46 protein-coding genes and 2 pseudogenes (2 of these 48 cut by a window edge) are annotated in these 57671 nt (G+C 67.2%); 30 read left to right on the forward strand and 18 right to left on the reverse strand.

The annotated features are described in order from the left end of the window. The 5 genes from AC07UK_RS30355 to AC07UK_RS30375 all read right to left on the reverse strand — a co-directional run. On the reverse strand, positions 1–22 hold the 5' end (the start) of the coding sequence (locus AC07UK_RS30355; protein WP_436221610.1) for a triphosphoribosyl-dephospho-CoA synthase. The gene continues 920 nt to the left of window position 1, outside the view; only the first 22 of its 942 coding nucleotides appear in the window; it begins with the start codon at positions 20–22; its stop codon lies off the left edge, out of view. After that, a complete protein-coding gene (gene mdcA / locus AC07UK_RS30360; RefSeq protein ID WP_494687547.1) occupies positions 22–1680 on the reverse strand; it encodes a malonate decarboxylase subunit alpha in 1659 nt (552 codons plus the stop codon). The genes AC07UK_RS30355 and mdcA overlap by 1 nt, the downstream gene beginning before the upstream one ends. 136 nt (positions 1681–1816) lie before the next feature. Then, on the reverse strand, positions 1817–2734 hold the full coding sequence (locus tag AC07UK_RS30365) for a LysR family transcriptional regulator (protein ID WP_494687548.1): 918 nt from the start codon (positions 2732–2734) through the stop codon (positions 1817–1819). Between the two features lie 87 nt (positions 2735–2821). Continuing rightward, positions 2822–4228 carry an SLC13 family permease gene (locus AC07UK_RS30370; RefSeq protein ID WP_436221607.1) on the reverse strand — a complete coding sequence of 469 codons (1407 nt, stop codon included), beginning with the start codon at positions 4226–4228 and terminating at the stop codon, positions 2822–2824. Positions 4229–4569: 341 nt separating this feature from the next. Beyond that, positions 4570–5472, reverse strand: a complete 903-nt coding sequence (locus tag AC07UK_RS30375) for a LysR family transcriptional regulator (RefSeq protein ID WP_436221606.1) — start codon at positions 5470–5472, stop codon at positions 4570–4572. Between the two features lie 114 nt (positions 5473–5586). On the opposite strand from AC07UK_RS30375, the gene AC07UK_RS30380 reads away from it, so the two are divergent. The 6 genes from AC07UK_RS30380 to AC07UK_RS30405 all read left to right on the forward strand — a co-directional run bounded on the left by AC07UK_RS30380 (position 5587) and on the right by AC07UK_RS30405 (position 10742). Further along, positions 5587–6840, forward strand: a complete 1254-nt coding sequence (locus AC07UK_RS30380; RefSeq protein ID WP_494687549.1) for an aromatic ring-hydroxylating dioxygenase subunit alpha — start codon at positions 5587–5589, stop codon at positions 6838–6840. 4 nt (positions 6841–6844) lie between these two features. After that, a complete protein-coding gene (locus AC07UK_RS30385) occupies positions 6845–7315 on the forward strand; it encodes an aromatic-ring-hydroxylating dioxygenase subunit beta (RefSeq protein ID WP_494687550.1) in 471 nt (156 codons plus the stop codon). Between the two features lie 19 nt (positions 7316–7334). Beyond that, positions 7335–7649 carry a non-heme iron oxygenase ferredoxin subunit gene (locus tag AC07UK_RS30390; protein ID WP_494687551.1) on the forward strand — a complete coding sequence of 105 codons (315 nt, stop codon included), beginning with the start codon at positions 7335–7337 and terminating at the stop codon, positions 7647–7649. A gap of 31 nt (positions 7650–7680) precedes the next feature. Then, entirely contained in the window at positions 7681–8934 is a 1254-nt protein-coding gene (locus AC07UK_RS30395; protein ID WP_494687552.1) for an NAD(P)/FAD-dependent oxidoreductase, read from the forward strand. 39 nt (positions 8935–8973) lie between these two features. After that, positions 8974–10350 carry an MFS transporter gene (locus AC07UK_RS30400; RefSeq protein WP_494687553.1) on the forward strand — a complete coding sequence of 459 codons (1377 nt, stop codon included), beginning with the start codon at positions 8974–8976 and terminating at the stop codon, positions 10348–10350. A 140-nt stretch (positions 10351–10490) separates the two neighbouring features. Then, positions 10491–10742 carry a hypothetical protein gene (locus tag AC07UK_RS30405; protein ID WP_013956612.1) on the forward strand — a complete coding sequence of 84 codons (252 nt, stop codon included), beginning with the start codon at positions 10491–10493 and terminating at the stop codon, positions 10740–10742. 53 nt (positions 10743–10795) lie between these two features. Here AC07UK_RS30405 and AC07UK_RS30410 read toward each other — a convergent pair whose 3' ends face one another. Then, positions 10796–11641: a class II glutamine amidotransferase gene (locus tag AC07UK_RS30410; RefSeq protein ID WP_013956611.1), complete on the reverse strand. Its 846-nt coding sequence runs from the start codon at positions 11639–11641 to the stop codon at positions 10796–10798. Between the two features lie 327 nt (positions 11642–11968). On the opposite strand from AC07UK_RS30410, the gene rpoD reads away from it, so the two are divergent. The 7 genes from rpoD (at position 11969) to AC07UK_RS30445 (ending at position 23261) form a co-directional block, all read left to right on the forward strand. After that, a complete protein-coding gene (gene rpoD, locus AC07UK_RS30415) occupies positions 11969–13939 on the forward strand; it encodes an RNA polymerase sigma factor RpoD (protein WP_494687554.1) in 1971 nt (656 codons plus the stop codon). A gap of 56 nt (positions 13940–13995) precedes the next feature. Next, positions 13996–14574 carry a DUF2760 domain-containing protein gene (locus tag AC07UK_RS30420; RefSeq protein ID WP_436221600.1) on the forward strand — a complete coding sequence of 193 codons (579 nt, stop codon included), beginning with the start codon at positions 13996–13998 and terminating at the stop codon, positions 14572–14574. Next, the gene (locus tag AC07UK_RS30425; RefSeq protein WP_494687555.1) at positions 14574–16421 is read left to right on the forward strand and encodes an Hsp70 family protein; all 1848 of its coding nucleotides are present in this window, start codon (positions 14574–14576) and stop codon (positions 16419–16421) included. The genes AC07UK_RS30420 and AC07UK_RS30425 overlap by 1 nt, the downstream gene beginning before the upstream one ends. Continuing rightward, entirely contained in the window at positions 16414–19224 is a 2811-nt protein-coding gene (locus AC07UK_RS30430; protein ID WP_436221598.1) for an Hsp70 family protein, read from the forward strand. Before AC07UK_RS30425 ends, AC07UK_RS30430 begins: the two co-directional genes overlap by 8 nt. 72 nt (positions 19225–19296) lie before the next feature. Further along, positions 19297–20076, forward strand: coding sequence for a protein-L-isoaspartate(D-aspartate) O-methyltransferase (locus AC07UK_RS30435; protein ID WP_436221597.1), 780 nt, complete (start codon positions 19297–19299; stop codon positions 20074–20076). Between the two features lie 25 nt (positions 20077–20101). After that, the gene (locus tag AC07UK_RS30440; RefSeq protein ID WP_494687556.1) at positions 20102–22552 is read left to right on the forward strand and encodes a spermine/spermidine synthase domain-containing protein; all 2451 of its coding nucleotides are present in this window, start codon (positions 20102–20104) and stop codon (positions 22550–22552) included. 103 nt (positions 22553–22655) lie between these two features. After that, positions 22656–23261 carry a J domain-containing protein gene (locus AC07UK_RS30445; protein WP_436221595.1) on the forward strand — a complete coding sequence of 202 codons (606 nt, stop codon included), beginning with the start codon at positions 22656–22658 and terminating at the stop codon, positions 23259–23261. Here the strand turns inward: AC07UK_RS30445 and AC07UK_RS30450 are convergent. The 3 genes from AC07UK_RS30450 to AC07UK_RS30460 all read right to left on the reverse strand — a co-directional run bounded on the left by AC07UK_RS30450 (position 23258) and on the right by AC07UK_RS30460 (position 24790). Beyond that, positions 23258–23560, reverse strand: coding sequence for a hypothetical protein (locus AC07UK_RS30450; RefSeq protein WP_010811581.1), 303 nt, complete (start codon positions 23558–23560; stop codon positions 23258–23260). The two genes, AC07UK_RS30445 and AC07UK_RS30450, sit on opposite strands and share 4 nt — an antisense overlap. Positions 23561–23591: 31 nt before the next feature. Then, positions 23592–24044 (reverse strand): PA2169 family four-helix-bundle protein, encoded by a 453-nt coding sequence (locus AC07UK_RS30455; protein ID WP_494687557.1) that lies wholly within the window; start codon positions 24042–24044, stop codon positions 23592–23594. A 317-nt stretch (positions 24045–24361) separates the two neighbouring features. Next, positions 24362–24790, reverse strand: a complete 429-nt coding sequence (locus AC07UK_RS30460) for an ACT domain-containing protein (protein WP_013956601.1) — start codon at positions 24788–24790, stop codon at positions 24362–24364. Positions 24791–24994: 204 nt separating this feature from the next. On the opposite strand from AC07UK_RS30460, the gene acs reads away from it, so the two are divergent. Next, positions 24995–27052 (forward strand): acetate--CoA ligase, encoded by a 2058-nt coding sequence (gene acs / locus AC07UK_RS30465; RefSeq protein WP_494687558.1) that lies wholly within the window; start codon positions 24995–24997, stop codon positions 27050–27052. Between the two features lie 35 nt (positions 27053–27087). Here the strand turns inward: acs and AC07UK_RS30470 are convergent, their stop codons facing one another. Beyond that, the gene (locus tag AC07UK_RS30470) at positions 27088–29817 is read right to left on the reverse strand and encodes a UPF0182 family membrane protein (RefSeq protein ID WP_494687559.1); all 2730 of its coding nucleotides are present in this window, start codon (positions 29815–29817) and stop codon (positions 27088–27090) included. Between the two features lie 305 nt (positions 29818–30122). On the opposite strand from AC07UK_RS30470, the gene AC07UK_RS30475 reads away from it, so the two are divergent. The 4 genes from AC07UK_RS30475 to AC07UK_RS30490 all read left to right on the forward strand — a co-directional run bounded on the left by AC07UK_RS30475 (position 30123) and on the right by AC07UK_RS30490 (position 35408). Next, the gene (locus tag AC07UK_RS30475; protein WP_494693903.1) at positions 30123–33539 is read left to right on the forward strand and encodes an adenylate/guanylate cyclase domain-containing protein; all 3417 of its coding nucleotides are present in this window, start codon (positions 30123–30125) and stop codon (positions 33537–33539) included. 182 nt (positions 33540–33721) lie between these two features. Next, positions 33722–34297 carry a cysteine dioxygenase family protein gene (locus tag AC07UK_RS30480; protein ID WP_494688175.1) on the forward strand — a complete coding sequence of 192 codons (576 nt, stop codon included), beginning with the start codon at positions 33722–33724 and terminating at the stop codon, positions 34295–34297. A 66-nt stretch (positions 34298–34363) separates the two neighbouring features. Further along, entirely contained in the window at positions 34364–34822 is a 459-nt protein-coding gene (locus tag AC07UK_RS30485) for an Lrp/AsnC family transcriptional regulator (protein ID WP_114130353.1), read from the forward strand. 31 nt (positions 34823–34853) lie between these two features. Next, positions 34854–35408: an ankyrin repeat domain-containing protein gene (locus tag AC07UK_RS30490; RefSeq protein ID WP_494688176.1), complete on the forward strand. Its 555-nt coding sequence runs from the start codon at positions 34854–34856 to the stop codon at positions 35406–35408. A gap of 161 nt (positions 35409–35569) precedes the next feature. On the opposite strand, the pseudogene AC07UK_RS30495 reads toward AC07UK_RS30490, so the two are convergent. Beyond that, positions 35570–35740: pseudogene (locus tag AC07UK_RS30495) on the reverse strand (aspartate-alanine antiporter-like transporter); the annotation flags it as partial. Between the two features lie 124 nt (positions 35741–35864). Here AC07UK_RS30495 and AC07UK_RS30500 point away from each other — a divergent pair. Both AC07UK_RS30500 and yihG read left to right on the forward strand, forming a co-directional pair. Beyond that, positions 35865–36254: pseudogene (locus AC07UK_RS30500) on the forward strand (transporter). 249 nt (positions 36255–36503) lie between these two features. Further along, on the forward strand, positions 36504–37406 hold the full coding sequence (gene yihG / locus AC07UK_RS30505; RefSeq protein WP_035814968.1) for a 1-acylglycerol-3-phosphate O-acyltransferase, YihG family: 903 nt from the start codon (positions 36504–36506) through the stop codon (positions 37404–37406). A 7-nt stretch (positions 37407–37413) separates the two neighbouring features. Here yihG and AC07UK_RS30510 read toward each other — a convergent pair whose 3' ends face one another. Genes AC07UK_RS30510 through AC07UK_RS30520 form a run of 3 tightly spaced genes read right to left on the reverse strand, consistent with a single transcriptional unit; the run spans position 37414 to position 40801 of the window. After that, entirely contained in the window at positions 37414–39258 is a 1845-nt protein-coding gene (locus AC07UK_RS30510; protein WP_436221588.1) for an NAD(P)-binding protein, read from the reverse strand. Positions 39259–39265: 7 nt separating this feature from the next. Beyond that, positions 39266–40600 (reverse strand): c-type cytochrome, encoded by a 1335-nt coding sequence (locus tag AC07UK_RS30515; protein WP_436221587.1) that lies wholly within the window; start codon positions 40598–40600, stop codon positions 39266–39268. Between the two features lie 15 nt (positions 40601–40615). Further along, the gene (locus tag AC07UK_RS30520) at positions 40616–40801 is read right to left on the reverse strand and encodes a DUF2970 domain-containing protein (protein ID WP_010811552.1); all 186 of its coding nucleotides are present in this window, start codon (positions 40799–40801) and stop codon (positions 40616–40618) included. A 151-nt stretch (positions 40802–40952) separates the two neighbouring features. On the opposite strand from AC07UK_RS30520, the gene AC07UK_RS30525 reads away from it, so the two are divergent. Next, positions 40953–42371 carry an aminotransferase-like domain-containing protein gene (locus tag AC07UK_RS30525; protein ID WP_436221586.1) on the forward strand — a complete coding sequence of 473 codons (1419 nt, stop codon included), beginning with the start codon at positions 40953–40955 and terminating at the stop codon, positions 42369–42371. Here the strand turns inward: AC07UK_RS30525 and AC07UK_RS30530 are convergent. Then, the gene (locus AC07UK_RS30530; RefSeq protein WP_436223067.1) at positions 42368–43822 is read right to left on the reverse strand and encodes a glycine betaine ABC transporter substrate-binding protein; all 1455 of its coding nucleotides are present in this window, start codon (positions 43820–43822) and stop codon (positions 42368–42370) included. The two genes, AC07UK_RS30525 and AC07UK_RS30530, sit on opposite strands and share 4 nt — an antisense overlap. Before the next feature lie 240 nt (positions 43823–44062). On the opposite strand from AC07UK_RS30530, the gene AC07UK_RS30535 reads away from it, so the two are divergent. Genes AC07UK_RS30535 through AC07UK_RS30575 form a run of 9 tightly spaced genes read left to right on the forward strand, consistent with a single transcriptional unit; the run spans position 44063 to position 54708 of the window. Next, on the forward strand, positions 44063–45073 hold the full coding sequence (locus AC07UK_RS30535; protein ID WP_436221585.1) for a LysR family transcriptional regulator: 1011 nt from the start codon (positions 44063–44065) through the stop codon (positions 45071–45073). Beyond that, positions 45066–46514, forward strand: a complete 1449-nt coding sequence (locus AC07UK_RS30540) for an FAD-dependent oxidoreductase (RefSeq protein ID WP_494688177.1) — start codon at positions 45066–45068, stop codon at positions 46512–46514. The genes AC07UK_RS30535 and AC07UK_RS30540 overlap by 8 nt, the downstream gene beginning before the upstream one ends. After that, positions 46511–47518 carry an ABC transporter permease gene (locus AC07UK_RS30545; protein WP_494688178.1) on the forward strand — a complete coding sequence of 336 codons (1008 nt, stop codon included), beginning with the start codon at positions 46511–46513 and terminating at the stop codon, positions 47516–47518. The genes AC07UK_RS30540 and AC07UK_RS30545 overlap by 4 nt, the downstream gene beginning before the upstream one ends. After that, entirely contained in the window at positions 47515–48471 is a 957-nt protein-coding gene (locus tag AC07UK_RS30550) for an ABC transporter permease (protein ID WP_494688179.1), read from the forward strand. The genes AC07UK_RS30545 and AC07UK_RS30550 overlap by 4 nt, the downstream gene beginning before the upstream one ends. Continuing rightward, a complete protein-coding gene (locus AC07UK_RS30555; protein ID WP_494688180.1) occupies positions 48468–49478 on the forward strand; it encodes an ABC transporter ATP-binding protein in 1011 nt (336 codons plus the stop codon). The genes AC07UK_RS30550 and AC07UK_RS30555 overlap by 4 nt, the downstream gene beginning before the upstream one ends. Continuing rightward, positions 49475–50542: an ABC transporter ATP-binding protein gene (locus AC07UK_RS30560; RefSeq protein WP_494688181.1), complete on the forward strand. Its 1068-nt coding sequence runs from the start codon at positions 49475–49477 to the stop codon at positions 50540–50542. The genes AC07UK_RS30555 and AC07UK_RS30560 overlap by 4 nt, the downstream gene beginning before the upstream one ends. A gap of 52 nt (positions 50543–50594) precedes the next feature. Further along, complete coding sequence (locus AC07UK_RS30565) at positions 50595–52175, forward strand: ABC transporter substrate-binding protein (RefSeq protein ID WP_494688182.1); 1581 nt, start codon at positions 50595–50597, stop codon at positions 52173–52175. 11 nt (positions 52176–52186) lie between these two features. After that, entirely contained in the window at positions 52187–53497 is a 1311-nt protein-coding gene (locus tag AC07UK_RS30570) for an acyl-CoA thioesterase/bile acid-CoA:amino acid N-acyltransferase family protein (protein ID WP_494688183.1), read from the forward strand. 56 nt (positions 53498–53553) lie between these two features. Beyond that, positions 53554–54708, forward strand: coding sequence for a CMD domain-containing protein (locus AC07UK_RS30575; protein WP_494688184.1), 1155 nt, complete (start codon positions 53554–53556; stop codon positions 54706–54708). Positions 54709–54742: 34 nt separating this feature from the next. Here the strand turns inward: AC07UK_RS30575 and AC07UK_RS30580 are convergent, their stop codons facing one another. From AC07UK_RS30580 to AC07UK_RS30590, 3 genes are all read right to left on the reverse strand, one after another. Beyond that, positions 54743–55078 carry a cupin domain-containing protein gene (locus AC07UK_RS30580; protein WP_436221576.1) on the reverse strand — a complete coding sequence of 112 codons (336 nt, stop codon included), beginning with the start codon at positions 55076–55078 and terminating at the stop codon, positions 54743–54745. Between the two features lie 23 nt (positions 55079–55101). Continuing rightward, positions 55102–55473: a hypothetical protein gene (locus AC07UK_RS30585; RefSeq protein ID WP_494688185.1), complete on the reverse strand. Its 372-nt coding sequence runs from the start codon at positions 55471–55473 to the stop codon at positions 55102–55104. 65 nt (positions 55474–55538) lie between these two features. Beyond that, positions 55539–57671, reverse strand: partial view of a DNA translocase FtsK 4TM domain-containing protein gene (locus tag AC07UK_RS30590; protein WP_494688187.1) — the 3' portion only. Its footprint extends 1119 nt past the window's final position; only the last 2133 of its 3252 coding nucleotides appear in the window; the start codon falls outside the window, past its right edge — the gene reads right to left on this strand; the stop codon is at positions 55539–55541.

The raw sequence follows: 57671 nt of genomic DNA on the forward strand, positions 1-57671 counted from the left end.
TCCTTGCTGCTGCGCTCGCCATTACCAGCTCCGGAAGCGGGCCGGCGGCGCGTACAGCCCGCCGGACCAGTCCACCAGTTCGGCCATGCTCTTGGCCGCCAGCAGGCTGCGCGTGGCCTGGCTGCGCTGCACGCCCAGGTCTTCGGGCAGCGCGATGAGGCCGTCGCTGCGCATCCGGCGCGTGGTGGCGGGGTCATGCTTCATGCCGATCGGCGTGACACCGGCCACCGCGGCAATCATCCGGCGCCGCTCTTCCAGCGATTGCGCCTTGTACAGGTAGGCAATGCCTTCCTCGGTCAGCACGTGCGTGACGTCGTCGCCGTAGATCATCACCGGCGCCAGCGGCATGCCGCTTTCGCGCGCGACGTCGACCGCGTCCATCGATTCCACGAAGGTGGGCTTGCCACCCGCCTGGAAGGTCTCGACCATCTGCACCACCAGCTTGCGTCCGCGCGCGAGCGGGTCGTCGGTCTCGATCAGGTCCAGCCACGCCGGCGTCGGATGCCGGCGCCCGCCAGGCTGGTGACCCATGTTGGGCGCGCCGCCAAAGCCGGAAAGCCGCCCGCGCGTCACTGTGGACGAGTGGCCGTCACCGTCGATCTGCAGGGTCGATCCGATGAACAAGTCCACCGCGTACTGGCCGGCAAGCTGGCAGAACGCGCGGTTAGAACGCATCGAACCGTCCGCACCTGTGAAGAAGACATCCGGCCGGGCTGCGACATAGGCCTCCATGCCCAGTTCGCTGCCAAAGCTGTGCACGCTCTCGACCCAGCCGGTTTCGATGGCGGGAATCAGCGTCGGGTGCGGGTTGAGCGTCCAGTACTTGCAGATCTTGCCCTTCAGACCCAGAGATTCGCCGTAGGTCGGCAGGATCAGCTCGATCGCCGCGGTGTTGAAGCCGATGCCATGGTTGAGCGACTGCACCTGGTGGCGCTCGTAGATACCCCGGATCGCCATCATCGCCATCAGCACGTGGACCGGCTTGATCAGGCGCGGGTCGCGCGTAAACAGCGGTTCGCAGAAGAAAGGCTTGTCGGCCTGCACCACATAGTCGATCCAGGAGCCGGGCACGTCCACGCGCGGCAGGCCGGCGGGGTCGTCGACGATCTCGTTGACTTGCGCAATGACCAGCCCGTCACGGAAGGCTGCGGCCTCAACCAGTGCCGGCGTGTCCTCGGTGCTGGGGCCGGTGTAGAGATTGCCCTCGCGGTCGGCCTTGTAGCCGGCGATCAGCACGACGTTGGGGACCAGGTCCACATACAGCCGTGCATAAAGCTCGATATAGGTGTGGATCGCGCCCACTTCGAGCTGGCCGTCCTCCAGGAACTGCGAGATGCGGATGCTCTGCGCGCCGGCGTACGAGAAATCCAGCTTGCGCGCGATGCCGCGCTCGAACAGGTCCAGGTGTTCCACCCGGCTGACGCTCGGGATGATCATGTGGAGTGCATTCACACGCGCGGGATCGACCTGTGCCAGCGAGCGCGAAAGAAAGTCGGCCTGCTTCTGGTTGTTGCCTTCCAGCACCACGCGGTCGCCCGAAAGCAGCACTGCCTCCAGGAAGGGCACGATATCGCTGGTCGGCACCAGCTTGCCCTCGACAATGGCGGCGGCGTTCTGCTTGCGGCGCGCCTTGGCTTCCCTGCGGGTGTTCCATTGGCGGCCTGTGCTGGTGGTGGTCATCGCATCTCCGGGCTGACGTCTGTCTGATGTGCCCACCTTAAACAGGCGGCGCCCACCGAACAATCACGTTGGGCGGAGAACCATTACGCTGGCCGGAAGCAAGGCCTGAAGCGCGGCCGGACCCAGCCTCGGCGTCCTATGCTTCCGCGTCGCGCATGGCCATGCGGCACACCGCGGCCAGCGCCAGCAGGTTGGGATCGCGCTCGCGGCGGCGCAGGAAGCTCAGGCCGATGGTCTGCTTGATGTCGTATTCGCCGGCCAGTGGCACGAACGCCACGTTGCGCGAATATACCCCTTTCACCCGCCCCGGCAAAAGCGTGTAGCCGATGCCACCGCCCACCAAGTTCATCAATGAAAAGATATCGCCGACCTTCATCACCACGTTTGGCGTGAATTGGGCAATGCGGAAGGCCTCGACAAAGCCATGATAGGTGACGAAGCCCTCGCTCAATGCCACAAATGGCTCGTCGCGGCAGGCTCGCAGGTCGACCGCCGGCATCGAGGCGTAGGGCGAGTCGGCAGGCGCCGCAAAGAAGATATCGTCCTCGAACAGCGGGATCGACTCGATCTCCGGATCGGGCTCGGGCACGGCCATCAAGGTGGCATCGATCGAGCCCTGCTTGAGTTTGTGCAGAAGGTCCGCATTGGAGCCCAGCACCAGTTCAGTCTGCAATTCCGGGCGCCGCAGCTTCAGCCCGATCACGATCCTGGGCACGGTCTGGACCGTCAGCGAGTAGAGCGAGCCGATCTTGAGCTGGTCGGCCGAAAAGCCGGCGGCCTCGCGCGTGGCGCGGATGCCGTCGGCCATGGCCTTGAGCACTTCCCTTGCCGTATCCGCCAGCACATAGGCCGCATCGGTCGGGATCAGGTTGCGGCCCTCATGCCGGAACAGCGCGCAGCTCGTGCCCTCTTCCAGCGAGTGCAGCGCACGGTGCACGCTGACCGTGCTGGTGTCCAGGATCTCGGCCGCCTTGGCCAGGTTGCCGGATTCCATGAACGCCAGCAGGGCTTCGAGTTTGCGGAAGGTGATCTCTTCGCCAATGCGGATTCTCATGGTTCTGGGCTCGGGTGTGGGGGCGGCCTCCTATCTTAGCCGCGTGGCGGCCAGTTCGCATGGTTAGCGAGCGATCGCGACCGGAACTCAGAGCACAACAAAGATAAACCACAGCACGACCGGCGCAATCACGGTCACCAGCGCGCCATAGACCATCAGCTTGCGGAAGAAGGCCTGCCGGTCCACGCCCTGTGCGTTGGCCAGTACCAGCGCACCGTTGGTCGAGAACGGGCTCACATCCACGATCGTCGAAGACACCGCCATCGCCGCGATAAAGCCGATCGCGCTGACGTCGGAGCCTTGCTGCAGGAACGGCACGGCAAGCGGGATCAGCGAGCCCAGCACCGCGGTTGACGATGCAAACGCCGACACCACCGCACCCACGAAGCACAGCAGCAGCGCCGCCATCATCGGCGAGGTCAGGTGGGCCACGCTATGGCCGACGAAATCGATCGTGCCCATCTTGTCCATCACACCCACAAAGGTGCTGACGCCGACGATCAGCATGATCTCGGGCCACGACACCTGGCCCAGCGCGCGCTTCTGCAGCTCCGGTGCCATCAGCGTGAGCACCAGCGCGATGGTCAACGAAACGAAGCCGATATCGAGCTTGAAGTAGAGCGTGAGGACGGCCAGTGCCACCAGGCCGGCCACGGTCAGGTACTGGTAGAGGCCGGCCGGCGCCTCGGCAGTGCTGGCGGCATCGCCCTCGAGCATCGATCCGCGGTCGCGCGCCATCGTCTTCCGCTCTTCCATGCCGGCCTCGGCCTCGGCGTCGCCATAGATCTGCGCGCCCTGTGCCGGCACGGTGTGTGCACCGAAGGGTTGGCCCATGGCCAGCACACCGTCGGCGACCACCTGCGGCACTGCCGCCGCCGGCGCCGCTTGCCGCATCAGGCGCAGGCCGCCGAATGCGACGAACAGTCCCGCGGCCACGGCAAGGTTGACACCCAGGCTGGCAAAGGCCGTCGCCATCTCGTTCAGCGGCAGCCCCGCCTTCTGCACGATCTTATTGGTGATGCCGCCATAGATGCTGATCGGCGAGAAGCCGCCGCCCTGCGCACCGTGGATCACCATCAGGCCCATCAGCAGCGGGTTGATGCCGTAGCGCGCGGCGAACCCCAGCGCGATCGGCGCGATGATTGCCACCGCTGCAGGGCTGACCGCGCCGACCGAGGTCAGCACCGCCGCGATCATGAACATGATCCACGGGATCGCCGCGATCCGGCCGCCCACGGCGCGCACCGCAAGCCGCACCAGCCAGTCGATGGTGCCGTTGTTCTGCGCCACGGCGAACAGGTATGTGATGCCGACCAGCGTCAGGAACAGGTCGGCGGGGAAGCCGGCCAGGATAGCCTTGGCCGGCATGGCGGCAACCAGGGTGCCGACCAGGAACGCGCCGACAAAGGCCAGCGCGCCCATGTTGATGGGCAGGACCGTGGCGATGACGAACATCAGCCCCAGGACAGAGATGGAAATCAGGTGTTGCGACATAGCGGCTCCGTCGCGGCAGGCGCGCCGGGGCGCCCATCGCTTGGTAGGAATGGCGTGGGATTGGTTTTCGGCTGGAACTGCCGAAAGTGATGCGCCGCTACGGCAAGGTGTGGAAGGGGTAGGCCGTCACATGCGTCTCCTTGGTGGATATGGCCTCGCTTGAATGCTTCAAGTCGGCGCCATTTTTGAGTCTTGCTTTTGAGCCAAGAATAAGGTGGCGGACAATGAGCATCAATTAAGGTGCGGGGGCAATCCTTACGGAGACCGGAATAGCGTTAGGAGTGTCAGACGGATCACAATACATCGGTGGCAAGGCGGGCGAGCCCAGCCGGGACCATCGCCTAATCCGAAAACAAGCCGACGAACTGGTCGCGCAGCCACTGATTCGCCGGATCGCGATGATAGCGGGCATGCCAGAACAGGTTGATCTGGATTTCTGGCAAGGCGAACGGATGTTTGACGTACCTGAGCCCGAAGTACTTGGCGCATCGCTCCGCAAATGTCCAGGTCACCGTGGCTACCAGGTCGGTGGTGGCGATGATGTCCGCCAGTGCGACGAAATGGGGGACACGCAGCCGGATCTTCCGCTGCACGCCGTGCTGGGCGAGGATCTCGTCGACCTGGGCATGCCCCGTCCCCGCCGCCGTGACCACGATGTGCTCCGCCGCTTCGAAGTCGCGCATGCTGACCGTCTTCTTGTCCATGGCATGACCGGGACGGAACAGGCAAACGTATCGCTGGCGAAATAGCCGCCGTTGAAAGAACGCCGTGCCGAGTTCAGGAAGATGGCCAACCGCCAGGTCGATCTTTCCCTGGCTCATCTCCGCCGCCAGGTCCACCGCCGTATTGCGCACGGTTGTCACCGTGACGCCCGGGGCGCGATCGCCAAGCGCGCCCATCAACGGCGGGATGAAGTGCACCTCGCCGATATCCGTCATGGCGATGCGGAAAGCGCGCACGCTGCGCAGCGGATCGAACGACACCTTGTGGCTGAGCGCCGCCTGCAGCGATTCCAGCGCATAGGCAACCGGTTCCGCCAGTTCCTCTGCAAGCGGTGTCGGCAGCATGCCCTTGCTGCTTCGCACAAACAGCGGGTCACCGAACAAGGTGCGCAGGCGGGCCAGCGCGTTGCTGACCGCGGGCTGGCTGAGATTCAGGGTCTTCGCGGCGCCGGAAACGGTGCCCTGCCGCAGCAGGTTATCGAACACGACCAGCAGGTTCAGATCGACATCCTTGAGCTCCATCGCGCCGCCTCTTATTGATTTGGTGAATATTAACTATAGCCAGGATTCTATTGGTTAATTTTCCTCCGTGCACCATGATCCTTCCCAGACGAAGAGACATAGCCGGAGACAACCATGGCAATCGATTCCCAGCAAGCCGGCCCGGTCTGGGCCGACGACAGCATCAGCCGCATCCCGTTCCGCGTGTATACGGATGCGCAGCTATACCAGCGTGAACTCGAACGCTGCTTCTACCGCGGTCACTGGAACTACGTCGGGTTCGAGGCGGAGATCCCGAATCCCGGCGATTTCAAGCGCACCACGCTTGGCGAGCGCTCCGTGATCCTGGTGCGCGACCAGGACGGCGAGATCAACGTCGTCGAAAACGTGTGCGCCCATCGCGGCATGAAGTTCTGCCGGGAGCGCAGCGGCAACCGGAAGGATTTCCATTGCCCCTACCACCAGTGGAACTATGACCTGAAGGGCAACCTGCAAGGCGTGCCCCTGCGTCGCGGGGTCAAGCAGGACGGCAAGGTCAACGGTGGCATGCCCGCCGACTTCAGGCCGCAGGAGCACGGGCTCACGCAACTGAAGGTCGCAACGCGTGGTGGTGTTGTGTTTGCCTCGTTCGACCATGAGGTTCCGTCACTTGAGGAATACCTCGGGCCGGACATCCTCGGCTACTTCGACCGGCTCTTCAATGGCCGCAAGCTGAAGGTCCTTGGCTACAACAAGCAGCGCATTCCGGGCAACTGGAAGCTCATGCAGGAGAACATCAAAGACCCGTATCACCCCGGCCTGCTGCATACCTGGTTTGTCACGTTCGGCCTCTGGCGCGCCGACAACAAGGCACGCCTGGTGATGGACCCGCACTTCCGGCATGCCGCGATGGTGTCGACCCGCGGCCAGGGCGGCAAGAGCGACGTGACCTCCGGTGTGTCCAGCTTCAAAGACCAGATGGCGCTGCACGACGACCGCATCCTCGACATCGTCCACGAACCGTGGTGGGGAGAGCCGACCGCCGTGATGATGACGGTGTTCCCGAGCGTGATCTTCCAGCAGCAGGTCAACTCGGTGTCCACGCGCCATATCCAGCCCCATGGCCCGGATTCCTTTGATTTCGTCTGGACGCACTTCGGCTTCGAGGACGACACCGAGGAGATGACGCGGCGCCGCCTGCGCCAGGCCAATCTCTTCGGCCCCGCCGGCTTCGTGTCGGCCGACGACGGCGAAGCCATCGAATGCTCGCAGGAAGGCTTCTCCCAGAAGCCCTGGCATCGCGTGATCGCCGAACTGGGCGGCAAAACCGCGGAGAACACGGACCACATGGTGACCGAGACCCTGATCCGTGGCATGTACGCCTATTGGCGCAAGGTGATGGAGGTCTGACGCCATGAACTTCGCTGACTACTACGCCCTGCTCTCCCTGTTCGCCGACTACACCAGCGCCGTGGACAACGGCGACTGGGACCGCTGGCCGGAATTCTTCACCGAAGACTGCCTCTACCGGGTCCAGCCCCGCGAGAACCACGAGCGTGGCCTGCCGCTGGCAACGCTCTCGCTCGAAAGCAAGGGCATGCTCAAGGACCGCATCTACGGTATTCGCGAGACCCTGTTCCACGATCCCTACTACCAGCGGCACATCGTCGGCGCGCCGCTGATCAGGCAGGCCGACGGCGACAGGATCGTGGCCGAGACCAACTACGCGGTGCTGCGCACCAAGCCGGACCAGATGACCGATGTCTACAACGTAGGCCGCTACCTCGACATCATCGTCCGGACGCCGGCGGGCTTGCGCTTCGCCTCGCGCATCTGCGTATTCGATAGCGAGATGATTCCCAACTCGCTGATCTACCCAATCTAGTCTCTATCAGGAGTCATTCATGACCGAAACCTGGATCGAGGCAGCGCTGCTGTCCGACGTCCCGCAGGACGATGTCATCGCCGTGGCCGTGCAAGGCCAGGAGATCGCCTTGTACGGCGTGGACGGCGACGTCTACGCCACCGACAACATCTGCACGCATGGCCATGCGCGCCTGTGCGAAGGCTTCCTGGAGGGACATGAGATCGAGTGCCCGCTCCACCAGGGCAGGTTCGACATCCGCAACGGCGCTGCGAAATGCGCCCCGCTGACCGAGAACATTCGTACCTACCCGGTCCGGATCGACGGCGACAAGGTGTACCTCGACCTCAGCTGAGAGGCCGCGTCACCAACCAGAGGAGACAGGCATGGATTCCAAGCGATCAGACACCGCGACTGCCCTGGCGCCAACCGCCACCATCGTCATCATCGGTGCCGGCCAGGCTGGCGGCTGGGCCGCCCAGACGCTGCGCAATGAAGGCTTCACCGGTCGGCTCGTGCTGATCGGGGACGAGGCCCATCCACCGCATGAGCGGCCGCCCTTGTCCAAGGCCGTGCTGGCCGGCGAGGCCGCGCCCGCCAGCACGTGGCTGCTCAAGCCCGAGGCGTTCACGGCGCTCGGGCTGGAGTGGTGGCTGGACACGCGCGTCACGCGCATAGACCGGGCCGCGAAGCGCCTGGAGATGGCCAATGGAGAGATGCTGCCTTACGACAGGCTGATCCTGTGCACCGGCGGCAGGGCCCGCGCGCTCAACCTCCCGGGCGCTGGCACGGCACCCGTGCATACATTGCGCACGATTGGCGATGCCCTGGCGCTGGCGCCGGCGTTGCGGCCAGAGCGCAGCATCGTGGTGATCGGCGGTGGCTGGATCGGCCTCGAAGTCGCGGCCACGGCGCGCCGCAAAGGTGCCGAGGTAACCGTGCTCGAAGCCCAGAGCCGGCTGTGCGAGCGCACCGTGCCGCCGGAAGTCTCGGAACACCTGCTCGGGCTGCATGCCTCGCATGGCACCCGCGTCATGCTCGGCGCCAACGTCACCGGCATCGCCCCCGGCACCGGCAGCCGGTCCGTCGTGACGCTGGCCGATGGCAGCACGCTGGCTTGCCACGCCATCGTTGCGGGTGTCGGTCTCGTGCCGAACGACGAGCTTGCCCGGGAAGCCGGGTTGGAGTGCGACGGCGGCGTGGTCGTCGACGCAAGTTGCCGCACGTCCGACCCCGACATCTTCGCCGCGGGCGACGTCGCGGTCACGCCCAACCCGTGGGCCGGCCGGCGCCAGCGACTGGAATCCTGGCAGAACGCCCAGGAACAGGGCATTGCCGCCGCGCGCGCGGCGCTCGGCCTCGCGGTCGACTATCAGCCGCTGCCGTGGTTCTGGTCAGATCAGTACGGCATGAACCTGCAGATCCATGGCATCCCCCTTCCCTCGCACCGCGTGGTGGCACGCGGCACGCCCGGCGCGGACAGCTTCATGCTGTTCTACCTCGACGGCGATGTGGTCAAGGCCGCGCTCGGGTCCAACGCCGCGCGCGACCTGCGCTTCGCGCGCCGCCACATCGAGCAGTGCAAGCCGGTCGATGCCAGCCGCCTTGCCGACCCGAGCGTGCCGATGTCCAGGCAGTAAGCCCAACCATAAGAACAGACAGACCGGAGACAAGCCCCCATGCAGCAAATCGACATCCACAAGCTGGCGGACGCCGCCCGCTTCAACCGCTTCCATGCGCTCGTGCTGTTCTGGTGCGCACTCATCATCATCTTCGACGGCTATGACCTCGCGGTCGTGGGTATCGCGCTGCCTTCGATCATGAAGGACCTCGGCGTCGCCCCGACCCAGGCGGGGCTCATGGTCAGTTCCGCGCTGTTCGGCATGGTATTTGGCGCGATCTTCCTCGGCACCATGGCAGACCGGATCGGCCGCCGCTGGACGATCGCGATATGCGTCGCCCTGTTCAGCGTCTTCACCGCCGCGGCCGGCCTGGTCAAGGACCCGCTGCTGTTCAGCATGGCCCGCTTCCTGGCCGGGCTCGGCATCGGCGGCGTGATGCCGAATGTGGTCGCGCAAATGACCGAGTACGCGCCGAAGAAAATCCGGGCGACCCTGGTCACCGTGATGTTCAGCGGCTATGCTGTGGGCGGGATCCTGGCGGCGCTCCTCGGCAAGAGCCTGATCGAGGCCTACGGCTGGCAGTCGGTTTTCCTGGCGGCCGGCCTGCCTGTGCTCCTCATTCCTGTCATTCTCAGGTCGCTGCCCGAATCGATGCCCTTCCTGCTGGCCAGGGGCGACCACGAAGCGTTGCGGCGCATTGTCTCCAGGCTTGCACCGGAGCAACGGTGGTCGGCCAGCGACCGCTTCGCCTTGCCAGCGCAGGACAAGGCCGCCAGCGCGCCGATCCGGCACTTGTTCCACGAGGGCCGTGGCTTCAGCACCGTCATGTTCTGGATCGCGTTCTTCATGTGCCTGTTTATGGTGTACGCGCTCAGTTCATGGCTGACCAGGCTGATGGCGGGCGCCGGCTACAGCCTGGGTTCCGCGCTGACGTTCATGCTGGTCCTCAACCTCGGCGCGATGATCGGCGCCGTGGGTGGCGGCTGGCTCGCCGACCGGTACCACATCAAGTACGTGCTCGCCGCCATGTACGCGCTGGCCGCGGTCTCGATCACGCTGCTCGGATTCAGGATGCCGACTGAGCTGCTATTCGTCGTGGTGGGCCTGGCCGGTGCGTCGACGATCGGCACGCAGATCGTCGCCAATGCCTACACCGGGCAGTTCTACCCGACCGCCATCCGTTCCACCGGCCTTGGATGGGCCCTGGGCATCGGCCGCAGCGGGGCCATCCTCGCGCCAATCGTCATCGGGGTACTCGTCGCCATGGAGCTCCCGCTGCAGCAGAACTTCATCGCGATCGCCATTCCGGCCGTGATTGGCATGGGCGCGGTCCTGCTGATCGATCACAGGCGGTCGGCATCGGCCCGCTACGGCGAAATGAGCGCCGGGCTGCCTGCGGCGCCGCTCAGCCTGTCCATCGCGGACCGGAACTGATTCCCCAGGCCGGCGCGGCCCGGCGGGCAAACGCTCCGGGGGACAGGCGCGGGCACGGCTAGAATATAGTCATGGGAACCACGTCGGGGTCACTTTCAGGCCCCGACCCCGGTTCAGTCAGAATCAAAGAGGTTGTCACGATGAAGGCAAGAGCCTCGATCATTGCATTCGTATTGGTGACCCTGGCCACCCCGATGGCGCACGCGAGCGTGGCCGAGGACGCGCGCGGGTTCAAGAACGGCGTCAAGTCGGCTGGCAAGCAGGCCGGGCATGCGGTGCGCGACGGCGCGCATGCCATTGGCCGCGGCGCAAAGGCGGCCGGCCATGCGATTGCCGATACCACCAAACAGGGCTATCACGCGACCAAGAAGGCCGTGAGCGGTCACGAGTAAGGACTTTTCCAGCGGGGCCGGATCCTGCCGCGCTCCCTTACGCCCTTATGCCCTTAGGCCGACTGAGACGGCAGCCGCGGCACGAAGCAGCTGCGCTCGATCTCGCCACCCCGGGCCACCAGGATGGTCGCCTCGGGAATCTCCTCCCATACCCCCTGCACCTCGATCAGCGGCTCGGACAGTACCAGGAAGGCATTGTCGCCGGCGGCGATGATGCGCGGATCGTCCGGGTAAAGCGCGCGCAATTGCCGGAACGAGGTGCTGTGGAACAGCGAGCGCGAGGCCGCCTCGCTCGAATAGCGCACCGCCACGATCTGCTGGCCGTCGGTCACGCAAACGGTCATGTTGAGCGGAAACTGCACGTCGTAGCGGTGGCCGACGTCCTCGATCAGGCCGGCCATCTGCTCCAGCGCGCCGCCCGGGTCGCGCTCCAGGCCGAAACTCAGGGCCAGGAAGAACATCACCTCGGAATCGGTCGATCCCTCGATCCAGCGGAACAGGTGCGGCGCCACGGCCATCATCAGGTCGCGCCGCACCAGGGGATAGTCGCGGATCAGGCCGTTGTGAACGAACAGCCAGCGGCCGAAGCGGAACGGATGGCAATTGGTCTCCTGCGTCGGGGTGCCGGTGGCTGCGCGCACGTGCGCAACGAAAAGCGGCGCCCTCACCGCCCGCGCGGTCTCGCGCAGGTTGGTGTCGCTCCAGGCCGGATGCAGGCAGCGGTAGCGGAACGGTACCTCCGAGTGACGTCCGTACCACCCGACGCCGAACCCATCCCCATTGGTCGTGGTATGACCCAGCCGCGAATTCAGGCTCTGGTCGATCAGCGAGTGTTCCGGCTGGAACAGCACCGTTTCCAGCGGAACGGATTTGCCCGAATAAGCCAGCCAGCGGCACATGATGCTCCTCCTAGACCGGTGCGGCCCGGTGGCTTCCGGCCCACACTTCCAGTTGTAGGACGGCAACGCGCGAACGCAAAGCACGCGCAGGCTGTGACGCACCGGCTACCCTTAAACCTGCACCGGGCCCACCCGGATTCGGCGAGTTGGCGCTGCAAAGCAGCAATGGCTGTAGAATACGCGTCCTCCCCGATTCCAATGGTCACGGCGTCCGATATCGGCCCGCGCCGCACCGGTACCCTCACGAGCCTTGACAGCAGGCCCGATAGCGCACGCACAGCGTGCGCGCTGCTGTCGAAACGCGATTCACGAAGGAAACAGTAGTAAATGACAAGCGGCGCACAACGAACGGCAGCTAAAACACGAGAAGCAGGCGTAATCAAGGACCTTGGCCAGACCAGCGCAGGGTCAACGGCGCAGCCTGATCCATCGACGGAAGCCGCCGCGCGTAGCCAGCAATTGCGTGCGCTGATCCAGCTGGGCAGGCAGCGCGGCTACCTGACCCACGCAGATATCAGCGACCACCTGCCGGAGAACTTCACCGACACGGCGGCGATGGAGAGCATCGTCAGCACGTTCGCCGAAATGGGCGTGAAGATCTATGAGCAGACGCCGGATGCCGAGACGCTGCTCCTGAGCGACGGCCCGGTGGTGGCCTCGGACGACCAGGCCGATGAGGAGGCCGAGGTTGCGCTTGCGACCGTGGACTCCGAGTTCGGCCGGACCACCGACCCGGTGCGCATGTACATGCGCGAAATGAGCTCGGCAACGCTGCTCACGCGCAAGCAGGAAGTCGAGATCGCCAAGCGCATCGAGGAAGGCCTGAACAATATGGTCCATGCCATCTCGGCCTGCCCGTTCACCATCGCCGCGATTCTCGAGCTGTCGGCCAAGGTCGCCAGCAATGAAATCAGCATCGACGACCTGGTCGATGGCCTGAGCGACGAGAGTATTGCCGAAGCAGCCGTGGCGGCGGCAGCTGACGAGACCGACGACAGCGTCGATAGTGCCGACGAGGCCGATGACGATTCCGAAGACTCCGACGACGAAAGCTCGACCCAGCAAAGCAACGAAAAGGCCCTGGCCCAGCTGCGTGAGGAATGCCTGAAGCGGTTCGCGCGCGTCACCGCGCAATTCGAGCTGATGTGCCAGGAAAGCGCCGCAAATGGCGCGGGCTCGGCAGCCTTCCTGGCCGCAAGGGATGCGGTACGCGAAGAACTGCGCACGATCCGCTTTACCGCGAAAACCATCGAGCGCCTGTGCGCCAACGTCCAGGCCATGGTCGACGAGGTGCGCACGGTCGAGCGCCAGGTGGTCCAGCTGCTGGTCGAGCGCTGCGGGATGGAGCGTGAGGAGGTCATTGCCCGCTTCCCTGGCAATGAAACCAACCTGGCCTGGGGGCAGGAGCTGGTCGCCCAGTCCCGTCCGTACAGCGCGGCGGTCGCGCGGGCCCTGCCGGACCTTGAAGCGCACCAGCAAAAGCTGATCGACATCCAGGCCCGGGCGGCGCTGTCGCTGCCCGACCTGAAGGGCGTCAACCGCAAGATGCTGGCTGCCGAGCGGCAGATGCGCCAGGCCAAGCATGAGATGACGCAGGCCAACCTGCGGCTGGTGATCTCGATTGCCAAGAAGTACACCAACCGCGGGATGCTGTTCCTGGATCTGATCCAGGAAGGCAATATCGGCCTGATGAAGGCGGTCGACAAGTTCGAATACCGCCGCGGCTGGAAATTCTCCACCTACGCGACGTGGTGGGTGCGCCAGGCCGTCACGCGGGCGATCGCCGACCAGGCCCGCACCATCCGCGTCCCGGTGCACATGATCGAGCAGATCAACAAGCTCAATCGCCTGTCGCGCGAGATCATGCAGCAGACCGGCAAGGAACCCGATCCGGCGGTGCTGGCCGAGCGCCTGGACATGACCGAAGACAAGGTCCGCTCGATCATGAAGATCGCGAAAGAGCCGGTCTCGATGGAAACCCCGGTGGGCGAAGATGGCGATACCAGCCTGGGCGACATGATTGCCGACTCGGACACGGCCACGCCCGCCGACGCCGCATTGCAGGCGGGCCTGCGTGCCGTGGTGCGGGAGATGCTCGATGAGCTCACGCCGCGTGAAGCCAAGGTGCTGCGGATGCGCTTTGGCATCGATATGTCCACCGACTACACGCTGGAAGAAGTCGGCAAGCAGTTCGATGTCACGCGCGAGCGGATCCGCCAGATTGAAAGCAAGGCGATGAAGAAGCTGAGGCATCCCAGCCGGGCAGACCAGCTGATCACCTACCTGCGTGACGCCTGATACCTGCCGGCAACAGCCGCCTGGCCGACTGACACAGAGCAGACAGGAGCTTTCGGATGACTGACTCGAACCTATCTTTCTTCGGCAGGGTCTCGCTTGCCATGGGCACCTTCTTCGCCATCGTTGGCAACCGCGAACTCGCAGCCGGCGTCAGGCGCCTGCGTGACGGTGAGGGATTGGCCCCGGCGCCTGTATCGGCCCCTGCACCCGCTCCCGCCCCGGTGGCGGAAGCCGCCGCACCCGTGCTGAAGGAAGCCAGCCCGGTGGCGGCGCTGCAGTTGTTGGGACTGCTCCAGCGCGACGCACGCTTCATCGACTTCGTCGAAGAAGACATCGCCCGCTATTCCGACACGGAGATCGGTGCCGCCGCCCGCCTGGTGCACGATGGCTGCCGCGGGGTGCTGCGCGAGCATTTCACCATCCGGCCGGTGCGCGAGGAAGCCGAAGGCAGCCGTGTCACGCTGGCCGACGGCTTCGATGCCACCGCCATCCGCCTGACCGGCAACGTGGTGGGCAGCGCGCCGTTCCATGGCAGCATCAGCCACCGCGGCTGGAAGGTCGAGGAAGTCCGCCTGCCGCGTGTGGCCGAACGCCATGACGCCACCGTGATTGCCCCCGCCGAGGTGGAGCTTTGATGAGCGAAGCACGCTATGCCATCGGCATCGACCTGGGCACCACCCATAGCGCGGTCTCCTACGTCGACCTGGCCGCCAGCGATGGCGAGAAGACCAGCCAGCGCGTCCTGCCGATCACGCAGCTGACCGCGCCGGGGGCCGTCGAAGACCTGGACCTGCTGCCCTCCTTCCTGTACCTGCCGCACGCCAGCGAACTCGCCCCGGGCGACCTGGCGCTGCCATGGAACGCCGGGCGCGACTTCGCAGTGGGCGAGCTGGCGCGCAGCCGCGGCGCGGCCACGCCGATCCGCCTGGTGTCGAGCGCGAAGAGCTGGCTGTGCCACCCTGGCATCGACCGCCGCTCGCCGGTCCTGCCCAACGACGCACCGCCCGAGGTGACGCGCGTGTCGCCGCTGGAGGCTTCCGTGCGCTATCTCACGCACCTGCGTGAAGCCTGGGACCAGGCCCACCCCGAAGCGCCGTTTGGCGAGCAGGACGTCACCGTGACGATTCCCGCATCGTTCGACCCGGCCGCACGGGAGCTGACGGCCGAGGCGGCCGCCGCGGCCGGGTATGCCCGCATGACCCTGCTCGAGGAACCCCAGGCCGCGCTCTACAGCTGGATCCAGAAAAGCGGCGGCCAATGGCGCAAGCAGGTCAAGGTCGGGGACATCATCCTCGTCGTCGATGTGGGTGGCGGCACCACCGACCTTTCGCTGATCGCCGTGATCGAGCGCGAAGGCAACCTTGAGCTGCATCGTATCGCGGTCGGCGACCATATCCTGCTCGGCGGCGACAACATGGACCTGGCGCTGGCCCATGTGGTGGCGCGCAAGCTGGCGGCCCAGGGCACGCAGGCCGATCCGTGGCAACTGCGCGCGCTGACCTATGCCTGCCGCGCGGCCAAGGAAACGCTGCTCACCGACCCGGCTACCGATACCGTGCCGCTGGTCGTACCCAGCCGCGGCTCGAAGCTGATCGGCGGCTCGATCCGCACGGACCTGACCCGCGCCGAGCTGACCCAGACCATCCTGGAAGGCTTCTTCCCGCAAGTCGAGGCCTCCGCCCGCCCGGTGAGCCGGGCACGCGCCGGCCTGACGCAGCTTGGCCTGCCCTATGCGCAGGATGCTGCCATCACGCGGCACCTGGCCGCATTCCTGGGCCGGCAGGTGGCGGCGCTGACCGAAATCGAAGGCTTGCAGGGCGCACAGCCGGAAGGCGCGACCTTCCTGCACCCGACCGCAGTCCTCTTCAATGGCGGCGTGTTCAAGTCCGGCCTGCTGGCGGACCGCATCCTGCAGACCCTCAACGGCTGGCTCGCCGCGGAAGGCGCGGCCCCTGCCCGCCTGCTTGACGGCGCGGAGCTGGACCTGGCCGTGGCACGCGGCGCCGCCTACTACGGCTACGTGCGGCGCGGCAAGGGGGTGCGGATTCGGGGCGGCACCGCGCGCGCGTACTATATCGCCGTGGAATCGTCGATGCCCGCCGTGCCTGGCTTCGAACCGCCGATCCAGGCCCTGTGCGTGGCGCCGTTCGGCATGGAGGAAGGCACCGAGGCCGCGCTGCCGCCGCAGGAATTCGGCCTGGTGGTGGGCGAACCCGTGCACTTCCGCTTCTTTGGCTCGTCGGTGCGCCGCCAGGACCAGGTCGGCACCCTGCTGGACTACTGGGGGCCGGAGGAACTGCAGGAGCTGGAAGAAATCCAGGCGACCCTGCCAGCCGAAGGCCGCACCGCGGGCGAAGTGGTACCGGTCAGGCTGCATGCGCGGGTGACCGAGGCCGGCACCCTGGAACTCGAAGCCGTGCCCGGCGGCAGTGCTGAGCGCTGGAAGGTCGAGTTCGACGTGCGCGGCAGCGCCGATGCCTGAGCAAGCGGCCGGGCCGGCGACGAAGCAATACGTCGTCGGCATCGACCTCGGCACCAGCAACACCGTCGTCGCCTACGCGAAGGCCGGATCCGACGATATCCGCGTCTTCGATATCGACCAGCTGGTCAGCCCGGGCGAGGTCGCGGCCCGTCCCCTGCTGCCCTCGGTACGCTACCACGCGGCACCGGGCGAGCTCAGCGGCGACGACCTGCAGCTACCCTGGCAATCCGCCGCCAGCGCCGCCGCGCGCCGGACCGTGTTCGGCCGCCTGGCGGCCACGCTCGGCGCGCAGGTGCCCGGCCGACTCGTAGCCAGCGCAAAGAGCTGGCTGTCGCATGCTTCGGTCGACCGCACCGCGGCCATCCTGCCATGGGGCGGGGATGACGATCTCGACAAGATCTCGCCGGTCGTCGCCAGCGCCAGCTACCTGGGCTACGTGTGCGCGGCGTGGAACCACCGTTTTCCCGATGCCCGGCTCGAGGACCAGGACGTGGTCCTCACCGTGCCCGCCTCGTTCGACGAAGGCGCGCGTGCGCTGACGCTGGAGGCGGCGCGCCTGGCCGGGCTGCCCGCCCTGCGCCTGCTCGAAGAGCCGCAAGCCGCGCTCTACGACTGGCTGTTCCATCATCGCCAGAGCCTGGACACCGACCTGGCGCAAACCCGCCTGGTGCTCATCTGCGACGTGGGCGGCGGCACCACTGACCTCACCCTGATCCGGGTGGACATGCAGGACGGTCAGCCGCAGCTGACCCGCATCGGCGTGGGCAACCACCTGATGCTCGGCGGCGACAACATGGATCTTGGCCTGGCGCATCTGGTCGAGGCGCGCCTCGGGGCCGGCGGGGCCGCGCAGCCGCGGCTGTCGGCGGCCGGCCTGTCGCAGCTGGTCGCGCGCTGCCGCGCCGCCAAGGAACAGCTGCTCGGCGCGCAGGCGCCGGACTCGGTCGCGGTGACGCTGCTGGGCGCGGGCGCCAGGCTGATCGGCGGCGCACGCTCGGTGGAAGTGACGCGGCAGGAGGTAGAACAGCTTGTCGTCGACGGCTTCTTCCCCAAGGTGCCGGCCAGCGAAAGGCCAGGGCGCGCACGGGGCGCGATTGTCGAGTTCGGCCTGCCGTATGCGTCCGACCCGGCAGTTACCCGACACGTTGCGGCGTTCCTGAGCCAGCACGCTGCGCAGTCGCGGGCGGCACTGGACGCGCCACAGGCGCCGGCCGATGCCTTGCCGATGCCCGACACCCTGCTCCTCAACGGCGGCGTATTCCGGGCGCAGGCGCTGGCCGGCCGCATCGCCGACACGCTGGGCACATGGCGCGGCGCGCCGCTGCAGGTCCTGCACAATGACAATCCCGACGTTGCCGTGGCCCGGGGCGCGGTCGCCTATGCCCGGGCACGTGCCGGGCAGGCCCCGCGCATCGGCGGTGGCTCGCCGCGCAGCTACTTTCTGGTTCTCGATGATGGCGCGTCGGGGCAGCAAGGGATCTGCCTGCTGCCGCGCGGCACTGAGGAAGGCCACGAGATCCACCTCAGCGATCGCACCTTCGCCTTGCGCCTTGGCCATCCGGTGCAATTCCACCTGGTGTCCTCCGTCGCCGACACGGCCTATCAGCCCGGTCAACTGACCGACCTGTCGACCGGCGACTTCGTCCGCCTGCCACCGATTGCGACTGTCGTGCAGCCGCGCGGCGCCAGCGGCCCGCGGGAAACGCCGGTGCAGATCACCACCTCGCTGACCGAGGTCGGCACGCTCGAGGTCCACTGCATCAATATTGCGGATGCCTCGCAGCGATGGCGCCTTGAATTCCAGTTGCGTGGCAACGACGCTCAGGCTGCGGCACCAGCGCCCGATACGGCGCACCCGTCCCTGCCCCAAGCCCTGGAGGCGATCGACCGCACCTTTGGCGCGCGCTCGCAGGACGTCGGCCCCAAGGAAGTCAAGCGGCTGCGTGCGCAGCTGGAACAGCTGCTGGGTGCGCGCGAGCAATGGGACAGCGCCCTGCTGCGCGAGCTGTTCGGCGCCTTCTGGGAGCGCGCCCGGCGCCGGCGGCGCACGGCCGATCATGAACGCCTGTGGCTGAACCTGGCCGGCTATTGCGTGCGCCCGGGGTTCGGCTATCCGCTCGATGAATGGCGCGTCGAGCAACTCTGGTCGCAGTACGACCAGGGCATCCAGTACGTCAACGAAAGCCAGAACTGGTCGGAGTGGTGGACGCTGTGGCGGCGCGCGGCAGGCGGGCTGGACGAAAGCGCGCAACTGCGCCTGCTGGAAGACATGGCCTTTTACCTGCAGCCGCCCGGCAGCACCCACTACAAGAAGCCCGCCGGGCCCGCCAGGGGCGGCTATGCGGATATGGTGCGCCTTGCCGGCTCGCTCGAGCGCATTCCCGCCGACGCCAAGGTCGAGCTGGCCGAATGGCTGCTCGCCCGGCTGCGCAAGCCATCCGAAAACAGCCAGGGCTGGTGGGCCGTGGGCCGCATCGGCGCGCGCCGGCCGTTCTATGGCAGCGCGCACAGCGTCGTGCCGGCCGGGACCGCCGCCCAATGGGTGGGCGCGATCCTGGCCCTCGACTGGAAAAAGGTCGAACCGGCCGCGTTCGCCGCCGTGCAGATCGCGCGCATGACCGGCGATCGCAGCCGCGACCTGCCCGACGAGATCCGGGCAACCGTGGTGCGCCGGCTGGAAGCCGCCAACGCGCCGCCAAGCTGGATTGCCATGGTGCGCGAAGTGGTGGAACTCAATACCGCGGACGAGGGACGGGTGTTTGGGGAGGCGCTGCCCGCCGGCCTCAAGCTGATCGCGGGGTAGCGGACCAGCGCGAAGCGACTGGCAGGCGCCTCTCTTGTCACTTATCTGCGCCAGCCAGACCGATGATCTACGATGACGGTAGGCTCCTTGCCTGTCCCACTCGTGAAGCCGTCAGCGCCCCGCCCACCCCTCGCCATCCCGATTGCCACCATCGCGCTGGCCTTGTTCTGCTCGGCCACCGCCGCCGACGACGCCCTTGCCCCACAGCGCGCCGACATGGTCAGGGAGATCGCCGCGGTCGCGGCAGCGGCCGCCGCCCAGAGCGGCAGGCATGCCATCGACCCGCGCGTCATGGCCGTGATGGGCCAGGTGCCTCGCCACGAGTTTGTTCCGGACGAGCAGAAGCCGCACGCCTATGAGAACCGGCCGCTGCCGATTGGCCATGGCCAGACCATTTCGCAGCCGTATATCGTCGCCCTGATGACCGACCTGATGATGGTCAAGCCTGGCGACACGGTGCTTGAGATCGGCACCGGCTCGGGCTACCAGGCCGCGGTGCTGACCGGGCTGGCGCGCGCGGTTTACACCATCGAGATCATCGAGCCACTCGGACGCCAGGCCTGCGACCGCCTGAAGCGGCTGGCCTACCGGCAGGTGGCGTGCAAGGTGGGCGACGGCTACTACGGCTGGGACGAGCACGCGCCCTTTGACGCCATCGTCGTCACCGCGGCGGCCAGCCATGTGCCGCCGCCGCTGATCCGGCAACTGAAGCCAGGCGGCCGCATGGTGATCCCGGTGGGCGCCCAGTTCCTGACGCAGTACCTGCTGCTGGTAGAAAAGTCCGCGGACGGCACCGTTTCCACCAGGCAGATCCTGCCGGTCAGGTTCGTGCCGCTGGTTGGCAAGCACTGAGGCATCAGCCCTGCCAGCTGACGCCATGCCCCGCCCCCCGCTGTTCGCCCTGGCCTTGCTCTCTGCCGCCGCGCTGGGCTACGAGATCCTGCTGATGCGGCTGCTGTCCATCATCCAGTGGCATCACTTCGCCTACATGATGATCAGCCTGGCACTGCTGGGCTATGGCGCGGCGGGTGCGCTGGTGGCACTGGCGCAGCGAACGCTGGTCCGCCATTTTGTCCCCGTGTTCGCGGGCGGGGCCTTGCTGTTCGGCGTCAGCGCGATGGCCTGCTTCGCCCTGGCCCAGCACGTGGCGTTCAATCCCCTGGAGATCCTGTGGGAGCCATCGCAGCCGCTGCGCCTGCTGCTGATCTACCTGCTGCTGTTCGTGCCGTTCTTTTGCGCCGCCACCAGTATCTGCCTGAGCTTTTCCCGCTTCACCGAGCAGGTTCCCCGCATCTACAGCTTCGATATCCTTGGCGCCGGGCTCGGCAGCCTGGGCATCATCGTGGCGCTGTTCGCGCTGCACCCGGTCGATGCCCTGCGGCTGGTCGGCACGGCAGGCATGGCGGCGGCGGCGCTGGCATGCGTGGAATGCCGCTGGCATCGGCCCTGGCTGCCCGCGCTGCTGCTGTTGGCGGCAATCGTTCCGGCCGGCGTGCCAGGTGACTGGATTGCGCTGCGGCCGTCCGAGTACAAGGAGTTGAGCCAGGCCCTGCGCATCGGCAACGCGCGCGTGGTGGCGCAGCGCTCCAGTCCCCTCGGCCTGGTCACGGTGGTCGAGAGCCCCTCGATCCCGTTGCGGCATGCGCCCGGGCTGAGCCTCAATGCCAGCCAGGAGCCGCCAGCGCAACTGGCCGTGTTTACCGATGGCGACGGGCTCAGTGCGCTCAACCGCTATGACGGCCGGCGCGAACCGCTGGCCTACCTGGACGACCTCACCTCTGCCCTGCCTTACCACCTGCTGCGCGATCCGAAGGTGCTGGTGCTGGGCAGCGGTGCGGGGGCGGACGTCTTGCAGGCGGTCTATCACCACGCCAGCGCGGTCGATGCCGTGGAACTGAATCCGCAGGTGATCGACCTGGTGCAGGGCCGCTTCGCCGCGTTTTCCGGCAAGCCGTACAGTGCGGCCGGTGTCCGTGTCTTTACCGGCGAGGCGCGCGGATTCCTGGCGGCCAGCACGGCACGCTACGACCTCATCCAGGTGGCCCTGCTGGATTCATTCAGCACCTCATCGGCCGGACTGTACGCGCTCTCCGAAAGCTATCTCTATACCGTGGAGGCTTTCCAGGGCTACCTGCGCCATCTTCGGCCCGGCGGCCTGCTTGCGATCACGCGCTGGGTCACGCTGCCGCCGCGCGACATACCCAAACTGCTCGCCACCGCCGTGGCCGCCATGGAAGGCGCTGGCGTGCCCGAGCCATCCCGGCGGCTGGCGCTGGTCCGTGGCTGGAAGACGGCCACGCTGGTGGTCAAGAACGGGGAATTCAGTGCAGCGGACCTTGCCGCCCTCGCCAGCTTCTGCCACGCCCGCTCCTTCGACGTCGAATACTATCCCGGCATCCAGCCCGCCCAGGCAAATCGCTACAACGTGCTGGACCAGCCCTACTTCTTCGACGCCGCGCAGGCCCTGCTCGGCCCCGAACGCGACCGCTTCCTGTCCCGCTACAAATTCGACGTGCGGCCCGCCACTGACGACAGGCCGTACTTCTTCCATTTCTTCAAGTGGCGCACGCTGCCTGAACTGCTGTCGCTCAAGGCGCAGGGCGGCCTGCCCTTGCTGGAATGGGGCTATCCGGTGCTGGTGGCCACGCTGCTGCAGGCCACCGCCCTGGCCTTGCTGCTGATCGTGGTCCCGCTCTGGATCCTGCGGCGGCGCCCCCGGCCGCAGCCCGCCGCGGGGCCTGGCGGCAATGGCGCTGCCGTGCGGCGCTTGCCCGAATGGCGAGCCGGCTGCTACTTCCTGGCGGTCGGCCTCGGCTTCATGTTCGTGGAGATCGCCTTTATCCAGAAATTCATCCTGTTCCTGAGCCACCCGCTCTATGCGGTCGCGGTGGTGCTGTGCGCCTTTCTCTGCTTTGCGGGACTGGGTAGCCGATACGCCCAGCGCATGCCCGCGCGCGCTGGCGATGACCGCGGCAGGCGGCAGGCGGCGCTGGCCGTCAGCGGCATCTGCGTGGCCGCGCTGGTCTACCTAGTGGCGCTGCCGACGGTCTTCAGGCTGCTGATCGGGTTGCCGGACCCGGCCAGGATAGGCGTCTCCGTGCTGCTGATCGCGCCGCTGGCGTTCCTGATGGGAATGCCGTTCCCGCTCGGCCTGGCCCGGGTCGCGGCCCGCGACGAAACGCTGGTGCCCTGGGCATGGGGCATCAATGCCTGCGCCTCGGTGGTGGCGGCGGTCCTTGCCACGCTGGTCGCGATCCACGTCGGATTCACCGCGGTGGTGCTGGTGGCGCTGCTCCTGTACGCTGCCGCGGCGCTTGCGTGCCCGTGAACCGGGGCCGGGATCGATCTCGCATGCCATGGCTGCGGGTCACCCCGTGCTAGGATGGATGCCCGCCCGGCAGCCGCCCACCAGACAGACGCCCAATCTGCCCATGACCACCCTCTACACGACCCTCGGCGTGCAACCGGACGCCACCCTGGACGAGATCAAGCGCGCCTACCGCCGCGCCGCGATGAAGTGGCACCCCGACCGCAACCTTGGCCGCGAGGCTGAGGCGCATGCGGCATTCCAGGAAATCCGCGACGCCTACACCATTCTTTCGGATGCCGGGCAGCGCCAGATCTACGACGAGGTTTTCGAGCGGGAGATGCGGCGCTGGCAGGCCGAGCGCGAGGCCCAGGAAGAACAGGAGCGCGAGGCGCAACGCGAGAGCCAGCGCATCGCGCAGGAACACTACGAGAAAATGCTCGGTATCGCGATGCGCTTTGCCGACGACGGCCACAACCGCGACGTCATCTTCGGCGTGCTCCTTGGCCGGGACTGCGACGCGGAACTGGCGGCACGCATCGCGGACAGCATATGGGCCCTGCAGGAGTCGCGGCGGGCAAGTGCGCGGGCCGCGCACGCGCCGGACACCGAGGCCGCCCAGGCGCCCGCCGGGGCGGGAGCTTCAAACCCCGACGAGGCGACGCGGCCCAGGCGTCACGCCGGCGCCTTCGATTCGTTCTGGCACGGCTTGTTCGGCATCCGTTCCTAGATGTCGGGGGCGACCAGGAGCCCGCTTTTCACCGTGTGGATCAGTGCAAGGCGATCTTCCACTGCCTTGCGCAGGACCTCGCGTCCCCTGAACGGATCGGTCAGGTAACTGGCGTACTGGCTTGCCCGAATCTGCACCTTGAGATGCATCGTCGTCGGTCCGCTCTCCGGCCATGTCACCAGGAACGCCGGATGGCTGTCTGCGCACTCAACGAAAGCAGCATCAGGGGACGGGAAACAGGAGTCAGCGCCCTGGGCAAGAAACTGGAGATCCTTGTCCTTGAACTCGTAGGTTGCCATTTCTTTCTCCCATCGCGCGCAAGCCGGGCCGTCAGTGAATCTGCATCCCGCGCATGGCATGAATCCGGCCATGATGCTGCATCAACGCCTCGTACTGGCGCTGAAGCGCGGCGCTGGCCTCAGGTGGCAGCGGCTTCATCATGACGGACTGATACTCGCGCCTGGCGGCATCTTCCTCGTGCTCGCACATTCCCATCACTGCGTCGTCGTTGTTCGGCTGCAGCATGTGGCGGAACGCCATCCAGCGGCGGAACAGCATGCCATTCATGCTGCCCCGGTCAGCTGGCGCGCCGCCCATGGCGCTGACCATCGACTGCAATTCCTTCACCGACGCCCGGTACGATTCCGCGGTGCTGGTCAGAATGTCGCGCAGCGCTGCATCATGCACTTCGCTGGCTCCGCTCATGCAGGCCAGTTCGCTGTCCTTGCCAGCCTCGATCAGCTGGTTGAGTGCGAGGACAGTTTGTTGCTGGTTGTCGCCCATGGAAGTCTCCCAACATGCATGCCGGCGACGTGCGGCTTCGGCGCAATTCGCCAGGATCGTCAAAGGAGGAAGCGCCACGGCGCTAGCGGCGGTGAGAAGGTCGTCGGAGACGCCATCAACATGAGCCAGCCGGGTCGCGCCGGGCCCCATCTGCCTGCTCGTTAAGAGGCGAGGCGTGATTCCATGATAGGAGATGGCCGGGCCCCGGCGCGAAGGCATCGCATGCCGAGGAGCCCGCTACGGGCGTGATCTGCGAGTCCCGCCGGGCGAGGTTGCCATCGGCTTGTGATTGTCTGTATTTCGCCCCGCGGCGAGCTTCAGCCCTTGCCCAGGATAGCCATTGCCTTGTTCGCATCGTCGAGGGAGTCCATCGACACGTACGCGACAAACTGTACTCCGATGACAGAGGCGGAGAATCCGCGCAGGTTGATTCCGCCTTGCGCAAGCTTGCGGGTCAGCTCAGCCACGATGCCGGGCCGGTCCCCGCCCATGATACGCACCGAATGCAGGCTGTGCGTGACATTGAAGCCGACCTGGGCAGCGGCACGGATTTCCCTGTCATTCTGCAACGGTGTCACGAACACGACACCCTTGCCGGGGTCCTCCGGCGTGCGGCGCGCAATGGCGAATTGCAGGTCCGCGCCGGCATCGCGCAAGGTCTCCAGTACCTCCGCGAGGCCGCCGGGCCGGTCCGGTATGGTTGCCGCCCACACGTCCACGCGTTCCACAAGAAGATCGTTGGTCATGGCTCATTCTCCAATGCACCCACTACGAATCTAGCGTATGGCGGCCGGCAGGCAAGCTCTGGCTCGGCGGACAGCGGCAGGCCGATTTCCTGGCAACTCCCCGTGCCCGGACTTAATATGGACTAGTCGTTTCCGGCAGCTATCGCAGGATAGTGGCACCGACACTACCTGGATGGATGCCATGGAAAGTGAAGGGGAATCGTCATGTCTGAAGGCAAATCGCCACGCCATGCTGCACAGCAGGAATTGGCCGATGTGTCCGAGGCCGAAATCGCGGTCCATTGGCCTGAGGAGGACTATGTCCCGCCGGCCGGCCAGTTCATTGCCCAGGCCAATCTGACTGATCCCCACATTTTCGAGCGCTTCTCCCTCGATCGTTTCCCCGAGTGCTTCAAGGAGTTCGCAGACCTGCTGGACTGGTACAAATACTGGGAAACGACAGTGGATACCAGCAACCCGCCTTTCTGGCGCTGGTTCGTCGGCGGCAGGATCAACGCCTGCCACAACTGCGTGGATCGCCACCTCGCCGCGTACAGGAACAAGACCGCGATTCATTTCGTGCCCGAGCCGGAGCATGAGGCGGTGCATCACCTCACCTACCAGGAGCTCTTTGTTCGCGTCAATGAACTGGCCGCCCTGCTGCGCGAGTTCTGCGGCCTGAAGGCCGGCGACCGCGTCACGCTGCATATGCCGATGGTGGCCGAACTGCCCATCACCATGCTCGCATGCGCGCGCATCGGCGTGATTCATTCGCAGGTATTCAGCGGCTTCAGCGGCAAGGCCTGCGCCGAGCGCATCGCGGACTCCGAGAGCCGGCTGCTGATCACCATGGACGCCTATTACCGCGGCGGTGAATTGCTCGATCACAAGGAAAAGGCCGACATCGCCGTGGCAGAAGCCGCCAGCGCCGGTCAGCAGGTCGAGAAGGTCCTGATCTGGCAGCGCTACCCGGGCAAGTATTCCAGTGCCGCCAAACTGGTGAAGGACCGCGATGTCATTCTCAATGACGTGCTCGCCGGGTTCCGCGGCAGGCGTGTCGAGCCCGAGCCGATGCCGGCGGAGGCGCCGCTGTTCCTGATGTACACGAGCGGCACCACGGGCCGGCCCAAGGGCTGCCAGCATTCCACCGGCGGCTATCTGTCCTACGTGGCGTGGACCTCGAAGTACATTCAGGATATCCACCCCGAGGACGTCTACTGGTGCATGGCCGATATTGGCTGGATCACCGGGCATTCCTACATCGTCTATGGCCCGCTCGCGCTTGCCGCTTCGTCCGTCGTCTATGAAGGTGTGCCAACCTGGCCCGACGCCGGCCGGCCCTGGCGTATTGCGGAAAGCCTTGGCGTCAATATCTTCCACACCTCGCCCACCGCAATCCGCGCGCTGCGGCGCAACGGGCCCGACGAGCCGGCGAAGTACGACTGCCATTTCAAGCACATGACCACGGTGGGCGAGCCGATCGAACCCGAAGTCTGGAAGTGGTACCACCGTGAAGTCGGCAAGGGCGAGGCGGTCATCGTCGACACCTGGTGGCAAACCGAGAATGGCGGCTTCCTCTGCAGCACGCTGCCGGGCATCCACCCGATGAAGCCCGGCAGCACGGGCCCGGGGATTCCGGGCATTCATCCGGTGATCTTTGACGAGGAAGGCAAGGAGATCCCGGCCGGCTCGGGCAAGGCGGGCAATATCTGCATCCGCAATCCCTGGCCGGGCATATTCCAGACCGTATGGAAGGATCCGGACCGCTACGTGCGCCAGTACTATGCGCGCTACTGCAGGAATCCCGACAGCAAGGACTGGCGCGACTGGCCGTATATGGCGGGCGATGGCGCAATGCAGGCGGCGGACGGCTACTTTCGCATCCTTGGCCGCATCGACGATGTGATCAACGTTTCCGGCCATCGCCTCGGCACCAAGGAGATCGAATCGGCAGCACTGCTGGTGCCAGACGTCGCCGAGGCGGCGGTGGTGCCGGTGGCCGACGAGATCAAGGGCAAGGTGCCTGATCTCTATGTGTCGCTCAAGCCGGGACTGTCGCCTTCCACCAAGATCGCGAACAAGGTCTCGGCCTCGGTCGTGTCCCAGATCGGCGCGATTGCGCGTCCGCATCGCGTCGTGATTGTTCCCGACATGCCCAAGACACGCTCGGGCAAGATCATGCGCCGCGTGCTGGCGGCGATCTCCAACCACCAGGAGCCTGGCGACGTGTCCACACTTGCCAATCCGGAGGTCGTCGAGAAGATCAGGGAGCTGGCGACATAGGACGGCACTCCTGCCGGCGGCTCCCGGCAGGCCGCTCACTTCCGCACATCGGCACCCCCGGCCCCGAGCGCCTCAAGCAGCGGCCGCAAGGCATCGAGTTCCGCACCGAAGCCGCTCCAGTCCCCCGCCTTCAGGCGCGCGATGGCACGGTCATAGTGCGCGAGTGCCTCGCGGGCGCGGGCATTCGCTGCGCCCTGCGCCGGTAGCGCCGCCGGTGCGGATTCCTTGAAGAGGGCCGCAAGGGCTGCGCCGAGGGTGTCCTCCATGACTACGCGATCGCCATAGGCGGCGATCACCCGCTTGAGTTCGGGCAACTGGCCGGACTCCGCACGCAGGTAGAGCGGGGAGACATAGAGGATGGAGTTCTCGATCGGCACGACCTGCAGATGGCCGCGGATGACGCGCGAGCCCATCTGGTTCCACAGGGAAATCTGCTGCGAGATCTCGGTATTCTGCTGGATGCGCGCCTCGATCTGGAACGGCCCGTAGACCAGCTTTTCCTTGGGGAAGGTGTAGGCGACGAGCTTGCCGTAGTTGGGCGGGTCGGAGCGCGCCGCCAGCCAGGCGATCATGTTCTCGCGCTGGCTCGGCACCATCGGCAGCATGAGGACGAACTCGGCGCGCGGTTCGTCCGGCAGCCGCAGGATCATGTAGTAGGGCATCATCCGCGCGGCGGGCATGTTCCCTGTGCTCATGCCTGTCAGCTGGCGTGGGAACTCCCACAGATCCTCGCGGTTATAGAAGACCTCCGCCGCTTCCATGTGGTAGGCGCGGTAGATCTGCGCCTGGATCAGGAACAGGTCTTCAGGGTAGCGGATATGCCGCTGCAGGTCCTGCGGCATGGCGCCCAGCGGCCTGAACATGCCCGGGAAGATGCGCTGGTACACCTGCAGGACCGGATCGGCCGGGTCGCTGATGTAGAAGTCGACCGTGCCGTTGTACGCATCGATCACGACCTTGACGGCGTTGCGGATGTAGTTGTCGCCGCCACCGGTGCCGGGCTGCGAATAAGGGAACCAGCCGCTGGTGGTGTAGGCGTCCTGGATCCAGTAGAGGCGCCCGTCGCTCGCGACCACATAGGGGTCATGGTCGAGGGTGAGGAACGGGGCAATCGTGTGCACGCGGTCCCGGATGTTGCGATGGAGCAGGATGCGGCTTTCCTGCGTGATGTAGCCGCTCAGCAGGATATTGGGATCGCCGAGCTGCCAGGCGAACAGGGTCCGGCGCGCCATGCCGCCGATGTCGATGCCGTCGCGCCCGCGGTAGGCCGTATAGACGTTGTCCTTGCCCTTGGGGTAGTCGAACTCGGGCACGCTGCCTTTGACGATGACATAGCCTCTGCCGCCTTCACCGAAGTAGAGGCGCGGCTCCTGGATGACCGGGCCGCCGTTGGAGAGCGGGGGAATGTCATGCAGATAAAGCGAGGGCAGGCCTTCGGCGGATTTCTCGGTGACCGGCGACATCACCACGCCATTGCCATGGGTGAACAGGAGATGCAGGTTCACCCAGGTCTGGGCATTGGCCGGAATCAGGGCCGGCTCAAGCTCCCGCGCCGACAGCATGACCTGCTGGTAGCCTGCGCCGAGCTGGTAGCGGTCGATGTCCGTCGCGAGGAACTTGTAATAGGTCCTGATCTCCTGCAACTGCGCATAGGTATCGCGCAGCGGCTGCAGATCCCACAGGCGGATGTTGTCGATGGTCGGGCGATTGGCCTGGAGCGAGGCGAGATCCAGGCTCTGTTCGACCGGGAACGGCTTCACCTCGATCTGCGTCACGCCATAGGCTTCCCGCGTCAGCGCAATATTGTGTTCGAGATACGGCGTCTCCAGTTGCAGCTCGTTCGGCTTGACATAGAAACGCTGGAACAGTGCCGGCCAGATCGTGCCGAGCAGTATTGCGCTGCCGACCACCAGGAGGGCCGCGGCCGCAGGCACCCGATAGTCCCGCCAGCGCATATTGGCCCATGAAGCGGCGGCAGCCGCGGCAGCCAGGCCGACTTGCAACCACAGGACCGGCAGCCCGACATGGACATCGGTATAGCTCGCGCCGACCACGACGCCGTTGTCGCCGTAGAGCAGCATGAAGCGGTCGAGCCAGTAGGACCACGCCTGCAGCGCGAAGAACAAGCCGAGCAATGCCGAACCATGGATGGCGGCCGCCATTGAAAGCCCGCGCGGCGGCCGGACCAGCGCAATGTCGCCGCGCAAGCCGTAGACCACGCCGGCAACCACTGCGCTGCAGCTCAGCAGCAGGAGCAGCCAGTTCCTGAGGGCAAGATACGCCGGCAGCGAGAAGACGTAGAAACCGATGTCCTTGCCGAAGACCGGATCGGTCTTGCCGAAAGGCACCTGATGGATATAGCGCAGCGCAATGGCCCAGCTCGACAGTTCACCGACGGCCATGAGCAGCCCCACGAGGACTGCGGCGCCGGCAATGGCGGCGCGCCACGGAAGGCGCGCTGCGATCTCGCCAATCGGCTGGCCCAGGACCTCCGGCCTCCAGGCTTGCGCCTGACTCGCGCAGCGGTGCGCGAGCCAGCCCGATACCCAGAGCGCGCCTGCCGAAACGGCGAATACGGCAAGGAACAGAAGCGCCTGGGTGGCGAACATCGTGCGGAACACCCCGGCGTAGCCAACCGAAGCAAACCACAGCCAGTCAACAACGAGGCCGGCGACGCGACCGAGAGCGATCAGCGCGACGATGACGGCCACAACCCAGGTCGCAAGGCGTCTCAGGCGCGTGGCGTCCGTCGCAGGCGAGCGCATCGATCAAGCTCCTTTGCGGCACCGTCGCCCGAGCTGCTGCGCAGCCATGCATGGATCCAGGGCAAATCGTGCAGCCTGAATCATTGTAGGCGAGGCAATCAGGAGTGCGTGCGGCTGCTCGCGCGGTGGCACAGTCGGATTCGGGTTGACCTGGTCGTCGGCTGCCCTATACAAGTGCCGATTGAGGCACGTTTCAGCACAGCGAAGGGCTCAGCCTTCGGGTCGTCATCGGGCCATAGGACGCCGCATCGTTTGATAAGATTTAATCGTTGAGTCTTGCAAGCCCCGGAAGGGGGACAAGCCCTATGCGCTGCGCAAGCTGCGGGTTCGAGAATCCGGCGGGCGCCAAGTTCTGCGAGGAATGTGGCGCCAAGCTTGTGCGTGTCTGCCCGGCCTGCGGGCAAGAGGCGAGCGCGAGCGCCAGGTTCTGCAGCGAATGCGGCGCGCCGCTGACCCCGTTAAGCGCGACGCCCCCGATCACGACACTTGCGCCCAGCGCCCCCGTCGACTACACACCGTCCTATCTGGCCGAGCGCATCCGGGCGGCGCAGGCGGACATGGAAGCCCGCGGCGCGGCGGACGGCGAGCGCAAGACGGTTACCGCGCTGTTCGCCGACATGGCCGGCTCGACCGCGCTGATCCACGACCTCGATCCCGAAGACGCCCGCCGCCTGATCGACCCGGTGCTGGCGCTGATGATGGAGGCCGTGCATCACTATGAAGGTTATGTGGCCAGGTCGATGGGCGATGGCATCCTGGCGCTGTTCGGCGCGCCGATCGCGAACGAAGACCATCCGCAGCGGGCCTTGCTGGCGGCGCTGCGCATGCAGGAGGCCATGCGCCGTTACGCCGACGGGGTGCGTCTGGCCCAGGGGATCGCGCTGCAGATCCGCGTTGGCATCAACTCCGGCGAAGTGGTGGTGCGCGCGATCCGCACCGAGGATTTGCACACCGACTACGACCCGGTAGGCAATTCAATCCACATTGCTTCGCGCATGGAGGGCATCGCGGTGCCCGGCTCGATCGTCGCCAGCGAACACACTTACAACCTGACCGAAGGCTATTTCGCGTTCAAGGCCCTCGGCGCGACACCAATCAAGGGGCTGCCCGAGCCGATCGCGGTCTTCGAAGTCCTCGGCCTCGGCCCGCTGCGCACCCGGCTGCAGGTGTCGGCCAGCCGCGGGCTGGCGCGCTTTGTCGGCCGCGCTCGCGAGCTCGAGCAGTTGCGCGAAGCGCGGGCGCGGGCGCAAGCCGGACACGGTCAGATCGTCGGCGTGGTCGGCGAGCCGGGGGTCGGCAAGTCGCGGCTATGTCTGGAGTTCAAGCAGCTCGCCCCGCGTCATTGCCTGGTGCTGGAAACCTTCTCGGTTTCACACGGCAAGGCCTATCCGTATCTGCCGCTGATCGAGCTGCTGCGGAACTACTGCGAGATCACGGCGCAGGATGATGAGCGCCGGCGGCGCGAGAAGCTGACCGGCAAGATCCTGACCCTGGATCGCGCGCTGGAAGACACCCTGCCCTATCTGTTCCACCTGCTTGGGGCCGCCGAGCCGAACTCGGCGCTAGTGCAGATGGACCCCCAGATCCGCCAGCAGCGCACCTTCGAGGCGATCAAGCGGCTGCTGGTGCGCGAGAGTCTGGCACGGCCGCTGGAGCTGATCGTCGAAGATCTGCAGTGGCTCGACAGTGAGACCGAGGCCTTCCTTGGTTTTCTCGGCGAAAGCGTGGCCAGCGCCCGCATCCTGCTGCTGGTCAATTACCGGCCAGAGTACCGGCACGACTGGGGTCGCAAGAGCTACTACACCCAGCTGCGGCTGGGTCCTCTGGACGAAGCCGACGCCCGGGAACTGCTGCGGGCCTTGCTGGGCGACGCCGCCGGACTCGCACCGCTCGAGCACCGGATCCTGGAGCAGACCGAAGGCAACCCCTTCTTCATCGAGGAAGTGGTGCAGACGCTGGCCGAGGAGCACGTGCTGCGCGGCGAGCGCGGTCATTACCGTCTTGAGCAGATCCCGACCATGCTGCACATCCCGACCACCGTGCAGGGGGTGCTCGCCGCCCGCATCGACCGCCTGCAGCCGGCCGAGAAAGCGCTGCTGCAGACCCTGGCGGTGATCGGCAAGGTATTTCCCTGGAGCCTGCTCGCCCGTGTTGTCGAGCAGCCCGAGGACACAACCAAGAACCTGCTGACGCGGCTGCAAGCCGGGGAATTCATCTACGAGCAGCCGGCGTTTCCGGAGGTGGAGTACAGCTTCAAGCATGCGCTGACCCAGGAAGTGACCTACGGCTCGCTGCTGAGCGAGCGGCGCCGTGCGCTGCATGAGCGCACAGCCCAGGCGATCGAAGCCCTATTTGGCGCCCGGATCGAGGAGCACTGCAGCGAGCTGGCGCATCATTTCAGCCGCAGCGGCAACGCGCCGAAGGCGGTGGAATACCTGCATTGCGCCGGGCGGCAGGCGGCGCAGCGCTCTGCCAATGCCGAAGCGGTCGCCCACCTGACAAAGGCCCTCGATTTACTCAAGACTTTGCCTGATGGTCCTGAACGCGCACGGCAGGAACTCGCACTGCAGATCACGCTCGGTCCGGCCTGGATGGCCACCCATGGACTCGCTGCCCCGGAAGTCGAGGCGACTTACACCCGCGCGCTGGCGCTGTGTCGACAACTCGGAGAAGCGATTCAGCTCTTCCCCGCCTTGATGGGGCTGCGCACGTCCCTCATGGTCCGCGGGGAGCTGTCAACCGCACACGAGTTGGGGAAGCAACTCCTGACGCTGGCCCAACAGGCGCAGGACCCTGCGTTGCTGGTGCAAGCCCATCGGGCGGTGGGCGTCAGCCTGCTCGCTCTCGGCGAACTGGGCGCTGCCCGCACGCAGCTGGAGCAGGCCCTGGTGCTCTATGACTCGGGGCAGTGCCAGTCGCCGGCCTTCTTCCTGGAGCCTGGTGTGCTGGCGCTGGCCTGCCTGGCGCTGGACCTGTGGCTGCTCGGCTATCCGGATCAGGCCCTCGTGCGCAGCCAGGAGATGCTCGCGCTGGCTCGGACCTTGTCCCACCCCCCTGACTCGGCCAATGCCTTGACCTTCGCCGCCATGCTTCGCCTGTACCGCGGCGAGACGCAGCCGATGCATGAACTGGTTGAAGCACTTCTCGCCCTCGCGACCGAGCACGACTTCCCGTTCTGGCTGACTTCCGGAACCATCCTCTCGGGCTGGGTGCTGGTCGCGCAGGGACGCACAGTGGAAGGCATCGAGAAGATGCAGCAGGGCTTGAGCGCCTACCGAGCCACCGGGGCAGGGATTTGGCAGACACATTTCCTGGCGCTGCTGGCCGAAGCCTACGGGAAAGCGGGACAGGCCGAGGCAGGGCTGCAAATGCTGGCCAAGGCGCTGGCCGTGGCAGACCGAACGCACGAGCGCCTGTACGAGGCGGAGCTGTATCGGCTCAAGGGCGAACTGACGCTGCTGCAGCCAGGCTGCGCGGGCGCGGCGGGCGCCGGCCGGGACGAGGCCGAGGCCTGCTTCCAGCAGGCGATTGCGATCGCGCGCCACCAGGGCGCCCGATCGCTGGAGCTGCGCGCGGTGATGGCCTTAAGCCGGCTGTGGCGGCAGCAGGGCAAGGGGGCCGAGGCCCGCGAGATGCTGGCCGAGAGTTACGGCCGGTTCAATGAAGGCTTCGACACCGCGGCCCTGCAGGAGGCCAAGGCATTGCTCGCCGAACTCGACTGAAGCTCCTGAGGGAGCCGCCCAACCACCTGCCCCGATCTGCTTCGAGCATATAATTCTCAATATCGCCTCATTGCAGGAATAGAATTACAATTTCCGGCGACATTGAACGACAATTCGCATGCCTGTACTCCGGCCCGCAAATATCATGGATACGTACCCAGAACAAGACCAAGGTGCCCGCCATGCCGACCGGATCCTCCCTGACTGCCGCCCCTCCGGCAACTCCCCCGCATCTCCTCCTGCCAGCCGCGCCGCTCGACCAGCTGGCGCTCGAGCTCGAGGCCACCTTCGCCCACAGCGCGCGCATGGTGGCCGGCCACATTGCCGTGCATCTGCCAGACACCGACACGCTGCTTGCAACACTGCCGCCCGGCGCCCTGCTCGGCAAGCCGGATACCTATGCGCGCCACCTGGTCCATGCCGACCCGCTGGAGCGCTTCTCGGCGATGGTGCTGGTCTGGCGCCCGGGCCAGACCAGCCCCGTGCACGGCCATCGCACCTGGTGTGCCTACCGCGTGCTGCGCGGCACGCTGAGCGAGCAGCACTACCGGTGGGATCCCGCCAGCCGGCAGGCGCGCCATGCCAACTCCGTCTTGCGCACGGCCGGCGATACCTTCAGCGTGCCGGCCGGGCTGCAGCATATCCATGCGCTGGGCAATGCCAGCGACGATATCGCCGTGTCCCTGCACCTCTACGGCGTGCACCGCGACCACATCGACACCGGCGTGAACCTGCTGGTGCCGACCGCCGACGCCTAGCATCTGCCGCGCGTACCAGCGCCGCCTGCAGGCGCCGGCCCACCCTCACCTGACCCGCTACGCGCCATGGACCGCTACGACAAACAGATTCTCGCCATCCTGCAGGAAGACGCCACCGTGCCGGTGGCAGAGATCGGCGAACGGGTCGGCCTGACCTCGACGCCATGCTGGCGCCGGATCCAGAGGCTGGAAGAAGCCGGCCTGATCCGCAAACGCGTGGCACTGCTCGACGCCGACAAGCTCAATGCCGGGGTCACGGTCTTTGTCTCGGTCCGCACCAGCCAGCACAACGTGAAATGGCTGGCGCAATTCCATGGGCTGGTGGCATCGATCCCGGAAGTGACCGAGTTCTACCGCATGGCCGGCGATACCGACTACCTGCTGCGCGTGGTGGTGCCGGATATTGCCGCCTACGACCGCGTCTACAAGAAGCTGATCCAGGGCGCCGAGCTGGCCGACGTCAGTTCCAGCTTTGCGATGGAGCAGATCAAGTACACCACGGCGCTGCCGCTCGATTATGCGTAGGCCGGCACCGGCCCTTCATCCGGGCAAAACCGTGAACCCAGACATCGAGCGCTGCGAGGCGTACCGGCAGTTCGAAAAGATCCATGCCGCCTTCCGTGCCGGCGATATCGAAGCGCTGCGAGCAGCGGTTGATGATCCGGCCTGCATTCCCAACGGGCCCATGCCCCCAGGGATTGGCGCTTGCCTGGAATACGCGCTCTACCATAGTCCGCTGCCGCTGATCCGCGCCTTGCTCGAATCCGGGGCAGATCCCCGGCCTGTGGATCACGCAGGCTTTCCACCGCTGATTGCGGCGCTGTCATGCAGTCTCGCCCGGCCCGGCGCCACCACGCGAACGGATGTGATCGAGGTGCTCCGGCTGCTGCTGGACTTTGGTGCCGATCCCGGGCAGCGCGGCATCAACGACTACACCGCGCTGCACATGGCGGTGAGCGTACGCAATCTGCCTGCGGTGGAGTTACTGCTTGCGGCGGGTGCGGATGCGGCTTGCCGGACGCGTATCGACGAATGCGAAACCCCACGCGAGATGGCCGAAGCCATGGGATTGTCCGATATCGGGCGGCTGCTTGTCGCGCATGGCGGCTAGCGCCAGGACACTACGTGAACTTGTGCGCCAGCGAAATGATGATCTGCCCCAGCACCGGCAGCAGCACGTTGGCAATGGCTTACGTGATGGTGTAGCCAAGCAGCGGCACCGAACTCTGGCTGGCCGCCACGATGGCGCTGATCGCCGGGGCGCTGACGTTCGAAGATAAACAAGGCAAAGGCCATGTCCTTGAGCTCGCCATGCATCTGGCAACCGGTCTGCCCCATGAACAGCGCGACGAACAGCGTGCCGCACACGCCCCCCAGCTGGATCGGGCCGACGCGCGCCTTGCCGATGAAGTAGCCAAGGCCCACGGTGAGGAACAGCACCATCAGGGGGTTGGCGGCAAACAGGTCAGCGGAACCGGCATGGTGACGATGGCGCCCGGTACCTGCAGCACCGGGAAAGCCGGCACCGACCGGCAAGTACGACCCCAACGCCCTGGCCAACCCAAGCCTGAACAACTGGACCAGGGATCCAGTTCTACACCGCTAACTTCCGTAGAATCTGGCCACAGTTTAAAACCCGCAACAACGCCACCGATTACCAGGTCGCGCCGCTGTTCACGCTCGACACCATGCTGCTCAAGCGCTTTGCCACGGTGCCGGCCTCGGGCTGATCGCCGGCACGACGCAGCATCTGGGCGATGACAGTGGCCCGCTGGCCGACCGCCTGAACGGCTTCCGCGGCCATGACTGGGCGGTGGGCCCGATCGTCACCTACGACACCAAGATCGGCGCCAAGAGCCTGCTGTCGCTGGGCCTGCGCTGGGTGCCCTCGGTGGCCAACAAGAACCGCCTGAAGCGCACGAATACGTTCATGGGAACGGCGACCATCGTGTTCTGAGTCCTGCAGGTTCTCGGGCGGCAAGGCAGAATGCGTCCCACGCTCCCCATCGGGCGAGTTAAAGTACGCACCCAATAGTGCCTGCGTTGATCACGCGCAAGCCCGCAACCCTTGCAAGCCTGCAGACTGGCATCCATGACCTCAGTCCCATCCTCGTCAACACGTGCCACCGGCACGAGTGCCTCAACGCCCTCGGCGCCATCAACACCCGGGGAACCCACCCCCTTGTCTCGCCGCCGCCGGGCTCCGGTGCCGCGCGGCCGCTTCGCCTGGATCACCGGGATTCTCAGCTGGACTCTGCTGATTGCAAGCACGCTGTTCTGGTGCGCGCTGCTGTTTCCGCTGGCACTGCTGAAGCTGGCGCTGCCGTTTGCCGCCGTCAGGCGGCGCATCGATCCGCTGCTCAACGGCATCGCGACCGCCTGGATCTCCGGCAACACCGGCTGGTTCGCGTGGATCCAGCGCGAGCCGTGGGATGTCCAGGGCAATGAGGGGCTGCGCTATGCCGACTGGTACCTGGTGAACTGCAACCATCAGTCGTGGGCAGATATCTTCGTGCTGCAGCGCTCGCTGAACCGGCGCATCCCGCTGCTGAAGTTTTTCCTGAAGCAACAGCTGATCTATGTGCCGGTGATCGGGCTGGCGTGGTGGGCGCTGGACTTTCCGTTCATGAAACGCCATGGCAAGGCGCAACTGCGGCGCAATCCGGCGTTGCAGCGCCAGGACCAGGAAACGGCGAAGCGCGCCTGCGCGAAGTTTTCGCTGGTGCCGACCAGCGTGATGGTGTTTGCCGAAGGCACCCGCTTTACCGAGGCCAAGCGCGCGGCCCAGGACTCTCCGTACCGCCATCTGCTCAAGCCCAAGGCCGGCGGACTGGCGGTGGCACTGAATGCGATGGGCAACAAGTTCCGCTCGCTGATCGACGTCAGCATCGTGTATCCGGAAGGCGCGCCAGGCTTCTGGGACCTGGCCTGCGGGCGCGCCGGCCCGGTGCTGGTGCGCATGCGGCAGTTGCCGGTGCCGCCGGCCTTCTGCGAGGCTGATTACGGTAGCGACAAGGCCTTCCGCAGGGAATTCCACAACTGGCTGGCACGCCAGTGGGAAGCCAAGGATGCAGAGATCGATGCGCTGATGCCGCCGCGTGCCGGCTGAAGTCTCGCTACCCGGGCAGGCGGTCGACTGCCCACTTTCCCTGCCCCACCGCCGCGGTCAGCGAAGGGCTGCCGGCGTTGTCGCTGTTCGCGATGCTGATATTGCCCACGCCGGCCAGCCCCGGCCACGCCGCGTCGGGCGCCACGTTCTCACCCGCCAGGCTGTCGGGCATATAGCTGTATCCGTGTGCCCAGCGGTTGACGGTGATGCCGCGGATCACGTCCTTCGAAGCAAAGCCTTTGTGGCCGAGCATGCGGTCCAACTGCGCACGGATGTCGCGTTCCAACGTGTCGAAGGGCGTGCCGAGCAGCAAGGCACGGCCCGCGCGGAAGCGGTCGCGCGCCTGCATGCCGCTGTCAGGCACGGTCGGCACATAGAGCATATGCAGCACGGCGGGATCGGAGGGCTGTTTGCCCGCCGGCGGTTCCAGCCACAGGTCGGTATAGGCCATGGCCGGCGCGTGGATGCGGCGCGTGCGCAGCGCCGCGAACGCCTGCCAGTGGTCCAGCGCCACCTTGGTGTAGACCAGCGGCGCCTTGGCCTCGTTGTGCAGCACCTCTTTCTGCTTCGCGGGCAGCGACGGCAGCAGGTACGGGATCATCATGTTGTAGCCGGCCAGCACCACGTGGCGCGCCTCGACGCGATGCAGGTTGCCACTGAACCCGTAGGTCACGCGCGTGATATTGCCGTCGGGCTCAACCGCGATTGCGGTGCTGTTCAGGCGCAGGCGCACCAGTTGCCCGTCACGGTCCAGCCGGCTGTAGTCGAACGCGGCCGACACCACATCGGCCGGCCGGGCGATCGACGCCACGCCCGGGATCAGGCTCTGCACCAGCAGCCGGGCCAGCGAGGCATTGCCATCCGGAAACCACAGGCGCGAAGCCGGCGACTTGCCAAGGCGCGCATTGCCCGCCGGCGCGGGCATGTTGGCGCCGGCAGGCAGGCCGATGGCAATGGCGTCGGCAACGCAGATCCCATCGGCGTCCAGCGCATAGGCATCGTTGCTGCGGCTGCGCAGGAAACGCTGCCCGGCCAGGCCGATACCGGCCTTGTCACGCAGGAAGGTGGCGTAACGCATGGCGCGCAGCGCTGCCGCGCGCTCGGCGCCGGACAGCGCCGGCAGGTAATCGGTGGTGCCTGCGGCCAGCCGCGCCAGCGCGCTGCGGTCCTCCACAGGCAAAGGCGTGTTGTCCAGGAAGCGCGACAGGGCGGCCGCATCCGGGCCACCGGCCTGCTGCCCGCTGCGGGCATCGATCAGCTCGCCGAACGGATCGCCCGCCACCCATTGGTCGCGCCCGAAATGCTCCGCATCGAAAAACACGGCGCGGCCCATGTCGAGCGCGGCATAGGGATCCGCGGACGATGTGCCAGGCGGCCGCGCGGCATCGAGCCCGATCCCTGCCAGCAGTTCGCGCACCGCGGCGTCGCTGCCAGCGCCTGCCGGCATCTCTGCACTGCCGCCATAGGTCACCAGCCGCTTGCCGCGCACCGTGAACTCATTGCGCTTGGCATGGCCGCCGAAGTCGTCGTGGTTGTCCAGGATCAGGATGCGGCGGTTGGCGCCGAAACGGCGCCGGTAGAACCACGCTGCCGCCAGGCCGCTCAGGCCGCCGCCGACCACCACCAGGTCGAAAGCCTCGCGCGCCAGCACGACCGGGTATTTCGCGCCCTCGCGCGCCAGGCTATGCGCCAGCGTGTAGGTGCCGGGATGGTTGCCGCGCAGGCCGGTCAGCGCGGGTGGGTATGCCACGCCTGCCCCACCCTGCTGCGCGTGCAGCAACTGCACGGGCGCAAGGCCGGCGGCAATGGTCAGGGCGGTGCCGTTGAGGAAGTCTCTGCGCGTAATCGTCATCGGGTGCTCATCGGGATGCGTCGCCTGCCGCGGCCGGGTGCTGCGCGGCCAGCGCCTTGCGCCGTGCCGCCACGGCGGCTTCTGGCACCGGCGCGGCACGGTTGCCCCAGCTGCCGCGGATAAAGGTCAGCACATTGGCCAGCTCCTGGTCGTCCAGCGTCCAGCCATAGCCGGGCATGTGGTAATCCGCCGGCGCGGTGCCCACGCGCGCGGTCACGGCGCCGTCGAGCAACAGGTTCACCAGCGAGGCCGGATCGGGATCGGCCACGGTCGGGTTGCCGGCCAGCGGCGGGAACACGCGGGCAAAGCCCTTGCCGTCGGCGCCATGGCAAGGCATGCAGAACACCGCGTACTGGCGCGCACCGGGCACATCGAAGCGGCCCTGCCGCAGTTGCTGCGCGGTGGCGGCATCGTGCCGGAACAGCTTGTCCTCGCCCCGTGCGCCAGGCAGGGACTTCAGGTAGGCGGCGACGGCATCGAGGTCGGGCGCGCTCATGTACTGGGTGGCGGTGGAGACCACCGTGGACATCGGCCCGAACGAGGTCGCGTGCCCGTTGCGCCCGGTGCGCAGGAACTCGGCGATGTCCGCGCGCGACCACGCGCCCAGGCCGGTGACCTGGTCGCCGGTCAGGTTGGTGGCGGACCAGCCCTCCACGCTCGCCCCGGACAGGAAATGGCGGCTGCGCTCGTCCAGCCCCTTCTCGGCGAACAGGTTGCCGCGCGGCGTATGGCAGGCGCCGCAGTGCGCCACAGCCTGCACCAGGTAGGCACCGCGGTTCCAGGCTGCGCCGCGCGCGGGGTCGGTGCGAACCGGGTCGTCATCGACGAACAGGACGTTCCACGCGGCCAGCAGGCTGCGCATGCTGAACGGCCAACGCATCTGCGGCGCGGGATTGCGCTGGGTGACCGGCGCCACCTCGGCACGCAGGTAGGCGTACAGCGCCGCCACGTCCTCGGCACGCATGCGCGCGTACGACGGATACGGCATCGCCGGATAGAGCCGCTTGCCGTCACGCGCCACGCCGTGCCGCAAGGCGCGGTCGAACTCGGCCAGCGTATAGGCGCCGATGCCGCTGCCGGCGTCGGGCGTGATATTGGTCGAATGGATCGTGCCGACCGCCGTGCGGATCGGCAGCCCGCCGGCAAACGGCTTGCCGCCTTCGCTGGTATGGCAGGCGGCGCAGTTGGCGATGCGCGCCAGGTAGCGGCCGCGTTCGATCTGTTGCGTGTCGGTGGCGGCCAGCGCCATGCCCACGGGCAGCAGCACCGCCAGCGTCAGGCAGGCCAGCTTGCGCAGCGCACGGGCTGTGGCGATACCAGGTCCTTGGGGCAGGAGAAGCATGAGAGCAGTTTCAGGTCAGGCAGCCGACACCGCCCAGTTTGCCGCAAGCACCAGGCACACCACCAGCCCGGCGGCGACGGCCACGCCGGTCAGGATCAGCGGCACCGGGCGCAAGGTGTCCAGGTCGCGCTGGTGCTCCTGCCCCTGGCGCAGGCCAAAGAAGCCCCACAGCACGGTCCGCAACAGCCTCAACGGGTTCATGGCATCTCCTTGCACAACGCCTTTGTGTACGAGTGCCAATTATGGGCCGTCCGCGCCAGCCATAACAGCATCAGATAACGGGAAAATTTACGTATCAGTTTGCCTGCCCGGGAGATAATGCGCTCACCCGCCCCGCCCCCGCCAACCCGCCATGAAACGCTACGAAGCCCTCGCCGAGACCCTGGCCGCCGATATCCGCAACGGCAGCCTGCCGCCGGGCACGCGCCTGCCGTCGATCCGCAAGACCGTGGCTCAGTATGGCGTCAGCCCCTCTACCGCCTTCCAGGCCTACTACCGGCTGGAAGAACGCGGGCTGGTGCGGGCGCGCGAGCGCTCCGGCTACTACGTGGCGGGACCTGCGCGGCGCGAGTTGCCCCAGCCGCAGGCGCGGCCGTCGCGCCAGGTGTCGACGCAGGTCGACATCTCCAAGCTGGTCTTCGCCGTGCTGGAAGGCGCGCGTGACCGCGAGCTGGTGCAGTTCGGCTCGGCCTTTCCCTCGCCCGAGCTGTTCCCGTGGGAGCGGCTGGGCAAGTCGCTGGCGCGCGCCGGCCGCGCGCTCGATCCGTGGTACTCGGTCAACGACCTGCCGCCGGGCAATACCGCGCTGCGCCGCCAGATCGCACTGCGCTACCTGGGCGCGGGCGCGCCGCAGCCGGCCGGGGACCTGATCGTCACCAACGGCGCGCTCGAGGCGCTCAACCTGTGCCTGATGGCGGTGACGCAGCCGGGCGACGTGGTGGCAATCGAATCGCCCGGCTTCTATGCCTCGCTGCAGGCTCTGGAGCGGCTGCGGCTCAAGGCCGTGGAGATCCCGGTCGACCCCGCCGAAGGCATCGACCTGGGCGCGCTCGATGCCGCGCTGTCGCGCCACCCGGTCAAGGCGTGCTGGTTCATGACGCAGTTCCAGAATCCGCTCGGCGCCAGCATGTCGGAAGACAAGAAGAAGGCACTGGTGGCCTTGCTGGCGCGCCGCCAGGTGCCGCTGATCGAGGACGATGTTTATGGCGAGCTCTACTTCGGCAACCGCTGCCCGCTGCCGGCCAAGGCCTTCGACACGCAGGGGCTGGTGATGCACTGCAGCTCGTTCTCGAAGACGCTGGCGCCGGGCTTCCGCATCGGCTGGGTGGCGCCGGGCCGCTTTGGCGAGGCCATTCAGCGGCTCAAGCTGATGACCACGCTGTCGGCCGGCGTGCCCACGCAGGTGGCACTGGCCGAATACCTGCAGCACGGCGGCTACGACAAGCACCTGCGCAAGCTGCGCCATGTGCTGGAGATGCAGCAGGGGCGCATGATCGATGCCATCGGCCAGCACTTCCCGGAAGATGTGCGCGTGTCCCGGCCGGACGGCGGGTATTTCCTGTGGGTCGAGTTTGCGCCCGGCTTCGATGCACTGGCGCTGCACCATGCCGCGCTCGACGCAGGCATCGGCATTGCGCCCGGGCCGATCTTCTCTGCGCGGCAGGGATACCGCAACTGCATCCGGCTCAACTACGGGCATCTGTGGAGCGATGAGGCCGAGGCCGCCGTCGCCACCCTCGGCCGGCTCATCGCGCAGCAGCAAGGCAGCTAGCGCGCATCGCGATGGCGGCGCAGCGCCCACTCCAGGGTCTCGAACGCTGCCTGTACCACCAGTGCCAGCATGGCCGCCGGGATCGCGCCGGCCAGCAGCAGCGCTGTGTCGTTGAGCGCCAGCCCGGTGGCAATGCGCTCGCCAAAGCCACCCGCGCCGACAAAGGCCGCGATCGTGGCCGTTCCGACGCTGATGATGGCCGCGGTCTTGATGCCCGCCAGCAGCACCGGCAAGGCCAGCGGCAGCTCCACGTAGCGCAGCACCTGTCCGCCGCGCAGCCCGAGCGCCCGCCCCGCATCGCGCATGCCCTGCGGCACCTGCTCCAGCCCGGTCGCGGTATTGCGCACGATCGGCAGCAAGGCATAGAGAAACAGCGCCACCATGGCCGGCCAGACGCCGATGCGGCCCAGCAGCGGGATCAGCATCGCCAGCAGCGCCAGCGACGGCACCGTCTGCAGCACGTTGACCACGCCCAGCACAGCCTGTCCGGTGCGGCGCCGCCGCGCCGCCAGCATCCCCAGCGGCACGCCGACCAGCGTGGCGGCGCCGACCGCCCCCGCCACCAGGCCGACATGGCGCCGCGCCAGGCGCGTGGTGTCGGGCCCGAACAGCGCGGCAGCCAGCCGGCCGCGCGGCTCGGCACCGTCATGCGTTGCCTTTTGCCCTGCAGTGCCGGCCAGAAACGCGCGCGCGATCGCGTCGAATGACTGGCCATCGATCTCCGCCGCAGCGTTCATGGCGATCATGTCGTCGGCGCTGACGCGCCCGGCCAGCCGCTCCAACGCTTGCCAGGCCTGCGGGAAGCGCTTCGGTACGTCAAGGCGGTAGACCACCACCGCGTCGTAGCGCGGGAAGTAATGCCGGTCGTCCTCCAGCACGTGCAGCTTGTACTTGCGGATCTTGGCGTCGGTGGAATAGATATCGATGGCATCGACCTGGCCCGCGGCCAAGGCCTCGTAGGCAACGCCATGGTCCAGCCCGACCGGGCGTTGCGGCAGCCCATAGCGGCTGGCCAGTCCCGGCCAGCCGTCGGCGCGCCCCAGGAACTCGTGGGACAGGCCGAGCCTGAACTGCGGCTGCGCGGCGAGGTCACTGAGCCGGCGCAGTGCGCCAGCGCGGGCATCGGACACGGCCAGCGCGTAGGTGTTCTCGAAACCAAGCGGAATTGCCGCGCCCAGCCCCATCGGCGCCAGCGCCCGCTGGATGGCATCGAGGCCGGCTCCGGGGGGCAGTTTCAGGATCTCGGCGGCGAGCGTGCCGGTGTAGTCGGGATAAAGGTCGATGCTGCCGGCCTTCAGCGCCTCGAAGACGATCGCGGTATTGCCCAGCCCTGGCTGGTGTTGCGCGGCGCCGGGCGGCCCCGCGGCCTGGGTCAGCAGTTCGCCAAGGATGTACGACTCGGTGAAGCGCTTGGAGCCGACGCGCAGCGGATCTGCCGCGCGCGCCGGCATGGCGCCCGCGAGTGCAGCAGCCAGCACCCACGCCAGGGCCTGCCACGGCTGGCGCCCTTTTCGCCTTTTCTCCCGACTGCCACGGATCCAAGCCAAAACGTCTGTCCCGATGGTGAGCCGGTGTGCGCCCGGCATCGCTACATCATAGCTGGCGCATGTCCTTATCCAGAAATAGTATTTGTCATTTGCATGATGAAGGCGCCAGAATCCAGAAAACACATTCTTTCCAAGCGCGCCCCCATGGAAATCCGGCAATTGGAAGCCTTCGCCGCAGTGGTCACCACTGGCAGTGTCACCGCTGCCGGGCGGCTGCTGGGCCGCTCGCAGCCCGCCATTACGCGGCTGATCCAGGAGCTGGAAGCCGAACTGGGCTTTGCCCTGTTCACCCGCAGCGGCCCGCGCGTCAGCCCGACCGAGCAAGGCTTCCTGCTCTATGACGAGGTCGAGCAGACGCTGGCCGGCATGCAGCAGATCCGCACACGCGCCGCGGCCCTGGCGCGCGGCGATGGCCGGCCCCTGCGCATTGCCGCGACCCCGGCGCTGGCAGCAGGCCTGCTGCCGCCGGCGCTGGCGCTGGCCTTCGAACGCGGGCTGTGCGCACCGGAGCGGGTGTCAGTGCAGAACCTGTCGCCGGAACAAGTGGTGCATGCGGTCCTGACCGGCGCGGCCGATATCGGCCTGAACAGCCTGCCGCTGGAACACCGCGGCGTGACCGTGCACTGGATCGGCCAGTCAGCCTGCGTGGCGGCCGTGCGTGCCGACGACCCACTGGCGGCGCAGCCTGCCATTGCCCTGCAGGACTGCCGCGGCCGCCGCATCGTCACCATGCAGAACCCGTACCGGCTGCGCCGCCGCGTCGACCGGGCGCTGGCCGGCGCCGGCGTGCCTGAAGCGGGCGTGATCGACACCAATACCTCGATCAGCGCGCTCACGCTGGTGCGCGCGGGGCTGGGCATCGCCGTGCTGGAACCCGTGACCGCGCGCGGGCTGCCGCTGACCGATATCGCGGTGCGGCCCATCGATGCCGATATTCCTTTTTTCTTCGGCGTGATCACGCCACAGGCCCGCCCGGCCAGCACGGCGGTGCTGGGGCTGGTCCAGGCCGTGGCCGACGCCGCCGCCGAACTGTTGCCCGACCTGGTGCGGCGCGAGCCCGCCGAACACGGCGCGCTGCTGCAGTCGCTCTATGGCGATGCCAGCGACGACGCTGACACGCTCTCACAAGATGCCGGACTTCCAAGCCATGACTGACCTATCCGCCTCCGCCCCTACCCCCGCCGCCGGCCTCGCCGCGCTGGAAGCGCGCCTGCGCCAGGACCTGTCATGGCTGGAACTGCCAGCCAAGGGCTGGACCGTCCAGCGCACCCAGGGTGGCCAGGAAATCCTGGACGTCGCTGTCATCGGCGGCGGCATGGCCGGGCTGGCAGCCAGCGCCAACCTGGCGCATCTCGGCATCCGCGTGCGCGCCTTCGACCGTTCCCCGGCCGGCTTCGAAGGCCCGTGGGCCACCACCGCGCGCATGGAAACGCTGCGTTCGCCCAAGCAACTGACCGGCCCCGCGCTGGGCCTGCCGGCGCTGACTTTCCGCGCCTGGTTCGAGGCCCAGTTTGGCGCGACCGCCTGGGAGGCGCTGGACAAGATCCCGCGGCTGCAGTGGATGGACTACCTGCGCTGGTACCGCCAGGTGCTGGCGCTGGATATTCGCAACGAACACCAGGTCGATGCCATCGTGCCGCGCCCGGACGGGTTGGTGGCGCTGTCGATGCAGACCCCGGACGGCCCGCAAACCGTACTGGCGCGCCGCGTGGTGCTGGCCACCGGCCGCGATGGCCTGGGCGGCGCCTACATCCCGCCGGTCGCGGCCAAGCTGCCGCGCCACCTGTGGGCCCATTCGTCCGACGACATGGACTACGCCGCGCTGCGCGGCAAGCGCGTGGGCGTGGTCGGCGCGGGCGCTTCGGCGATGGACAGCGCGGCGACCGCGCTGGAAGCCGGCGCCGCCTGCGTGGAGATGCTGATCCGCCGCGCCGACATCCCGCGCGTCAACAAGGGCAAGGGCGCGGGCAATCCCGGCCTGGTCCACGGCCACCCCATGCTGTCCGATGAATGGAAATGGCGCATCCGCCATTACATCAACGCGCAGCAGGTGCCGCCGCCGCGCGGCAGCACCCTGCGGGTCTCGCGCCATGCCAATGCGCGCTTCCACCTGGGCTGCCCGATCGAAGCGATCGAGCCGCATGGCGACGGCCTGCGCGTGCTCACGCCCAAGGGAGTGTTCGAACTGGACATCCTGCTCTTCTCGACCGGATTCCGCATTGCCCTGGACACCCGGCCCGAGTTCGCCGCCTTCGCCCCGCAAATCCGCTACTGGCGCGACCGCTACACGCCCCGCCCCGGCCAGGAAGACCAGGAGCTGGACGACTCGCCGGACCTGGGCCCGGCGTTCGAGTTCCTCGAGAAGACGCCCGGCGCCTGCCCCGGGCTGTCGCGCATCCACTGCTTCTGCTATCCGGCCGCGCTGTCGCACGGCACGGTGTCGGGCGACATCCCGGCGATCAGCGACGGCGCGCGCCGGCTGGGCCAGGGGATCGCCGGGCTGCTGTACCAGGAAGACGTGGAGATCCATTACGCCAACCTGGAAGCCTACGCCGAGCCCGAAGTGTTCGGCGACGAATGGACGCCGGCGCCATGAGAACCCTGAGAGGCGCCGTCACCCGCTGGCCCTGGCGCTGGCTGCTGCGCCGCCTGCTGCAGGCGGCGGCGGTGGTGCTGGTGATGACGGTAATCGTCTTCGTCGGCCTGCATGCCATCGGCAATCCGGTCGACATCCTGATTGGCCAGGACGTGGACCAGGTCGACCGGGCGCGCATCATCGCCGCGCTCGGGCTGGACCAGCCACTGTGGCGCCAGTACCTCGGTTTCCTGAATGGCGCGCTGCATGGCAACCTGGGCAACAGCTTTGTCTATAGCGTGCCGGCGATCCAGCTGATCCTGCAGCGCCTGCCGGCCACGCTGGAGCTGGCGGTGGCGGCGCTGCTACTGGCCGTGCTGGTGGGCGTGCCGCTCGGGCTGTTCGCCGGTCTGTATCCCGAGCACCCGCTGTCGCGGGTGCTGATGACCGGCAGCATCGTCGGCTTCTCGCTGCCCACCTTCTGGGTCGGCCTGATGCTGATCATGGCCTTCAGCGTGCGGCTGGGCTGGCTGCCTTCGGGCGGGCGCGGCGCCACCACGGAATGGCTGGGCGTGCCGTGGTCCTGGCTGACCGCCGACGGGCTGCGCCACATGATCCTGCCGGCCATCAACCTGTCCTTGTTCAAGGTCTCGCTGGTGCTGCGCCTGACGCGCGCCGGAGTGCGCGAGGTATTGCCGCAGGACTGGGTCAGGTTCGCGCGCGCCAAGGGCCTGTCGCCGCTGCGCGTGGTGCTCGGCCACGTGCTGCGCAACACCATGATCCCGCTGGTGACAGTGCTGGGCCTGGAGTTCGGCTCCACCATCGCGTTCGCGGTGGTGACCGAGAACATCTTCGCCTGGCCCGGCGCCGGCAAGCTGATCCTGGACAGCATCAACGCGCTCGACCGGCCGGTGATCGTCTCCTACCTGGTGGTCGTGGTGTGCCTGTTCGTCACGCTGAACCTGATCGTCGACGTGCTCTACAAACTGCTTGATCCGCGCGTGCGGCTGGAGGGTGCGGCATGAACGCCAGCGACAAGACCAGCGCAGTGCCGGCCGAAGCCTTCGCGCCGCCCGCCGCGCCCGCCGTGCCTGCGTTACGGCGCGAAGCGCCGTGGCGCCGCGTGGCGGCTGACTTCCTCGTCTCGCGCACCGCCGTGTTCGGGCTGGTGGTGCTGGTGCTGCTGGTGCTCACCGCACTGCTGGCGCCGTGGATCACGCCGCAGAACCCCTATGACCTGCTGCAACTGGATGTGCTGGACGCGCGCCTGGCGCCTGCCACCGCCAACGGTGCCGGGACCTACAGCTACTGGCTGGGCACCGACGGCCAGGGCCGCGACATCCTGTCCGGCATTATTTACGGGCTGCGCATCAGCCTGCTGGTGGGCGTCGGCTCGGCGGCGCTCGCCGGCGTGCTCGGCACGCTGCTGGGGCTGCTCGCTGCCTATGCCGGCGGGCGCGTGGACAGCCTGATCATGCGCACCGTGGACCTGCTCCTGTCCTTCCCGTCCATACTGGTGGCGATGATGATCCTGGCCTTCCTGGGCAAGGGCGTGGGCAACGTGGTGCTGACGCTGGTGATCCTGGAGTGGGCCTACTATGCCCGCACGGCCCGCGCCCAGGCCCTGGTGGAGAGCCGGCGCGAATACGTCGAGGCCGCGCGCGGCCAGGGTATCGCGCACTGGCGCATCGTGGTCGGGCACATCCTGCCCAACTGCATGCCGCCGCTGATCGTGATCGGCTCGCTGCAGGTGGCGCGCGCGATCACGCTGGAGGCCACGCTGTCCTTTCTCGGCCTGGGCGTGCCGGTCACCGAGCCCTCGCTCGGCCTGCTGATCGCCAATGGCTACCAGTTCATGCTGTCCGACGAATACTGGATCAGCTTTTTCCCGGGCATTGCGCTGCTGCTGACCGTGGTGGCCATCAACCTGGTGGGCGACCGCCTGCGCGACGTCCTCAACCCGAGGCTACAGAAATGAGCGCGCCCGCCACGCTACCCGATATCCCCACGCTGGAAGTGCGCCACTTGCGCACCCATTTCGACACCCGCAACGGCGTGCTGCGGGCGGTGGACGATGTCTCGTTTGCCGTGCCGCGCGGCCGCATCCTGGGGCTGGTGGGCGAATCCGGCTCGGGCAAGTCGGTCACCGGCTTCTCCATCATGGGGCTGGTGGATGCGCCCGGCCACATCGCCGGCGGCGAAATCCTGTTCCAGGGCCGCGAGCTGACGCGCATGCGCCCGGCCGAGTTGCGCCAGCTGCAGGGCAACCGCATCGCCATGATCTTCCAGGATCCGATGATGACGCTGAACCCGGTGATGCGGATCGACGCGCAGATGATCGAGGCGGTGCGCGCGCACAGCAAGGCCAGCCACAAGCAAGCGCGCGAACTGGCCCGCGACACGCTGGGCATGATGGGCATCCCGAGCCCGGACGAACGGCTGCTGGCCTACCCGCACCAGCTTTCCGGCGGCATGCGCCAGCGCGTGGCGATTGCTACCGCCATGCTGCACCGGCCCGACCTGATCATCGCCGACGAACCCACCACCGCACTGGATGTCACCATCCAGGCCCAGATCCTCTCGGAGGTGCAGACACTGGCACGCCAGCACGGCACTGCGCTGATCTGGATCACGCACGACCTGTCCGTGGTGGCGGGTCTCGCCGACGAGGTCGCGGTGATGTACGCCGGCCGCATCGTCGAGCAAGGCCCGGTGGACGATGTGCTGGACCACCCGCTGCACCCCTACACCGCCGGCCTGATCGCGAGCCTGCCGAGCCTGAACCAGCGCGGCCAGCGGCTGCGGCAGATTCCCGGCATGACCCCCGACCTGGCCGCGCTGCCGCCCGGCTGCGCCTTTGCCGCGCGCTGCCCGCGCGCAAGCGCCGTGTGCGGCGCAGCGCCGGCCATCACTACCCCCGCGCCGCGGCGCCAGGTGCGCTGCTTCCACCCAGGCCAGCTGGCCGTCAGCATGGAGCCGGCATGACTGTCAGCCAATTGCATCCCGCTCACGCGGGCCACACGCAAGCCGTACCGGCGGCAGCTGAAGGCGGCAGGCCACCGCTGGTGTCCGCCCGCGCGCTGGCCAAGCGCTTCGGCGAGCGCAAGCCGGGACGCATCGGCCAGGCGCTGGAGCGCCTGGGCTGGTCCGAGCCCGCGCGCGTCACCCACGCCGTGGACGGCGTCGACCTCGACCTGAAGCACGGCGAAGTGCTCGGGCTGGTGGGCGAATCGGGCTGTGGCAAGTCCACCCTGGGGCGCATGATCGCGGGCCTGCTCGATCCCTCCTCCGGTGAGATCCACATCGACGGCCGCAGCCCCGCCAGCCTGGACCGCGCCGGGCGGCAAGCGCTGCGCCTGAAGATCCAGATGGTGTTCCAGGACCCCTATGCGAGCCTGAACCCGCGCCTGCGCGTGGACCGCATCGTCGGCGAGGGCGCGCGCCTGCAAGGGCTGGTGGATGCGGCCGGTTTCGACGACTACGTCAGCGCGCAGCTGCAGCGCGCCGGGCTGGATCCGAGCCTGCGCCAGCGCTACCCCCACCAGTTCAGCGGCGGCCAGCGCCAGCGCATAGGCATTGCGCGCGCGCTGGCGGTGCAGCCCGAGCTGCTGGTGTGCGACGAGGCTGTGGCAGCGCTGGACGTGTCGATCCAGGCCCAGGTGCTGAACCTGTTCATGGACCTGCGCGAGCAGCTGGGCCTGAGCTACCTGTTCATCAGCCACGACCTGGGCGTGGTCGAACATATCTCCGACCGCGTGATGATCATGTACCTGGGCCGCGTGGTGGAAAGCGCGCCGACCACGGAGATCTTCCGCCGCCCCAACCACCCGTACACGCAGGCGCTGCTGGCCGAAATCCCGCGCCTGGATGCCCGCCACAAGACCTTCACCGCCATCCGCGGCGAGATCCCCAGCCCGCTGGCACCGCCGGCCGGCTGCCACTTCCACCCGCGCTGCCCGCATGCCATGGCGCGCTGCGCGGTGGAGCCGCCCAGGTTGCGCGGCATCGCCGTCAACCATCTGAGCGCCTGCCATCTCAACGAAGGCTGACGCTCACCGTATCGCCCCTTTCATCCCAGAAACCGCCCCGAGGAATCGCCCCATGAATCGCTCGCCGTCCTTCTCCTTGCGCGCCACCGTGGCCGCCATGCTTTGCGCCGCCGCGGCGGTTGCTTCCGCGCAGTCGCTGACGATCGGCTTTGCCGACCCGTTGTCGTCGCTGGACCCCCAGCTGAACAACCACGCCGGCGACCGCTCGGTGGACCTGCACTTCTGGGACCTGCTGATCGAAAACAAGGACAACAAGCTGCAGCCGGGGCTGGCGCTGTCGTGGAAGGCGCTGGACGACAAGACCTGGGAATTCAAGCTGCGCCGCGACGTCAAGTGGCAGGATGGCAAGCCCTTCACCGCCGAGGACGTTGTCTTCTCCTACCAGCGCGCACGCAACGTGCCGGGTAGCGTGGCCTCGTTCTCGGGCTACCTGCGCACCATCGAATCAGCCACCGCCAAGGACCCGTACACGCTGCTGGTCAAGACCAACATCGCCAACCCCGACCTGCCGCTGAACCTGGCCTCGGTGCATATCGTCAGCAAGCACGTGGGCGATAAGGCCAATACCGACGATTACAACGCGGGCCGCGCGGTGGTGGGCACCGGCCCGTACAAGTTCATCTCGTACACCCCGGGCGACCGTGTGATCATGGCGCGCAATGACGGCTACTGGGGCGCCAAGGCGATCTGGCAACAGGTCAACTACCGCTACATCAACAACGGCCCGGCGCGCACGGCAGCGCTGCTGTCCGGCGACGTGGACGTGATCGACAAGGTCTCGGTGTCCGACCTCGCCAAGCTCAAGCAATCGCCCACCGTCAGCGTGTTCCCATACAACGGCCTGCGCGTGATGCTGTTGCAACCGAGCTTCAAGCCTGGCCCCAACCCCTACATCACCGACAACGCCGGCAAGCCGCTGGACAAGAACCCGCTGCTGGACGTGCGCGTGCGCCGGGCGCTGTCGCTGGCCATCAACCGCGAGGCCGTGGTGGGTCGTATCCTGCAGAACACCGCCACCGTAGCCAACCAGTGGATGCCCAAGGGCACTTTTGGCTACAACCCCGAGGTCAAGGACATCGCCTATGACCCCGCCCAGGCCAAGAAGCTGCTGGCCGAGGCCGGCTTTCCCGACGGCTTCAGGCTGACCATCCATGCCCCCAACGACCGCTACCCGCAGGGCCCGGAAACGGCGCAGGCCGTGGCGCAGTTCTGGACGCGCGTGGGCGTGAAGACCCAGGTGGAAGTGGTGCCCTGGTCGGTCTACTCCGGCCGTGCCAACAAGAACGAGTACGCGGTCAGCATGCTGGCTTGGGGCAACGGCACCGGCGAGGCCAGCTATGCGCTGGTCAATGTGCTGACCACCGTGGACGCCAAGAAGGGCCTGGGCGCCTCCAACTGGGGCCACTACAGCAACCCGGCCGTAGACCGCGCGCTGGAGGAATCCACCGCCGAGTTCGACGTGGCCAAGCGCGAAACGATCCTGCGCCGCTCGGTCAAGCTGGTGTCCGACGACGTCGGCGTGGTGCCGCTGTACCACTACCAGAATATCTGGGCGGCAAAGAAGGGCCTGAAGGTAACGCCGATGACCAGCGACCGCACCGCCGCCATGATGGTGACGCGGACGGGCAAGTGAGCATGGCCGTGATGACCGCCCCAACCCTTGACATCATCCCGGCCGATGCGCTCATCGACGTGCCGCGCCGCATCGCCATCACCGGCCTGCGGCCCGGCGAGACCGTGGCCGTCAGCACGCGCACCGTACGCGGCCGCGACGTCGCCTGGGCCAGCCAGGCCGACTTCATTGCCGCAGGCGACGGCAGCGTGGACCTGGAGCGCGATGCGCCAGTGCGCGGCAGCTATGACGGCGTGGCGCCGATGGGCCTGCTGTGGGCGCAGCGGCCGGTGGCATCGGACAGCCGCGAGCTGTTCCACACCGACGCCACCCGACCGCTGGTGACCGAGATTACCGTCACGGCCACCGGCGGCGAGGCTCGCGGCGAGCTGGTGCAGCGCCTCGCCGCAGCGGGCGTGGTGCGCGAAGACATCCGCGTGGACGGGCTGGTTGGCACGCTGTACCGCCCGCCTGGCGCCGGTCCGCACCCGGCGGTGATGGTGCTCAACGGGTCCGGCGGCGGCATCAACGAACCGCGCGCCGCGCTCTATGCCTCGCATGGCTATGCCGCGCTGGCGCTGGGCTACTTCAAGGCGCCGGGCCTGTCGGACTATATCTCCAACACGCCGCTGGAATACTTCGAGCGTGGCCTGCAATGGATGCATCGCGAACTGCGCCCGGCGCACGGCTTTATCGCCCTGTCCGGCCAGTCGCGCGGCGGGGAGCTGGTACTGCTGCTGGGTGCGACCTTTCCCGATCTGGTGTCGGCGGTGGTCGGTTACGTGCCGGGCGCGGTGGTGCATAGTGCGCAGAATGCCGCCGACCCGGCCATCGGCCGTGAGGGCGCGGCCTGGCTGCACCATGGCAAGCCGCTGCCGCATGTGTGGGAGAACAACCCCGACGCTAGCTGGGCACCGTTCGACGAAGGCCCGGCGCCGCACCGGCACGAGCGCGCCATCCTGACCGCGCTGAAGAATGCCGAGGCCGTGGCGCGCGCCCGCATCCGGGTGGAGCACATCCGCGGGCCGGTGATGCTGCTGTCCGGCACCGACGACGGCTCGTGGCCGTCCAGCCTGTATTCGCGCATGGTCGCCGACAAGCTGGCCGAGACCGGCCATCCGTATCCGGTCGAGCACCTCGACTTCGAGCACGCCGGCCATGCCATCCTGTTTCCCTACGTGCCCACCACGCAAGCGGTCTACGCGCATCCGGTATCGCGCCGCATCAGCACTACAGGCGGCATGCCCGAGGCCAATGCCGGTGCCGACGAGGCATCCTGGCACGGGGTCCGCGCATTCCTGGCGCGGGCGCTGGCCGCGCGCAAGCAAGCCGCCGGGGACTGACGCTCACGGCTGCGCCAACACGACAACGAATCCTTCGACACTCCGGGAGTCTTCACTTGACCCAAGCCAATGCTGCCGCCACTGACGTGGTCGACCAGGTCGCCAGCCTAGCCGCCGGCTCCGCCATCCACACGCTGCGTCACGCACGCGACAAGGTGGTGGCCTCCACCCAGGGCAGCTACAACGGGCTGTTCGATCCTGCCCTGCCCGGCCTGACCCTCGCCGAGCGCCTGCTGGTCGCGCTCTACGCCGCCCGCCTGGCCGGCGCCGCCGACCTGGTGGCCCACTACCGCACCCGCCTGCAGGCCATCGAGGCCGACGCCCCGCTGGTCACCCTGGCCGAGCAGGGCAACCCCGACACGCTCGCCGACGCGCGCCTGCGCGCCATCCTGGCCTTCACCCGCACGCTGAGCGAGCGCCCCGTGGAAGGCGACCAGGCCGCGCTGAAGACCCTGCCCGCCGCCGGCCTTGCCACGCCCGACGTGGTAACGCTGGCGCAACTGATCGCCTTCCTGTCCTACCAGGTGCGCCTGGTGGCCGGACTCAAGGCAATGCAGGCACTGGGCGCCGGCGCACCAGCCACCACGGCCGTGCCCACCACGGCCGGCAACCTGCTGCAGAACCCGATCCGCGCGCATGGCTTCACCAACGAAGTGCTGGACTGGAAGGCCTGGCTGGACGTGGTATCAGTCGACAGCGCCACGCCCGAGCAGATCGCGGTGCTGGAGGAAAGCCACCCCAAGGCCAAGGTATCCGACTACTACCTGTTCCTCGTGCACCAGCCCGAGATCCTGCGCCAGCGCTCCACTGCCTTCAACGCCATCATGTACGCCCCGGGTGGCATGTCGCGCGCCGAACGCGAACTGGCCAGCACGGTGGTGTCCCGCATCAATGGCTGCGTCTACTGCGCATCGGTCCATGCGCAGCGCTTCGAACAACTGGCCAAGCGCAACGAAGTGATCCGCCAGGTGTTCGACGATCCCCATACCGCCGGCACGACTGCGCGCGAGCAGGCAATCGCGAAGTTCTCGATCGAACTGACCGAACGGCCCGCCGAAGTCACTGCCGAGCAGCTCAAGCCGTTGCGGGAAGCGGGCGTCACGAATCCGGAAATCCTGGACCTGATCCACTCGGTCGCCATCTTTGCCTGGGCGAACCGGCTGATGCTGAACCTGGGCGAGCCGGTGTATCCGGAGCAATCCGGGGAGTAGGCCGTCAGGCGCCAGCCGCAACGCACGCGGGCGCTTAGCCCGCGTTGTGGTGCACCGCCAGCCAGACGCTGGGCTGGGTGGCATCGGTCCACGCTACCCGGTGGCGGCAGTGCGCGGGAAGGTGCAGCCAGTCACCCGGCTTCATGGGATGCTGGCCGGACTGCCCTTCGATCTCGATGGCGGCGCTGCCACTGACCAGCAGCACCCACTCCGCCTCTGCACTGTCGTACCAGAAGCCTTCGGGACTGGCCTGCCCGTTGGAGACGATGCGCTCGATCCGCAACCCGGGCCGTTCCAGCAACGGCTGGAAGAGTTCCTGCGCGGCGCCGGCCGGGACCTCCGCCAGCAGGTTTCCGTGTTCAGGCTGCATGCTGCCTGTTCCATAAAATCTGCTCAAAGTTGAGCATTGGATTTATCCGCACTTCGTTGACGCGGCTTGCGCCGCCCGACTGAAGCCACCTGACGCTCAGTTGCGCCGGAGGAGCGCGCGAGCAGAATCTGCTTCACCTGGAGGTGAGGCATGTACCGGGTAATTTCCCGGTCGTGAATCCTGTTCCACACGTTCCGCGCAGCATCGGTGTCCGCCTGAAGAACGTCCCCGTTGGCACGGTAAAATTTGTCGCCCTCGCGCTTGCCTTCCAGCAAGCCCGTGAACGAGTCCATTTGCGACGTGTAGGCGGCGTTGACGACGACGTGCGTCGCTCCACGCTGCGTGCAAACTTCATCGAGCGCTTGAGCCAGTACACCCTTGGCCCATGCGCTCATGCGGCGGTTGTAGCAAGAATTGAGTATCAGTTGCTCGCTCCTGGAAGTCGTGGTTGCGGGGCCTGTCAGTTGCCCGGCCCGGGCGCCAGTACGTCGCGCGCGCCGTTGCGGCCCATCGGCGACACCAGCCCAGCCACCTCCATCTGCTCGATCAGGCGTGCCGCGCGGTTGTAGCCGATGCGCAGCTGGCGCTGCACGGCGGAGATCGAGGCGCGGCGGCTGGTCAGCACAAAGCTGGCGGCTTCATCGTAGAGCGGGTCGGCCTCGCCGTCGCCGCCACTGTCGCCGAACAGGTCGGTGCTGCCAGCCTCGGCCGGGTCGCCGGCAAGGATGGTTTCATCGTAGTCCGGCTCGCCGAACTGCTTCCAGTGTTCCACCACGCGGTGCACTTCGTCGTCGGCAACAAAGGCGCCATGCACGCGCTGCGGGTAGCCGGTGCCAGGCGGCAGGAACAGCATGTCGCCCTGGCCGAGCAGGCTCTCGGCGCCCATCTGGTCAAGGATGGTGCGCGAATCGATCTTGGACGAGACCTGGAACGCCACGCGCGTCGGGATATTGGCCTTGATCAGGCCGGTGATCACGTCCACCGAGGGGCGCTGCGTGGCAAGGATCAGGTGGATGCCGGCGGCGCGCGCCTTCTGCGCCAGGCGCGCGATCAGTTCCTCGATCTTCTTGCCGGCGACCATCATCAGGTCGGCCAGTTCGTCGATCACCACCACGATCATCGGCAGGCGCGACAGCGGCTCGGGCGCTTCCGGCGTCAGCGAGAACGGATTCGGCACTTTGCGCTCGGCGGCCTCCGCGGCGCGGATCTTCTGGTTGTAGCCGGCCAGGTTGCGCACGCCCAGCGCGGACATCAGCTTGTAGCGCTTCTCCATCTCGCCAACGCACCAGTTGAGCGCGTGCGCGGCCTGCTTCATGTCGGTGACCACCGGCGCCAGCAGGTGCGGGATGCCCTCATAGACCGACAATTCCAGCATCTTGGGGTCGATCATGATCAGGCGCACGTCTTCGGGCGTGGCCTTGTACAGCATCGACAGGATCATGGCATTGACCGCCACCGACTTGCCCGAGCCGGTGGTGCCGGCCACCAGCAGGTGCGGCGCGCGGGCCAAGTCGGTCACCACCGGATTGCCGGTGATGTCCTTGCCCATGGCCAGCACCAGCCTCGAATGGTGCGCCTGGAACGAGGCCGCATTGACGATCTCCGACAGCCGGATCATCTGCCGGCGCGCATTGGGCAACTCCAGCCCCATGCAGGTCTTGCCGGGAATGGTCTCGACCACGCGGATCGAGGTCACGCCCAGCGCGCGCGCGAGGTCCTTCATCAGCCCGACCACCTGGGCGCCGCGCACGCCCATGGCGGGCTCGACCTCGAAGCGGGTGATCACCGGGCCGGCGCCGGCGCCGACCACGGCGACTGGCACCTTGAACTCGGCCAGCCGCTGGGCGATCAGCTCACCGGTTTCGCGCAGGCGTTCTTCCGACACCTGTTCGGCGCTGTCGACCCCGGTCTCCAGCAGTCCGGCCGGTGGCAGGCGGTAGTCGACGACGGGGCGCTGAGGCGGCGGCGCGACCGGCACCGGCACCGGCGCAGGCTGGGCGGCAGCCAGCGGCACGGTGCGGCCGACCACGGCGGGCAGCACGATGCGCGGCTTGGCGGCCGGGGCCGGAGCCTGGTTCAGTTCAGGCGCCTCAGCGGGCTCAGGGACTTCCGGGGCTTCAGTCGCTTCAGGCGCTTCTGCTGCCTCAGCGGGCTCGGCCGCATCCGCTTCCGCCTCCTCGGCGATCAGGCCGTTGCCGTCCATCAGTCCGTCCGTTTCGTTGTCCTCCGCGGGTGCCGGGGCGCTGGCATCGAGAGCGCTGCCCTCTTCCATCGCGGAGCTTGCCACGGCCTGGGCTACGGCCTCGGCGCCGGTGACATCCAGTTCGGGCCCGGCTGCTGCCAGCGCTTCGGGTTCCCCAATGACAACGACGCGATCTCCGCTCCCGGCTTCGGCTTCGGCTTCGGCTTCGGCTTCGGCTTCGGCTTCGGCTTCGGCTTCGGCTGGCAGGGTGAGGGTAGCCAGTGCATGCGGTTCTGCGTCGCCGCCAATCTCCGGCGCCGAATCCGGCACAGCCGCGTCCAGTTGTTGCGGTTGCGGCGCAGCCGCTTGCGGCACTTCCGGCTTGCCGGCCAGCGCCTGCAACTCGGCCAG

The organism is Cupriavidus sp. GW821-FHT07C08, from assembly GCF_059419025.1.

Coding starts and splice junctions, on each gene's coding strand:
- AC07UK_RS30400 (WP_494687553.1), top strand. CDS start 8,974: ATGCAGCAAATCGACATCCACAAGCTGGCGGACGCCGCCCGCTTCAAC.
- AC07UK_RS30565 (WP_494688182.1), top strand. CDS start 50,595: ATGAATCGCTCGCCGTCCTTCTCCTTGCGCGCCACCGTGGCCGCCATG.
- AC07UK_RS30560 (WP_494688181.1), top strand. CDS start 49,475: ATGACTGTCAGCCAATTGCATCCCGCTCACGCGGGCCACACGCAAGCC.
- AC07UK_RS30390 (WP_494687551.1), top strand. CDS start 7,335: ATGACCGAAACCTGGATCGAGGCAGCGCTGCTGTCCGACGTCCCGCAG.
- AC07UK_RS30535 (WP_436221585.1), top strand. CDS start 44,063: ATGGAAATCCGGCAATTGGAAGCCTTCGCCGCAGTGGTCACCACTGGC.
- AC07UK_RS30480 (WP_494688175.1), top strand. CDS start 33,722: ATGCCGACCGGATCCTCCCTGACTGCCGCCCCTCCGGCAACTCCCCCG.
- AC07UK_RS30585 (WP_494688185.1), bottom strand. CDS start 55,473: ATGAGCGCATGGGCCAAGGGTGTACTGGCTCAAGCGCTCGATGAAGTT.
- rpoD (WP_494687554.1), top strand. CDS start 11,969: ATGACAAGCGGCGCACAACGAACGGCAGCTAAAACACGAGAAGCAGGC.
- AC07UK_RS30460 (WP_013956601.1), bottom strand. CDS start 24,790: ATGACCAACGATCTTCTTGTGGAACGCGTGGACGTGTGGGCGGCAACC.
- AC07UK_RS30380 (WP_494687549.1), top strand. CDS start 5,587: ATGGCAATCGATTCCCAGCAAGCCGGCCCGGTCTGGGCCGACGACAGC.
- mdcA (WP_494687547.1), bottom strand. CDS start 1,680: ATGACCACCACCAGCACAGGCCGCCAATGGAACACCCGCAGGGAAGCC.
- acs (WP_494687558.1), top strand. CDS start 24,995: ATGTCTGAAGGCAAATCGCCACGCCATGCTGCACAGCAGGAATTGGCC.
- AC07UK_RS30435 (WP_436221597.1), top strand. CDS start 19,297: ATGACGGTAGGCTCCTTGCCTGTCCCACTCGTGAAGCCGTCAGCGCCC.
- AC07UK_RS30455 (WP_494687557.1), bottom strand. CDS start 24,044: ATGGGCGACAACCAGCAACAAACTGTCCTCGCACTCAACCAGCTGATC.
- AC07UK_RS30470 (WP_494687559.1), bottom strand. CDS start 29,817: ATGCGCTCGCCTGCGACGGACGCCACGCGCCTGAGACGCCTTGCGACC.
- AC07UK_RS30520 (WP_010811552.1), bottom strand. CDS start 40,801: ATGAACCCGTTGAGGCTGTTGCGGACCGTGCTGTGGGGCTTCTTTGGC.
- AC07UK_RS30555 (WP_494688180.1), top strand. CDS start 48,468: ATGAGCGCGCCCGCCACGCTACCCGATATCCCCACGCTGGAAGTGCGC.
- AC07UK_RS30475 (WP_494693903.1), top strand. CDS start 30,123: ATGCGCTGCGCAAGCTGCGGGTTCGAGAATCCGGCGGGCGCCAAGTTC.
- AC07UK_RS30510 (WP_436221588.1), bottom strand. CDS start 39,258: ATGACGATTACGCGCAGAGACTTCCTCAACGGCACCGCCCTGACCATT.
- AC07UK_RS30485 (WP_114130353.1), top strand. CDS start 34,364: ATGGACCGCTACGACAAACAGATTCTCGCCATCCTGCAGGAAGACGCC.
- AC07UK_RS30425 (WP_494687555.1), top strand. CDS start 14,574: ATGAGCGAAGCACGCTATGCCATCGGCATCGACCTGGGCACCACCCAT.
- AC07UK_RS30410 (WP_013956611.1), bottom strand. CDS start 11,641: ATGTGCCGCTGGCTGGCTTATTCGGGCAAATCCGTTCCGCTGGAAACG.
- AC07UK_RS30370 (WP_436221607.1), bottom strand. CDS start 4,228: ATGTCGCAACACCTGATTTCCATCTCTGTCCTGGGGCTGATGTTCGTC.
- AC07UK_RS30450 (WP_010811581.1), bottom strand. CDS start 23,560: ATGGCAACCTACGAGTTCAAGGACAAGGATCTCCAGTTTCTTGCCCAG.
- AC07UK_RS30375 (WP_436221606.1), bottom strand. CDS start 5,472: ATGGAGCTCAAGGATGTCGATCTGAACCTGCTGGTCGTGTTCGATAAC.
- AC07UK_RS30515 (WP_436221587.1), bottom strand. CDS start 40,600: ATGCTTCTCCTGCCCCAAGGACCTGGTATCGCCACAGCCCGTGCGCTG.
- AC07UK_RS30540 (WP_494688177.1), top strand. CDS start 45,066: ATGACTGACCTATCCGCCTCCGCCCCTACCCCCGCCGCCGGCCTCGCC.
- AC07UK_RS30440 (WP_494687556.1), top strand. CDS start 20,102: ATGCCCCGCCCCCCGCTGTTCGCCCTGGCCTTGCTCTCTGCCGCCGCG.
- AC07UK_RS30570 (WP_494688183.1), top strand. CDS start 52,187: ATGACCGCCCCAACCCTTGACATCATCCCGGCCGATGCGCTCATCGAC.
- AC07UK_RS30550 (WP_494688179.1), top strand. CDS start 47,515: ATGAACGCCAGCGACAAGACCAGCGCAGTGCCGGCCGAAGCCTTCGCG.
- AC07UK_RS30385 (WP_494687550.1), top strand. CDS start 6,845: ATGAACTTCGCTGACTACTACGCCCTGCTCTCCCTGTTCGCCGACTAC.
- AC07UK_RS30365 (WP_494687548.1), bottom strand. CDS start 2,734: ATGAGAATCCGCATTGGCGAAGAGATCACCTTCCGCAAACTCGAAGCC.
- AC07UK_RS30530 (WP_436223067.1), bottom strand. CDS start 43,822: ATGCCGGCGCGCGCGGCAGATCCGCTGCGCGTCGGCTCCAAGCGCTTC.
- AC07UK_RS30445 (WP_436221595.1), top strand. CDS start 22,656: ATGACCACCCTCTACACGACCCTCGGCGTGCAACCGGACGCCACCCTG.
- AC07UK_RS30580 (WP_436221576.1), bottom strand. CDS start 55,078: ATGCAGCCTGAACACGGAAACCTGCTGGCGGAGGTCCCGGCCGGCGCC.
- AC07UK_RS30395 (WP_494687552.1), top strand. CDS start 7,681: ATGGATTCCAAGCGATCAGACACCGCGACTGCCCTGGCGCCAACCGCC.
- AC07UK_RS30545 (WP_494688178.1), top strand. CDS start 46,511: ATGAGAACCCTGAGAGGCGCCGTCACCCGCTGGCCCTGGCGCTGGCTG.
- AC07UK_RS30525 (WP_436221586.1), top strand. CDS start 40,953: ATGAAACGCTACGAAGCCCTCGCCGAGACCCTGGCCGCCGATATCCGC.
- AC07UK_RS30405 (WP_013956612.1), top strand. CDS start 10,491: ATGAAGGCAAGAGCCTCGATCATTGCATTCGTATTGGTGACCCTGGCC.
- AC07UK_RS30430 (WP_436221598.1), top strand. CDS start 16,414: ATGCCTGAGCAAGCGGCCGGGCCGGCGACGAAGCAATACGTCGTCGGC.
- AC07UK_RS30420 (WP_436221600.1), top strand. CDS start 13,996: ATGACTGACTCGAACCTATCTTTCTTCGGCAGGGTCTCGCTTGCCATG.